The organism is Streptomyces sp. Ru73 (assembly GCF_002920575.1).
Classification (GTDB): domain Bacteria; phylum Actinomycetota; class Actinomycetes; order Streptomycetales; family Streptomycetaceae; genus Streptomyces.
Genome location: NZ_PQSQ01000002.1, coordinates 113,440 through 171,110, shown reverse-complemented (window position 1 = coordinate 171,110; position 57,671 = coordinate 113,440). Strand labels below are relative to the sequence as shown.

The window sequence follows — 57,671 nt, the reverse complement described above, 5'->3', positions numbered from 1 at the left end:
CCCCGGCCGGCTCGCCGCCGAGGCCGCCGCGCTCCTGATCGCCGCCCTCGTCGCGTTCCCGCTGTACTGGATGGTCCTCTCGGCCTTCAAGCCGGCGGGCGAGATCCAGTCCACCACGCCGCGCCCCTGGACCCTCAGCCCCTCTTTCGACGCCTTCCGGCGCGTCTTCGGGCAGCAGGACTTCGGCCGGTACTTCCTCAACAGCCTGATCGTGGCCGGCACGGTCGTCGTCGCCTCCGCGCTGATCGCCTTCCTGGCGGCCGTCGCGGTCACCCGCTTCCGCTTCCGGTTCCGCACCACCCTGCTGATCATGTTCCTGGTGGCGCAGATGGTGCCGGTCGAGGCGCTGACCATCCCGCTGTTCTTCCTCATGCGGGACCTCGGCCAGCTCAACACCCTCGGCTCGCTGATCCTGCCGCACCTGGCCTTCTCGCTGCCGTTCGCCATCTGGATGCTGCGCGGTTTCGTCAAGGCGGTACCCGAGGCCCTGGAGGAACAGGCGGCCGTCGACGGCGCGAGCCGGGCCCGCTTCCTGTGGCGGATCCTCTTCCCGCTGGTCTTCCCCGGCCTGGCCGCCACCAGTGTCTTCTCCTTCATCTCCACCTGGAACGACTTCCTGTTCGCCAAGTCCTTCCTCATCAGCGACGTGTCGCAGTCCACCCTGCCGATGGCCCTGCTGGTCTTCTTCAAGCCCGAGGAGAACGACTGGGGCGGAATCATGGCCGCCTCCACGGTGATGACCGTCCCGGTCCTGGTCTTCTTCGTACTCGTACAGCGCCGCCTGGTCTCCGGGCTCGGCGGCGCGGTCAAGGACTGATCACCATGAAGCGTTCGACGACCACAGCCCCGCAGCTCGGACTCGTGCCCGCGCCGGCGCACCTGGACGCCGTCGCCGGCGCAGGCTGCACCCTGGACGCGACCACCGCGCTCGCGGCCGGCCCCGGGACCGGAACCACCGAGCGGTGGCTGCACTCCACCGTGGGCGCCGCGCTCGGCCTGCCCCTGCCGCCCGGCCCCGCCGGCGCACCCGGCACGATCACCCTCGCCGTCGACCCCGGACTCCCGCCCGAGCACTACCGGCTCGACACCACCGGCGGTGCCGTACGGATCACCGGCGGCGACCCGGCCGGCGTCTTCTGGGGCGCGCAGACCCTGCGCCAGCTCCTCGGCGCCGATGCCTTCCGGCGTGCACCGCTCGCGCCCGGGCGCGCCACGGACCTGCCCGCCGTGCGCATCGAGGACGGGCCCCGCTTCGGCTGGCGCGGCATGATGCTCGACGTGGCCCGGCACTTCCTGCCCAAGGACGACGTCCTGCGCTACCTGGACCTGCTCGCCGCGCACAAGCTCAACGTCTTCCACTTCCACCTCACCGACGACCAGGGCTGGCGCATCGAGATCGCACGCCACCCGCGCCTCACCGAGGTCGGCTCCTGGCGCCCGCGCACCAAGTGGGGCCACCGGGCTTCGGAGCTGTGGGACGAGACCCCGCACGGCGGGTACTACACGAAGGACGACATCCGGGAGATCGTCGCGTACGCCGCCGAGCGGCACATCGGCGTCGTCCCCGAGATCGACGTACCCGGCCACTCGCAGGCCGCCATCGCCGCCTACCCGCACCTGGGCAACACCGACGCCGTCGACACCTCGGCACTGGGGGTGTGGGACAACTGGGGCGTCAGCCCGCACGTCCTCGCGCCCACCGACGCCACCCTGCGCTTCTACGAGGACGTACTGGATGAGGTGCTCGACCTCTTCCCGGCCGACGTCTCGCCCTTCGTCCACCTGGGCGGGGACGAGTGCCCGCGGGACGAGTGGCGGCGCTCCCCGGCCGCGCAGGCCCGGATCGCCGCACTCGGCCTGGCCGGCGAGGACGCGCTCCAGTCGTGGTTCCTCCGCCACTTCGACGCATGGCTGGCAGCGCGCGGCCGCCGGCTCATCGGCTGGGACGAGATCCTGGAGGGCGGCCTCCCCGGAGGCGCCGCGGTCTCCTCCTGGCGCGGCTACGCGGGCGGCATCGCCGCCGCCGAGGCGGGGCACGACGTCGTGATGTGCCCCGAGCAGCACGTCTACCTGGACCACCGGCAGCACGGCGGCCCCGACGAGCCGATGCCCATCGGGTACGTCCGGACCCTGGAGGACGTCTACCGGTTCGAACCCGTACCGCCGGGCCTTTCCCCCGAGGCGGCCCGCCACATCCTTGGTACCCAGGCCAACGTCTGGACCGAGGTCATGCAGAACCGCGCCCGCGTCGACTACCAGGTCTTCCCCCGGCTCGCCGCGTTCGCCGAGGTCGCCTGGTCCCCGCTGCCGGCCCCCGAGGAGCGGGACTACGCGGGCTTCGAGGCCCGGATGACAGGCCACTACGCCCGGCTGGACGCGCTCGGTGTCGACTACCGCCCGCCCGGCGGCCCGCTGCCCCGCCAGCGCCGCCCCGGCGTGCCCGGCCGCCCGCTGGAGGGCACGCCCCCACGGCGCTGAACCGGTCCTGGCCGCTTCGCGCCGGCCCCCCCCCGCGGTGCGCCGAGCGGGTCCCCGCGCCGCTGAGCCGGTCCCGGCGGCGCTGAGCGGGCCGACGGTGGCGCCGCTGCCCGTCCGGCGTCGGCCAGGTGTGACCCGGGCGTTCCACGGGCACTGCGGAGGGCGGCGTCCCGGGTGGTCGCAGGCCCGGGGACGGGGGACGCTGGAAGGGCGGTCCCACCGGCCTGAGGCGCGCGGCGGAGGCCGGCGCGCCGCCGTGGCGACCGCTGCCACCGAGTCGAACAGGGAGAACACCTCATGGTGCGCAAGAAGGTCGAAGGAGACGAGGACCAGCGCCGCGCGGCCGCCCACGAGGCCGAGCGGGCGGGGGAGAAGCCCAGTGTCCAGGGCCGGACCACGGGCGCGTCGAAGCAGCGTACGCACGTACCCGACCGGTCCACCATGACCCACGAGGAGAAGGTCGCGCCCCTGCACCGCGGCAAGCAGGACTGGCCAGGCGACCAGTCAGGCCCGGTCAGGCCCGGCACCTCCCAGGAACCGGCCCGCAGCTACACCGGCCGGGGCCGGCCGGGCTACGGCGAGGAACATGAACGGGTCTTCCGGGCCGTGGCCGAGGCCGAGGGCGAGCACGGCCGCGCCGCGTACCTGGACGAGGTCGCCCGCACCGCGGGCCTGCCGCCGGACCGGACCCGCACCCTGCTGCACGACCTCGCGACCACGCACAACCTCGTCACCCAGCTGGCCGGTACCGACAGCCCCGACCAGGGCCCGCGCTTCGAGACCCGCCCCGGTCACTGAGCCGGGACCGGCCCGCCCGACACCCGGCCCGGCCGCAGCGCCCCCCGAGGGCACTGCGGCCGGGCCGTCGTCGTCAGCCGCCTCCCGGCCACGTGCAGTGAGGCATGTGATCAGAATCGGCGTCCGACCTGGGCAACGACGGGCACAAAGGCGCTCCGCTTGTACGCGTCCTCTATCAGCTTCGGTGCGGCATCGGCGTTATCCGGAGGATCGGTTGCCGCGCCGGAACGGGTGCGGGAAGGTCCCCCCACGGTGTCCGGACGGAAGCCGGGAGTTGGCGGGGCCGCAGCCGTGCGCCCCGCTGGTGTGGACTCGTGCCCGCTCGTGGAGACGCGTGGAGACTTTCAAGGGGGCTGTCGCCGGCCAGCACGGTGCCGGACTCGGTACCGCCTGGCACGCCGCTCCGTACCCCGTTCTGGTCGCGGACACCTCCGGTGCCGTGCTGGACCTGAACCGCGCGGCCACCCTCCTCTTCCCCCGCGCGACCTGCGGCGCATGGCTGCACGAGACCGTACCGGCATGGCTGGCCGACACCCACCGCCGCCTCACCGAGCTGCTCAGGGCCGAGGGCCGGGCAGCCCTCCTCGCCTCCCACCGCGACGGTGTCCGGCCGGTGTACGGCCACGCCGGCGGGCGCAGCTTCGAGGCGTACCCCACCTTCGGCGAGGAGGACGAGGTGGTGTGGTGGCTCGTCGAGGACACCGGCCGCCGGCTGGCGGAGGAAGCGCTCAAGACCGAACAGCAGCGCGCCCTGCTGCTGTCGGAGGTCTCGAACGCGCTGCTGGCGTCCATGAACGCCGAACGCTGCATGACGGTCACCGCCCAACTCGCCGCGCGCCACCTGGCGGACGCCGCCGTCGTCATCCCCTCGGCGACCGGACACCGGCTCTCGATGATCACCAGCAGCGCCGGCGGGGCCGTCGTGCGCCGGGCCGTCGACGCGGACCCCGCCCAGGTGCCCGGCCTGGGCGAGGCCCTGGAAGGACTGCCGCCCGTGTCCGGGCGCTGGATCGACCCCGCCGCCGTCCCCGACTGGCTGGTGCCCGGCGCCTTCGGCGGCCCCGTCGGCTCGGTGGTGGTCACACCGCTGCCGGGGCACGGCGTACCGACCGGCGCGCTGGTCCTGCTGCGCCGGACGGACCGGCCGGCGTTCAGCGAGAGCGAAGAGGGCTTCGCGCGGCTGTTCGCGGCCCGGGCCGGGGCCGCCTGGTCGGTCGTCCGGCTCTACGCCGAGCAGGCGAGCATCACCGCCACCCTGATGCGGGAACTGCTGCCGCCCACGCTGCGCCGGGTGCACGACGTGGACTTCGCCGGCGGCTACCGCCCCTCGGGCCAAGGGGCCCGGGTCGGCGGCGACTTCTACGACGTGCACCCCGGCAGCGACGAGCGGCAGGAGACCTTCGTCGTACTGGGCGACGTCTGCGGCAAGGGGCTGGACGCCGCCGTCCTCACCGGCAAGATCCGCAACACCCTGCAGGCCCTGCTCCCCATGGCCGACGACCACCACCGCGTCCTGAGCCTGCTCAACGGCGCACTGGTCAACTCCCACCACACCCGCTTCGCCACCCTCGTCCTGGCCTCGGCACTGCGCACGGAAGGGCAGGTACGGCTGCGGCTGACCTGCGCCGGGCATCCGGCACCGCTGGTGCTGCGCACCGACGGCACGGTCGAGGAGGCGGACACGCACGGCACCCTGGTCGGCGTGCTCCCCGAGATCCAGGCCAGGACGGCCCGGGTCGTCCTCGCACCGGGGGAGACGTGCCTGATGTACACCGACGGCATCACGGAGGCCCGCGGCGGACCGCTGGGCGGGGCCATGTTCGGCGAGCAGCGGCTGGAGAACGCGCTGTCCGCCTGCGTCGGCATGCCCGCCCAGGCCGTCGTCGAGCGCATTCAGATGCTCGCCACGCAATGGATCGGCCAGGGCCGTCACGACGACATGGCCGTCGTCGCCATCACCGCACCGCGCACCCCGCACGCCGACCCGGCGAGCGGGCATTCGTCAGGCAGGTACCGCACATGAACACCTCCTCGCACCCGTCGTCCGGCTCTTCGCCCGCCGCCGGCCTCGACACGACCCGCGACCGGCTGTGGGACGCCCTCCTGGAGGGGGACGAGTACGCCGCCGTGCAGGCCGCCCGCTCGGCACTCGACGCCGGACTGGCCGCCGAGGCCCTGCTGCTCGACGTCCTCGCGCCCGTACAGCGGCGGATCGGCGACGCCTGGGCCGGAAACCGCATCACCGTCGCGCAGGAGCACACCGCCACGAACATCAGCGACCGCGTCGTGGCCGCCCTCGCCCTCCACTTCGCCGGCCGCCGTGGCCTCGGCGACCGCAGCGGCCGGACCGCCGACCGCCGCCTCACCGTCGCCTGCGTCTCGGGCGAGTGGCACGCGCTGCCCGCCCGGCTGCTCGCCGAGGTCCTCAAACTGCGTGGCCGGCAAGTGGACTTCCTCGGCGCCCACGTGCCGACCCCGCACCTGATCTCCCATCTCCACCGCACCGGCGCCGACGCCGTCGCCCTCTCCGCCTCCCTCGCCGTCCGGCTCCCCACCGTCCACACCACGGTCAACGCCTGCCGGTCAGCGGGGGTTCCCGTGCTGGCCGGCGGAGCCGCGTTCGGCCGGGACGGGCGGTACGCGGGAATGCTCGGGGCGCTCTGGGCCGACGACGCCCGCGGTGCCGCCGGCCTGCTGGAGGGAGACCTGCCGCGGCCGGACCCGGCGGCCGTGGGGCAGCCGGCCGACGAGCTCCCCCACCTGGAGGACCAGGAGTACACGCTCGTCACGCGGTCGGCGGCGCAGCTCGTGCAGCACACCCTCGGCGCGCTGGAGGACCGTGTCCCCGCCATGAAGACCTACACCGAGCGGCAGCGGCAGTACACCGCCGAGGACGTCGCGTACATCGTCGACTTCCTGGCCACCGCCCTCTACGTGGACGACGCCGCACTCTTCACGGACTTCCTCTCCTGGACGGCGGACGTGCTCGCCGTACGGGACGTCGCCCCGGACGTCCTCTTCCCGGCGCTGGACGTCATCGGGGGGCAGTTGAAGGACTTTCCCCGGGCGACGGGCGTCCTCAACCGGGCCGAGGAGACGCTGACCGCCCACCTCGACGGCACACCGCCGGGCCCCTGACCGCCCGCACGAGGGGCCGCGCCGAGGAGCCACGAGGGGCTGCGTCGGCAGGCCCACGAGGGGCCGTGTCGCCGGCCGCCTACGTGTCACCCCGCCGCCATGCCGCCAGTGCCCGCAGGGGGGCCGAGCGTCCCCGGTCCGGCACGGTCCACAGCCTCTGCCCCCGTACGCCCCAGCGTTCCAGCAGGGCGTTGGCGGCGAGGAAGCCGGAGGTCGCCGCGCGTTCCATGAGGGCGACCGGCAGCTCCGTACGGACCAGGTCCCCGGCGACCATCAGGGCGGGGTGCGACGTGCGCACCGTGGGCCGGCCGGCATAGCCGCCCACGGGGAACAGCGGGCAGTCGGCGCGCCACTCGTGGCGCGCGTCGATCACGCGCGCCGCGCGCGTCTCCGGGTAGACCGCGTGCAACTGGGCGAGCAGCCGCTCCTGTTCCCGTACGCGGTCGGCGTCCTCGGGCAGCGCGTAGGCGTGCAGCTCCACCACCGAGCCGCCGGTGCGCGCGGCCCAGCGGGCCGCCTCGCCCTCCCACCGCTCCAGCACGCTGACGTTGTCCAGGGAGCCGTACCCGCTCGTCCCGAGGAAGCCGGGCCGGTCCGCCGCGACCGGCCGGTCCAGCCACAGCCGCGACACCAGGAACGGCGGTGCCGTACGCAGCCCCGCCACCTGCTCGCGCCACCCCGCGCCGCCCAGCTCGGGGGAGCGGGCGACCAGGCCGCGCAGCCCTCCGGTGTCCAGCGCGAGCACCACCGCGTCATGGTGCCGGGACCCCGCCGGGCCGGTCACGGTGAAGCCGCCGTCCGGCGCGGGCGCCACGGAGTCCACGGGGCTGTCCGTGTGCAGCGCGGCCCCGTGGCCGCGCAGGTAGCCCGCCAGCGGGTCCCACAGCGCATCCGGGAACGGCTCGCGCGGCACATCGAAGAGCAGCCCCTCGCTGGACCCGAGGAAGTAGATGTGGAACATGAGGACCATCTCGGCGGCCGACAGCTCACGGGGGTCGGCGAAGAAGCTGCGTGAGAAGACCTCGAAGGCCAGGTGGTGCGCGGCCGCGGGAAAGCGGATGGCGTCCAGGAAGTCGCGGGCGCTGACGCCGTCCAGCTGCTCGTACGTGCCGGGCACCCGGACGTCGAGCAGCGGCAGCGCCGCCACCGGGTTCATGCGCAGCAGGTCGCGGGCGCGGAAGGTGGGGCTGAGTGCGACGAAGCCCAGCGCGCTCCAGGGCGGCGTGCGCGGCACCTTGCGGAAGCTGTCGCACAGTCCGCCGCTGTGCCGGAGCGGGTAGTCGGGCAGTCCCGTGAGCGCCGTCAGCCCGGGATCGGCCCGGCGCAGCAGGCCCCGGAGGTTGTAGTACTGCCGGAAGAACGCGTGGAAGCCCCGGCTCATCGTCGCCCGCGAGCCGTCGGCCAGTTCGGTGGGCCACCCGGCGAGACGGCCGCCGAGCACCGGCTCCTTCTCGTGCAGCGTCACTCGTACGCCGCGCTCGGCGAGGGCGGTGGCCGCGGCCAGCCCGGCGATGCCGCCGCCGATCACCGCCGTACTGGGCGGCTCGCCCTCGACGCGGGCACGGCCCGGACGGGGCAGCAGAACGCGGGCGCGCCGGTCGCGGCCGCGCCGGGCGGCGGGTTGCTCGTCGCGCGGCAGGGGCATGGCGTCTCCTCGGGCACCCGGAGGTGCCGTGGTGGTGGATGGCGGGTCACCGGGCCGGTGCGGACCGGCGGGGCAGCAGCGGCAGTTCGGCCGCCGTACGCAGCATCGGCAGCACCGGAGTGTGCAGCCCGATCGACAGGTCCTCGTACACGCGCGTACGGCCGTCCAGGAAGCGCAGCAGCCGCTCCAGGGGGACGCGTTGGAACAGCCGCGCGAAGAACTCGGCGCCGTCCACCCTGCCGGTGTCCAGCGCGCGCAGCATGACGGCGTCCATCGCCCGGGACCGGGCCGTGTGCGGCGGGGGCGGCACCGGGCGGCGCCCGGCGCGGCAGGCCGCGGCGATGGCCCGCGTCTGCCGCTGGACGGCGGCGAAGGTGTACCCCGTCGACGGGCGCGTGGCGCCGCCGGCCGCGCCGATCCGGAAGACGGCCCGACCGGTCCGCCGGGCGAACGGAGCGTCCGTCATGGGGATCACGCCGGTCTCCGTGGCGGTGACGGCCAGGCCGCCCAGTCCGAGCACGTCCTGCGTGTAGTGGCGCAGCGCCGCTTCGTAGGCGTCCGTGCTCAGCGGTGCCGCCGAGAACTCCGTGTACTCCACCAGCGCCGTGTGCGTCCCCGTGGGCAGCACGTACCCGAAGGACAGGCCGTGCGCCGGCTGGGGCGTACGGAAGTCCATCAGCCGCACCACTTCGGGGTCGAACACGGGCCGTTCGGTACGGACGAACCAGCCGCGGAAGTGCTGGAGCAGCGTGGTGCGGGCCGCCGGCAGCTCCGTCAACGGCCGTGAGTCGAACACCCAGCGGGCGGCCACGGCCACGCGCTTCCCCTCCTCCGTCGTGCCCCGTACCTCAGCGCCTTCCGGCCCGTCCCGTACCGACTCGACCGCCGCCTCCCTCAGGCGGACGCCGGGCCGCGCCGCCAGGTCGCGCCGCACGAGCGCTTCGAAGTCGTCCGAGCGGATCATCTTGTAGCGCAGCGGCGCGATGCAGCCGGTCGTCGTGCCGCCCCGATGGCCGTGCACGGCGAGCCGCTGCCAGGAGGCGGAAACCGCCGCTTCGTACGGGCCGCCGCCCGGCTCCCAGAAGCACCAGGTCCGCCGCGGCGGGCGCAACGGCCCCGGAGGCGCGTCGAGGAGCACCACCGTGGGCCGCCGGCCGCCGCCCTCGGGTGCCGAGAGCCGGTGCGCCAGGGAGAGGCCAGCGGCACCCGCCCCCACGATGGCGACATCCGCGTCCAGCACAGCCTCGGGCACTGCGTCCTCCTCCGGTACGACGGCGCGTGACATCCGACTGCCCGAAGGATTCCGTGTCATCCGGCCCATCGGGGCCGCGGCACGCGGAATCGCCGAGTCCGGGGACAGTTCTCGCCGAATCGGGGCCTGTCCTCGTGTCGGCAGGGCGGACGGGGCCGCGACGGCGAAGATGGAACCTCGCCGCGCACCGCGTCCGCCACCGGCCCCGGCCGAGGGAGGAAAACGATGACCAGGAGCCTCCCCGGACCCACCGACCACGTCGTCGTGGTCGGGGCCGGGCTCGCGGGCCTCTCGGCCGCACTGCACCTGCTCGGCGCCGGACGCCGGGTCACCGTCGTCGAACGCGGCACGCTGCCCGGCGGCCGGGCCGGAATGATCGAGCGCGGTGGCTACCGCATCGACGCCGGGCCCACCGTCCTGACCATGCCCGACCTCGCCGACGCGGCCTTCGCCGCGGTGGGCACGAGCCTCCGCGACCGCGTCGACCTCGTCCCCCTGCACCCCGCCTACCGGGCCTGCTTCGCCGACGGCAGCCGGCTCGACGTGCACACCGGGGCCGAGGCGATGGAGGCCGAGGTCGCACGCTTCGCGGGCGGCCGGGAGGCGGCCGGCTACCGGCGGCTGCGCGGCTGGCTGGAGCAGGTCTACCGGGCGCAGATGCGCCGCTTCATCGACGCCAACTTCGACTCGCCGCTCCAGCTGCTCACCCCGGACCTGGCCCGGCTCGCCGCACTGGGCGGGTTCGGCCGGCTCGACGCCCGGATCGCCCGCTACGTGCACGACGAGCGGCTGCGCCGGGTGTTCACCTTCCAGGCCCTGTACGCGGGCGTGCCGCCGGCCCGCGCGCTGGCCGCGTACGCCGTCATCGCGTACATGGACACCGTCGCGGGCGTGTACTTCCCGCGCGGCGGCATGCACGCGCTGCCGCGGGCCATGGCCGACGCCGCCGCCGAAGCGGGCGCCGACCTTAGGTACGGCCACGACGTCACCCGCCTGGAACGCTCCGGAGAGCGGGTCACCGCCGTGCTCACCTCCCAGGGCCGCATCCCGTGCGACGCGGTCGTCCTCACCCCCGATCTGCCCGTCGCCTACCGGCTGCTGGGCCGCCGCCCGCGGCGCCCCGTACGGCTGCGTCATTCGCCCTCCGCCGTCGTCCTGCACGCGGGCACCGACCGCACCTGGCCCGAACTGTCCCACCACACGCTGTCCTTCGGGCGCGCCTGGCGCAGCACTTTCGAAGAACTCACCAGGACCGGCCGCACGATGAGCGACCCGTCCCTGCTCATCACCCGCCCGACCGCCACCGACCCCTCGCTCGCGCCACCGGGCCGCCACCTGCACTACATCCTGGCGCCCTGCCCCAACACCGACATCGGGCCCAGCGCGGCCGAATGGCGCGACCTCGCGCCGCGCTACCGTGCCCAGATCCTCGGCGAACTGGAACGCCGCGGGCTCCACGGCCTCGCCGCCGCCATCGAAGAGGAGTGCCTGGTGACCCCCGCCGACTGGCACGCCCAGGGGCACGCGGCCGGCACGCCGTTCTCCGCGGCGCACACCTTCGCGCAGACCGGACCGTTCCGCCCCCGCAACCTGGTCGCCGGCACCGAGAACGCCGTACTCGCCGGCTGCGGCACCACCCCCGGCGTCGGCGTACCGACCGTCCTGGTCTCCGGCAAACTGGCGGCTGCCCGGGTCACCGGCCCGCCCGTCCGTCCCCGTACGCGCCCCCGGGCCCCGCGTCCGGCCACGGAAGGCACCCGGTCATGACCGCACGCGAACTCGACGCCGCCGGCATCACCGACCCGGTCCTGCGGGACGCCTACACCCGCTGCCGGTACCTCAACGCCCGGCACGGCCGTACCTACTTCCTCGCCACCCGGCTGCTGCCGCCGGCCCGCCGCCCCGCCGTGCACGCCCTGTACGGCTTCGCCCGCTGGGCCGACGACATCGTGGACCGCCTCGACGACGGCGCCACCCCCGCGGAGCGCCGGGACGCGCTCCTGCGGCTCCAACGGGCCCTGGAGACGGGGCTGCGCCAGGGGCACAGCCCCGAGCCCGTCGTCCACGCGCTCGCCGACACCGCCGCCCGGTACCGCATCGACCACCGCCACTTCACCGACTTCATGGCGTCCATGCACGACGACCTGGTGGTCACGGACTACGCCACCTACGAAGAGCTGCGCGGCTACATGCACGGTTCCGCCGCGGTGATCGGCCTCCAGATGCTGCCGGTGCTCGGCACCGTCGTGCCGCGCGACCTGGCGGCCCCGCACGCCGCAGCACTGGGCATCGCCTTCCAGCTCACCAACTTCCTCCGGGACGTGGGGGAGGACCTGGACCGGGGCCGGATCTACCTGCCCGCCGACCTGCTCGGCGCGCACGGCGTCGACCGGCAGCTGCTCCGCTGGAGCCGGGACACCGGACGGCGCGACCGGCGCATCACCGCGGCACTCAGGGACGCCGAACACCTCACCCGAGGCGTGTACCGGGAGGCCGCTCCCGGGCTGGCGATGCTGGACCCGGTGGCGCGCCCCTGCATCCGCACCGCCTTCGTGCTCTACGGCGCGATCCTGGACACCATCGCCGCCGAGGGCCACGCCGTGCTCCACCGCCGCGCCGTCGTCCCCCGGCGCCGCCGGTCGGCCGTGGCCCTGGACGGCCTCGTACGGGTCGCCACGGCCCGGCTGCGGGCCGCGGGCACCCTGCCGCCGGGCGGCGGCCCACAGCGCGTACGGCGGCCCGCAGGCACCCCCGGAAAGCCGCTCCTGCGCCCGGTCGGCACGAGGGAGGCCGGATGAGCACCGACGACCGCTTCGCACGCGGGCGTTACCCGCTCCGCCTGCGCCGTTCCCCCGTCCCCTGGGACCGGCAGCGGCCGACCTGGCGCGACGCCAAGCCGAAGGTGATCGCCGACGCCCTCAAGCGCGCGCAGGCCCGCCCCTCGGGCAACTGGTACGTCGTCGGCGCCACGAGGGACGTCAATGCGACGCGCCCTCTGGCACGCACGGTCGCGGGCCACGAGGTGGTCGTCTGGCGCGGCCCCGACGGCCGGCTGCGCGCGGGCCCCGGCAGCTGCCCGCACCTGGGCGCACCGCTGCGCGACAGCCCCGTGCGCTGCGGCCGGCTCGTCTGCCACTGGCACGGCCTCGCCCTGGACGGCAGCCCCTTCGCTGGCTGGACCCCGCTGCCCGTGCACGACGACGGCGTGCTGACCTGGGTACGGCTGGACGAGGCCGGCGGCGAACAGCCGCTGGAGGAGCCGGTGATCCCGCCACGGCCGCCGCTCGCCGGCGCGGTGGCGGCCGTCTACACGGGCGTCGGCGTGTGCGAGCCGGAGGACGTGGTGGCCAACCGCCTCGACCCGTGGCACGGCGCCTGGTACCACCCGTACTCCTTCGTGGACCTCTCCGTCGTCTCGGCACCGGAGGGGGAGGCGTCCGGCGCGGTACGGGAAGGGGAGGCGGCCGGCTCGGCACCGGAGAGGGCGGCGGCCGACGAGGACGGCTTCGTCGTGGACGTCTCCTTCCGGCTCGCCGGCCGGATAGTGGTGCCCGTCCGCGCGGTGTTCACCGCGCCGGAACCCCGCACCGTCGTCATGCACATCACCGAGGGCGAGGGCCGGGGCTCCGTGGTCGAGACCCACGCCACCCCGCTCGCCCCGGACGACCGCGGCCGGCCGCGCACGGCCGTGACCGAGGCGGTGGTGGCCGCCTCCGACCGGCCCGGCTTCGCCGCGGCCCGTAAGGCGACGCCCGTACTGCGGCCCCTCATGCGCGCCGTCGCGGGACGCCTGTGGCGCGACGACCTGGCCTACGCCGAACGCCGCTGGCAGCTGCGCAGCACGGGCCGCTTCCCGGGCTGAGCGGCGGGCCGGGTGGCCGCACAGGGCGGGCGGCCACGGCAGCCGTACCGGGCGCCCGGACCCGGCAGCCGGCCCGGGCAGCGGGAACGGCCCCGGCGCCGTCGGTGCGAGTTCCGATCACATGACCTAAGGTCGGTGGATGGCGAAGTACTTCGACGTACACCCCGAGAACCCGCAACCGCGCACGATCAAGACCGTGGCCGACAGCATCCGGTCCGGCGCGCTCGTGGCCTACCCGACGGACTCCTGTTTCGCGCTCGGATGCCAGCTGGGCAGTCGCGACGGGATCGACCGGATCCGGTCGATCCGGAACCTCGACGACCGCCACCACTTCACCCTGGTATGCCAGAACTTCGCCCAACTCGGCCAGTTCGTCCAGATCGACAATGACGTGTTCCGCGCCATCAAGGCCGCCACGCCCGGCAGCTACACCTTCATCCTCCCCGCGACCAAGGAGGTGCCGCGCAAGCTGCTGCACCCCAAGAAGAAGACGGTGGGCGTCCGCATCCCGGACCACGCCGTCGCACAGGCCCTCCTCGCCGAGCTGGGCGAGCCGCTGCTCTCCAGCACCCTGCTGCTGCCCGGCGAGGACGAACCGCTGACGCAGGGCTGGGAGATCAAGGAGCGGCTCGACCACGCGGTGGACGCGGTGGTCGACTCGGGCGACTGCGGCACCGAGCCGACCACGGTCGTCGACTTCTCCGGCAGCGAGCCGGAGCTGGTGCGCCGGGGCGCGGGCGACCCCGCGCGCTTCGAGTGACGGCCCGCTGAGCGCGGAGCCGGTTCTCCCTGTAGCGCACGCCGCTGACCGCGGAGTGCGCTCAGGCCGCGGCCCGGGTGCCCTCCGTCAGCAGCTGCCGTATCTCGCGTGCCGCGGCCCGGCCCGCCCGGTTGGCGCCGATGGTGCTGGCCGACGGGCCGTAGCCGACGAGGTGGACACGGGGATCGTCGGCGACGCGGGTGCCGGCCATGCGGATGCCGCCGCCGGGCGTGCGCAGGCGGAGCGGGGCCAGGTGGTCGATCACCGGGCGGAAGCCGGTGGCGAGCAGGATGGCGTCGGCGTCGAAGGAGGTCACGCCGTCCTCCCGTACGCCCTCGCCCCAGCGCACCCCGTGCTCGGTGATCCGGTCGAACATCGGCCGGCGCACGAGCACGCCCCGCTCCCGCGCCCGACGCAGCTCCTCGGTCATCGGCAGACCCGTGACCGAGACCACGCTGCGGGGCGGCAGACCCTGCCGGACGCGGTCCTCGACCAGGGCCACCGCGGCACGCCCCCGGTTCTCGTCGAAGGGGCCCGTACGGAAGGCGGGCGGCCGCCGGGTCACCCACACCGTGTCCGCCGCCACCTCGGCGATCTCCATCAGGTGCTGTACCGCGGAGGTGCCGCCGCCGACCACGACGACGCGCTGCCCGGCGAACTCCTGCGGCCCCCGGTAGCCGGCGGTGTGCAGCAGCCGCCCGCGAAACCGCTCCTGACCAGGGAAACGCGGCCAGAACGGGCGGTCCCAGGTGCCGGTCGCGTTCACCAGCGCCCGCGTCGCGTACGTCCCCTCCGAGGACTCGACGAACAGCCGGCCGCCCGGCTCGGGCCCCGGCCGTACCGCCGTGACGTGCACCGGCCGGTGGACCCGGAGCCCGAAGGTGTCCTCGTACGCGGTGAAGTACTCGGCGATGACCTCGGCGGAGGTGCGGTCGGGGTCGGCACCGGTCAGCTCCATGCCGGGGAGCGCGTGCATGCCGTGGACCTTGCCGTACGTCAGCGTCGGCCAGCGGTACTGCCACGCGCCGCCCGGCCGCGGCGCGTGGTCGAGCACGACGAGGTCCCGGTCCGGCTCACAGCCCAGCCGCCGCAGGTGAAACGCGGCGGCGAGCCCGGCCTGACCTGCACCGATGACGACGACATCGACGTCTCGGACCTCGTCCGTGTAGTTCATACGGGTACTAACGGAGGCGGCGGCGATTGTCTTCCCGAGCCGTGTCACCGCCGCCTCCGGAGCGAGGGCGGCCCGGAACCGGGCGCCCCCCGGACGCCCTCAGCCGTCCTTGCCGTACGACCGCGGGGCCGTGCTCGACGGCGGCAGGTCCCCGTTGAACCGGGTGTCCACGTACTTCTCGAAGGAGTACGAGCGCGGAATCAGCTTGATGTCCGCGAACGTGTCGACGATCCGCTGCTCGGAGGCGACGGCGGCCTTGTCGATGGCCACGGGTACGGCCGTGCCGCGCGTGCGCCGGACGGCGTCCAGCGCCACCTTCTCCGGCAGCCCGGTCTCCTTCGCCCACACCTCGGCCCACCGCTGCGGGTGCTTGAACACCCAGTCCTGGGCCCGCCGCAGCCGGTCGTTGTAGTCCTTGAGGGCCTTCGCCTTCTTCTTGTCCTCCAGCGCGGCCGGCGCTGCCACCTGGAAGCTCAGGCCGTTGACGACGCCCTTGCCGGTGGTCAGCACCCGGGCGTCGGCCTGGTCCAGCGCCTGCGAGGTGTACGGGTCCCACACCGCCCACGCGTCCACCCGGCCCCGCGTGAACGCGGCCAGCGCGTCGGCCGGCTGCAGATAGCTGAGCTTGACGTCCTTCGTCGTCAGACCGGCCTTCTTCAGGGACGCGACCAGCTGGTAGTTGGCGGAGCTGCCCTGCGCCACCGCGATCGTCTTCCCCTTGAGCTGCGCCGGTCGCTTCAGCGGAGAGTCCTTCTTCACCAGGATCGTCTCGCCCGCCGAGGAGCTGTGCGAGGCGGCGACGACCTTGAGCTTCTGCTGCGCGGCCGCGGCGAAGACCGGCGGGGTGTTGCCGACCCCGCCGATGTCCACGGCCCCCGCGTTGAGCGCCTCCAGCAGTGGCGGGCCGGAGGTGAAGGTGGACCACTCGATGCGGTACGGCAGGTCGTCCAGCTCCCCGGCGGCCCGCAGCAGTGCCTCGGAACCGCCCTTCTGGTCACCGACGCGCAGGGTCAGCGACCCCTTGCCGTCACTGCCACTGCCCTTTCCGGCGCCACCGCCGTCCGCCCGCGACGCACCGCCGCAGGCCGTCAGCAACAGCACGAGCGGGAGCAGCAGGGCAGCAGCCGGGGCGTAGGCCGGGGCCGGTCGGCGGGATCTCATCACAGGGTTCCGTTCGTCGTGCGGTTCGGGGGCGTTGGTGGGGTGGGTCATGGGTGGGATGGGTGATGGATGGGGCGTAGGTAGGTCGGGCGCTGATGGTGCGGGCCCGGCCGGTAGTGGGCGGCCGATCGCTCAGTTCGCAGGCCGGTCGGGGTGCACTGGGGTATCGGTACCGACTCCAGTCCAGGCACCGCCCTCCGCCGCCCCCTCCGCGTCGTCCGCCACGCCCAGCCGCTCCAGCAGCCGCGTGCGCAGTGCGGCGAAGCGCGGGTCGGTGACGTCGCGGGGCCGCGGCAGGTCGACGGCGGTCTCGTACGCGATCACACCGTCGTCCATGACCACCGCACGGTCCGCGAGGAGCAACGCCTCCTCCACGTCGTGCGTGACCAGCAGCACCGCGCAGCCGCGCCGCTGCCACAACTCGGCCACCAGCCGCTGCGCCTTGATGCGCGTCAGCGCGTCCAGCGCGCCGAACGGTTCGTCGAGCAGCAGCAGGTCGGGCTCGCGCACCAGGGCCCGGGCCAGCGAAGCCCGCTGGGCCTCACCGCCCGACAGCGTCTTGGGCCACGCGTCGGTACGGTGCGCGAGCCCCACTTCGCCCAACGCCCGCTCGGCAACGGTCCGTTCGGGACGACCGGGCAGCCCGAGCAGGACGTTGCGCCACACCTTCTTCCACGGCATCAGCCGCGGCGCCTGGAAGGCGACGGCCGACCGGCGCGGTACCGACACCTGGCCCTCGATCTCGCGGTCGAGCCCGGCCAGCACCCGCAGCAACGTCGACTTGCCGCAGCCGCTCCGTCCGAGCAGAGCGACGAACTCGCCCGGCTGAACGGTCAGTTCGAGCCCGTCGATGACCGCCCGCCCGTCGAAGGACCGGGTCAGCCCGGCCACGCGTACGGCGGCCGGAGCCTCCTGGGCGGGAGAGATCTCATCAGCGTGCGGGGTCTTGGGGGCGGAGGACGTCCCCGCCCTCCCCACCGTCTTCGGGCTCACTGCCCCGTGAACGTCGGTCGCCATTGCAGCAGCAGCCTTTCGAGGGTACGGACGAGGAAATCGGCGAGCAGGCCGAGCAGGGCGTAGACGATCAGGCAGACCACGATCACATCGGTACGGAAGAACTCCCTGGCCTGGTTCATCAGGAAGCCGATGCCGTCGTCGGCGTTGACCGACTCACCGAAGACAAGCGCGAGCCACGCCGTGGCCAGCGAATACCGCAGCCCGGTCATCGCGCCCGGGAGCGCTCCGGGCAGTACGACGTGCCGGATCAGGCCCCACCGCCCGAGACCGAGCGAGGACCCCGCCTCGACCAACTGGGCGTCCACGCCACGGATTCCGGCGTACACGTTCAGGTACAGGTGGAAGGCCACACCCAGCGAGATCAGCGCGATCTTCGGCGCCTCGCCGATGCCCAGCCAGATGATGAACAGCGGGATGACACCCACCCACGGGATGGACCGCAGCATCTGCACGGTCGCGTCCACCAGGTCCTCACCCAGCCGCGACAGCCCGGAAGCGAGCGCCAGCGCCACGCCGGCGACCCCGCCCAGCACCAGTCCGACCAGCACGCGCTGGACGGACACCAGCATGGCCGAGGGCAGTGTGCCGTCGGAGACGAGGTCACCGGCGGTACGGGCGATGGTGCCGGGCGAGGCGAGTACGTCCGGGTGGAGTACACCCGTCGCGCTCAGCACCTGCCACAGGACGAGCAGCCCCACCGGCCCGACGGTGCGCCGCAACCACCGCGGCACGGACCGCCGCCGCGCCGAGACCGGAACGAGCGTCACAAGCTCCGGCGCAGGACTCGATGCACTGCTTCCCACGGATATATCAGGTGGTGACGGCGGCTGATCGGCCAGAACAGCCTGATCGAGCGACATAGAGACTCCACGAACGAGAGACAGGGGAGAGGGGGAGGGGAGTGGGGAGAACCGCGGGGCACCGCTGAGTGAACGCCCACGTACACAGACAGCAGATGCGCACCCACGCACCTACGCACACGGCCACCCGCCGCAACGCTCACCGCGCCACAGCACTCAGCGCTACGGCGCAGGCCGGCGTCAAGGCGAAGGCAGCCGCCTCACCGCGTACGTCTGCGCATCACAAAGAAGCGACAACAGGAAACGGTGACACCGACGGCGAGGGCGGGGACAACACACCGCAGGCCGAGAACGCAAGGCCGCGTCCCCGCTGAGAGTGCGTCAGCAGCAGCCGCGACAGGCGGCGGAGGCCACCCGCAGCAGGTCGATGTGACCGCGCGTGGTGAGCAAGGCTGACGTAGACATGTCGCTGAACGTAGCCGCGTGGCCGGAACCGGGTCAATCGCCGTCTCGGCCAGTGGACCTTTGTTGCGGCAGTGTGTCAGCGCGGCCCTTTCCGCCGTATCGCGGATCATGGGAAGTATGAGTAACGCCTTCACGACACACGTACTGAACATCAGCACCGGTTCCGGCGAGACCGTGTACGACCTCACCCGGGACTGCTCGGCATTCCTCGCCGAGGCGGCGGCCGGCCGGGACGGACTGCTGAACGTCTTCGTCCCGCACGCCACCGCCGGCATCGCGATCATCGAGACCGGCGCCGGCAGCGACGACGACCTGCTCGCCGCCCTGGGCGACCTCCTCCCGGCCGACGACCGCTGGCGCCACCGCCACGGCAGCCCCGGCCACGGCCGCGACCACGTCCTCCCGGCCTTCGTCCCACCCCACGCCACCCTCCCCGTCCTCAACGGCCACCTCGAACTGGGCACGTGGCAATCGGTCTGCCTGGTCGACACGAACGGCGACAACCCGCGGCGTCAGGTCCGGCTGAGTTTCCTGGGGTGACATCCCTTCGTCGGCCGATGGGCTAGAGGGTGTCGAACGTCGGCCTGTGCGTGGGGCGGGTCAGGTCCTGTCTGGGCGGCGAGCGTCGATGACCCGCCCGCGTCCGCGCTCGATTCGCCCACCGGCACACATGGTCAAGGTGCAGAGACAGGCGCTCGCGCGGGCATCGCAGCCCTTCGCTCCGGACCGCGCCCGCGCTTCTTCCGCTTCACCTCTTGACGTGCCGACAGCCGGAGATGTGCAATCGTTCCCGCCAACGATTGCACAGGGAGTGTGTGTCATGGACCCCATGGATCTGCGTGGCCTGGTTCCGGCCCCGGTCACCGCGTTCACCGCCGACGGCGAGGTCGATCACGCCGCCAATGCCGAGCTGGCGCGCTGGCTGGTCGAGGTCGAGGGCGTGAAGGGGCTGGTGTGTCTCGGGCATGCCGGCGAGGGCACCTATCTGACGGCCGAGGAGCAGGTCGGCCTCATCCGCACCCTGGTGGAGGCGGTCGGCGACCGAGTACCGGTCATCGCGGGCATCACCGGCGAGGGCACGAAGACCGCGGCGCTGGAGGCCCGGCGGGCCGCGGAGGCCGGGGCGATCGGCGCGCTGGTCTATCCCTCGCACGGCTGGCTGCGCTTCGGCTTCCAGCCCGGAGCGCCGCAGGAGCGCTACCGGGCCATCCACGAGGAGTCGGGCCTGCAGTGCATCCTCTTCCAGTACCCGGATGCCACCAAGGCCACCTATGACCTCCCCACCCAACTGGAGATCGCCGCACAGCCCGGTGTGGTGGCCACCAAGAACGGCGTGCGCAACATGCGCCGCTGGGACACCGAGATTCCGGTGCTGCGAGAGAACTTCCCCCAGCTGCAGATCCTCACCTGCCACGACGAGTACCTGCTGCACACCATGTTCGACGTGGACGGCGCGCTGGTCGGCTACGGCGGTCTGGCTCCCGAGCCGCTCGTCGAGCTGATCGAGGCGGGCAAGGCCCGGGACTACGCGAAGGCCCGTGAGGTGCACGACCGCCTGCTGCCGGTGACCAAGGCGGTCTACCACCGCGGCTCGCACATGGAGGGTACCGTCGCGCTCAAGCTGGGCCTGGTCGCCCGGGGCGTGCTCAAGGACGCCACCGTCCGCCCGCCGCTGCAGCCGCTGGGCGAGGAGGCCGCCGCCGAGATCGAGTCCGCTCTCCAGCAGGCACGGCTCATCTGAATGCGCCGGGCGTGCGGTGCCGCCGGCGCCGCACGCCGTGCCTCCCTCTCCGCGCGCCGTGCCTCCCTCTCCGCGCGCCCTGCTGCGTATCCGGCCGCGTCCCCCCTCGGAGGCGGCCTGCGGACTCGGCGGCCCAGGCCGTCGAACCCGGCCGCAGCGACTCGAGCGGCTCGTTCCGCTGACGCCGCGGCGGCCCCTCCCTTCCCACCTCAACGGCGAGGAACGCCTCATGACGACTTCTGTGGCCGACGGGGGCAGCGCATCCACCGTCAATGCCCAGCTGGTGGCCCGCCTCGAGCGGCTGCCGATCACGCGCAGGCTGCTGCTCATCCGCGTCATCATCGGCAGCGCCACCTTCTTCGACGCCTACACCGTGCTGGCCATCGCCTACGCCATGCCGCAGCTGGTGGACGAATGGCATCTCAGCTCCGGCCAGGTCGGCATGATTCTGTCCGCCGGGTATGCAGGGCAGCTGGTGGGTGCGCTGCTCTTCGGTGCGCTGGCGGAGAAGATCGGGCGCCTGCACACCCTGCTGATCACCATTGTGCTGTTCGTCGCGATGGACATTGCCTGCCTGTTCGCCGGGAGCGGCACCTCGATGCTGGTCTTCCGCTTCCTCCAGGGTGTGGGGACGGGCGGTGAAGTGCCGGTGGCCAGCGCGTACATCAACGAGTTCATCGGGGCCCACAAGCGCGGCCGGTTCTTTCTGCTGTATGAGGTCATCTTTCCGGCGGGGCTGATGTTCGCCGGCATCGCCGGCTACTTCCTGGTGCCCGTCTTCGGCTGGCGGGCGCTGTTCGCCCTCGGCATCGTGCCCTGCCTGCTGCTGCTTCCGCTGCGGTTCGCGATGCCGGAGTCCCCGCGCTGGCTGGCGGCCAAGGGCCGTTTCGAGCGGGCCGAGAAGGTCGTGGCCAAGCTGGAGAACGATGCGATCGAGCAGGGGCTGCCCCTGGCGGAGCCGGTGGTACGCCCGGTGAGCCCCAAGGCCACGGCCCACTCCACGTGGCGGGAGCTCTTCCGGGGCATCTACCTCAAGCGCACACTGGTGATCTGGGCTCTGTGGTTCACCGCCTACCTGGTCAACAACGGCCTGATGACCTGGCTGCCCACCCTCTACAAACAGGTCTTCGGCCTCTCACTGGAGAGCAGCCTGGCCTTCGGGTGGATCACCTCCGCAGCCGGTGTGGTCGCCTCGGTCGTGTGCGCACTGCTGATCGACAGGGTCGGGCGCAAGCGGTGGTACGCGTGGGCCTTTCTGGCAGCCGTGGTGCCGCTGGTCGGCCTGACGGCGCTGGGGGCGACGGGCGCGGTTCAAGTGCTGATCCTGGCCACCCTGGCCTACGCGATCATTCAGACCATCACGTTCTCGCTGTACCTCTACTCCTCCGAGCTCTACCCCACCCGTCTGCGAGCACTGGGCACCGGCTTCGGCAGCGCCTGGCTGAGGGCGGGCTCCTCCCTGGGGCCCCTCCTGGTGGGCGCGGTCGTCTCCGGACTGGGCATCCGCTACGTCTTCACCGTCTTCGCGGCCGTTGCCCTGCTCGGCGCCCTGGTGACCAGTGTCTTCGCCATCGAGACCAAGGGCAGGGTCCTGGAGGAGCTCTCCCCTTGACCGGTACCTACCGATCCCGCCCGTGCCGCATCCGGGCGTCCCTTGCCCGCGCGGCATGGGCGGGCAGCCAGTGGGTGAGGGGCGGGGGCGCAGCGTGCGGCGTGGGGAACGGGACCGGTTGCCCGACGATGATGCAATCGATTCCGTTCATGTTGCACAATGGGTGACGTCCAGCAGGTGCACAAGAGGGGCGGGGTCATGAGTGGGTCGAGGCGCGCATCGCAAACCGGGCAAACGGTATCCGCGACCAACGTACGGCCGACCATCACGGACGTGGCCGAGGCCGCCGGAGTGAGCCGCTCGACCGTCTCACGCGCCCTCAACCGCGAACACCGCTACTACCGCAGCTCCTCGGCCGCCCGCATTCGCGAGGTGGCCGCCGAGATCGGCTACGCGCCCAATCCGGTGGCGGCCAACCTCCGGCGCCGGCAGACCAACACCCTCGGCGTGCTGGTGCCCCGTCTGACCGACACGGTGATGGCGACGCTGTATGAGGAGATCGCCTCCGCCGCCCTGGTACGCGGCTACCACGCCCTGGTCGCCACCACCCACGACGACCCCGAACGCGAGCGTGAGCACGGCCGGATGCTGCTGGAACGCCGCGTCGACGGCCTGATTCTCACCACGGCCCGCACCGACGGCGGCTTCTGCCAGGACCTCGCGGACAAGGGCATCCCGCACGTATCGGCTCTGCGTACCTACGGCAGCAGCGCGGCCGCCGTCGGCGACGATCGCCTCGGCGGCTACCTGGCCACCCGCCACCTCCTCGACCTCGGCCACCGGCGCATCGCCCTGGTCAGCGGCCCCGCCTACGCCTCCAGCGCACTGGGACGCCGCGCCGGATACGAGGACGCCCTCGCCGAGGCGGGCATCGCCCTCACGGATGCCCTGGTGCTGCCCTCCACCTTCAGCATGGAAAGCGGCGAGGAGGCCGGCCAGCGCCTGCTCTCCCTGGCCGCCCGCCCCACGGCCGTCTTCGCCGTCAACGACAACACCGCCATCGGCCTCCTCGCCGCCGCCCAGCGCGCCGGACTGCGCGTACCCGAGGACCTCTCGGTGGTGGGCTACAACGACATCCCCCTCGCGGCGCGGCTGCCGCAGCCCCTGACCAGCGTGCGCGTCCCCTTCGACGCCATCGCCGCGGCCGCCGTCGACCAACTCATCGACCTCATCGCCGGCGCCCCCGGCCACACCCGTACCTACGCCCCCACCCTCATCCCACGCCGCACCACGGCACGGCTTGCCGCCTCTTGAGGCCCTGGCCCCATGCGCGGGAAGACGGAGCGACGCCGACGGGCCCAGGTCGTATCGCAAAGCAGGTTGGTCGCTGGTCGTCGGTCTGTTCGGGGCGCGTGGTCATGAACTGACCGACCAGGCGTGGGCGGTGACCGAGCCGGTGCCGGCTCCGCGCGTCCGGCGACGGCAGCGGTGGCGAGACGGACGGTCCCGAGGGAGCCGTCTCGTATCCGGACCGGGTTCCCGACGAAGTGGGGGCCGTGAGGTGACGGAGCGCCGCATCGGGAGTCGGCCGAGTGGTGTGCCGGCGAGGCGGGATTCCGCCCGGGGTGGGTGTCCGTCCTCCTCGGGCCGGTCCGCTCCCGGCGGGAGCGACAGCTTCGCCGCGCCGGGTGCGCCCCCTCCGGTATGGGGGCGGAAAAATTCCGCGCACGCCTCTTGCCCGGCAATGTCTACCGGCTAGTACTCTCACGCCACCCTCGATGACACCGGTGTCCCCCTGCGTGCGGCCGCGGCGTGCCAGTCCCTCGCGATGCCGCCGCACGCCTGTAGGCACAGCTCCCGTGACCCGGGAAACGCCTCGCGCTGCCCTTTGTCAGAACGCGCCATCTGAACGCGCCATCTGTCAGAACGCGCCAACGAACGCTGTCCCGAACCCCACCGGAGAGTCCCTCATGAACATAACCCTCGCGAGCGCGGCCGTGGCCGTGGCCGGCGCCCTGCTCGCCGTGCAGGCGGCGCTTCCCGCTCAGGCGGCGAGCAGCCCGACCTTCAACTCCACCAGCAACCCGGTCCTGTTCGTGCACGGCTACACCGGTGACGCCGGCAACTGGAACACCATGGCGGGCCGCTTCAGAACCGACGGCTGGCCGTCCTCATACCTCGACCAGTGGTCCTACGACTGGCACCAGTCCAATGCCACGACCGCCCAGCAGCTGTCCGCCGAGGTCGACCGTCTCCTCGCGGCCACCGGCTCCACCAAGGTCGACATCGTCAGCCACTCCATGGGAGGGCTCTCCTCGCGCTACTACCTGAAGAACCTCGGCGGGACCTCCAAGGTCGACGCCTGGGTGTCATTGGGCGGACCGAACCACGGCACCGACAGTGCCAACACCTGCTTCGACACCTCCTGCACCGAGATGCGCATCGGCTCCAGCTTCCTCGCTGCCCTCAACTCCGGTGACGAGACGCCGGGCTCGCCCCGTTACGCCACCTGGTGGTCGCCCTGCGACACCGTGATCAATCCGGACTCTTCGGTCTCCCTGTCCGGCGCGGCCAACACCCGGACCGCCTGCCTCAGCCACACCGACCTGCTCACCGACGCAACGGTCTACGCCCAGACCCGGGACGCCATCAACCAGTGATCCCCCTCGCCCGGCCGAGCGCGGTCGTACCGGCCGCTGGTTACCGCCCGCCCCTCGGGCGCGATCCACGCACCGTCGCGTGGCTTCGGCGCTGCAACCCACCCCCGGCCGCCCGAATCAGCACCTCGCATCGTCGCTTCCGCCCTTCTACGACCTGTCCGCTGAAGGGCACGCGGTCTCACATCCGGGACCTCAGTACGTCGACTTCGCAGCCCGGGGCGAATGGGTCGAAGCCGTGGTCGATCAGCCAGCGGATCCCCAGCAGGCTGCGCAGTGACCACCAGCCGCGGATCGCGTCGGGGTCGGCGTCGGTGCCGTAGCCGGTGAGGACGTCGGCGAGGTGGTTCTCGTGTCCGAGGGTCAAGGTGGCGAGGTCGTACAGGGCGTCGCCCCGGCCCGCCTCGGACCAGTCGATGATGCCCGTGATCTCGTCGCCGTCGGTGAACACGTGAGCGATCTGCAGGTCGCCGTGCGTGAAGGCGGGAGGGCGCGGTCGGAGTGCGGCCTCGGCGACCCGGCGGTTGCGGGTGACCAGGTCGGCGGGGAGGACGCCATGCGTCACGAGCCACTCGCACTCGTCGTCGAGGTCCGCCGCCAGCTCGTCGGGGTCCCGCCCGGCCCGGCCGGGCCAGGGTGGCAGCGGCGCGTCGTGCAGCTTCCGGAGGGCGGCACCCGCCGCGGCCCAGGCCGCCGGGGACGCGCTCGGTGGCTCGCCGAGGCGGCCGAGCGCCGTCCCCGGGACCGCGGCGATCGCGAGCACGGGCGGCTCGCGCCACAGGATCCGCGGGGTCGGGACCGGCGCCAGGGCCATCGCCTCGATCTCGACGTCGATGCGTGCTTGATCGGTGTCCACCTTCAGGAACACATCGCCGACGCGAAGGGTCGCACGCTCGGAATGGGCGACGACGACCTTGACCTCATTCATGGGCCATCAGTATCTCGGCCGACTGTTCGTGTCACCGGGTTTATCGCCTGTGGAGGTGCGGTTGACCGGGTTCCGTTGCGCGGCGGCCTCGTGCGGTGGCGCGCCACACGCACGCCGGGCGAGCGAGGCGTACATCCGCCTCACCCGCCCAGGGGCGGGGCACGAAAGCGGTGCCCTCCGTTCGCCACGGAGGGCACCGGGCCGGCGTTCCCCGCTGCTACCGCGTGCGCGACGCCTGGACGAACTCTTCCTTGCTGATCTGGCCGTTCGAGTCGCGGTCCACCAGGTGGAAGGCCTTGCGAATGGTGGGCTCGGAGACCCCCTGCTGCTTCCCCGCCACGAGCAGTTCCGGCTCGCTGATCGTGCCGCTCCTGTCCGTGTCGATCTGGTGGAAGGTGGGAGGGGTGCTCGCGGGGGCGCTGGCAAAGGCGGAACCGCTCGCGCCGAGGACGGCTGCCGCCGTCAGAGCCATCGCGGTGGCAGCGGTGCGAGTCTGCATGGTGTCTCCTATTGGCCCCCGCGGGAGGGCGGGAAGGCCGGATGTCTGGCTGTTACTGGCAACTGCAGCCACCCACCGTAGTGAATCAATTGCTCAACGTCACGCAAGGTGGGGGGTGCCGTGCGGGAGCCCGGGACGCTGGTCCGTCTCGCGGCGTGCGAGCGGTGGCGCCTGGCTGCCGGAGGGGTGGGAGGGGTGGCCGGGGCGCGCTGTGGGTGCCCTCGTGGGTGCCCATCACCGCAGGTCGTATGACGTATCGCCGTCACCACGGCGCCCAGGATGGTCACTTGACCCGCACGGGTTGGTCGAGGCGTCTCCAAATCTTGACCACAAATCCCACACATACCTCTCTGCAGATGGGGATCGATGGTCTAGATTGACCTTGCTTCGCATGGTGTGACACGGAGCGACAAATGGCGATCTTTGGGTTGGGTGCTGTGGAGAGCAGGTGACTGTGTCTCCGGTGCCAGGGGGGACGATCAATTCGTGGGGCCCGTAGGGGGTCCTGGGTGAGGGGAGCACCCAGGGTTCCGCCGGGATCCCGCGCACGTGAGTGTGGGGCAGGGGGTGCGGGTTCCTGCCGTCCGGAAGGACCGCTCACGTAGCGCTGAATCAGCCGAGATGTCATGAGCGGCGGGGGGCCGGTGCCCCCTGCTTCGCGTACCACTGGGGACCGGGGGGTTTCTGTGCGGCAGGGGGGATTAGTCGGCCCTTTTCCGTCGGAGCGCGGGCGTCTGACGGACGGGGCGATCGGCCGGCCGGCGATCGACTGGGAGCAGCGGTACCGCCGTACCGTGATCCTCAGCGATACCGTCGCGACCGGCTCGGTGGTGGCGGCGATCGGCAACTTCTTCGGGGTGCGGGACGCGGCCAACTGGCACGAGAAGTGGGGCATCCTCGCCTTCGGCACCGAGCTGCTGGTGCTGGGAGCGCTCGCGGTGAGCCGGGCGTGGGCTCCGGCCGTACTCGGCCAGGGGGCCGAGGAGTTCCGCCGGCTCGGACGCTCGCTGTTCACGGCGACCGTCGTCCTCGCGCTCGGCGGGATCGCCCTGACCTCGCGCAACATCAAGCTCTGGATCTTCGTCGCGATCCCCGCGATCGCGCTCGTCACCATGACGGAGCGGTATCTGCTCCGCCTCTCGCTGCACAAGCAGCGGAAGCAGGGGCTGTGCCTGAGACCGGTGCTCGCCGCCGGGAGCCCGGACACCGTGCGCGACCTGATCACCCGGACCCGCAAGTTCCCGCACCTCGGCTGGCGCGTGGAGGCCGTGTGCACGACGGACGGGCGCGGGCTCGACGGCGACCAGCTGGACGGCGTGCCGGTCGTCGGCCGGCTGGCCGACGTCGCCAAGCACGTCCGCCACGACGGCTACCGGGTCGTGGCGGTCACGCCGGACCCGCACTGGACACCGGACCGGCTGCAGCGGCTGGCCTGGAACCTCGAAGGCAGCGACGCCGAGATGGTCGTGGCCCCGGTGCTGATGGAGGTGGCGGGCCCGCGGCTGCACGTCGACGCGGTGCTCGGGATACCCCTGCTGCGGGTCAGCATGCCCACCTTCACCGGCGGGCGCCGGGCGGTCAAAGAGGTCGTCGACCGGCTGGGCGCGGCGATCCTGCTGGTGCTGTTCGCGCCGCTGATGGTGTGTGTGGCGTTACTGGTGATGGTGGACAGCCGGGGCGGGGCGTTCTACAGCCAGCGCCGGGTCGGCAAGGACGGGCGCGAGTTCACCATCTACAAGTTCCGCACCATGGTCGCCGGTGCGCACGGGGCACGTGCGCAGCTCGCCGACCGCAACGAGGGCGCGGGGCTGCTGTTCAAGCTCCGCCGGGACCCGCGGGTCACGCGGGTGGGAGCGGTACTGCGCCGGTACTCGATCGACGAGCTCCCGCAGCTCTTCAACGTACTCACCGGATCGATGTCGCTCGTCGGGCCGCGGCCTCCGCTGCCGGAGGAGTGTGCCGCGTACGACCCGGACATCCGGCGGCGGCTGCTGGTCAAGCCCGGGCTCACCGGCCTGTGGCAGATCAGCGGGCGCAGCGACCTGCCGTGGGAGGAGGCCGTCCGCCTCGACCTGCGGTACGTGGAGGACTGGTCGCTCGCACTGGACACGGTGATCTTGTGGAAGACGCTGCGTGCGGTGCTCTACGGACAGGGGGCCTACTGATGCGCGGCTCATCGATGCGCGGGGGGCCGGCGAACTGCCGACGCACGGACCGCAGGCCGCTGGGGCCTGTCCGGGGGAGGAACGAGGCATGAGAGTAAGCGTCTTCGGGCTCGGCTACGTGGGCTGCGTGTCGGCCGCGTGCCTGGCGAGCATGGGCCACGAGGTCATCGGGGTGGACGTCAACCAGGTGAAGGTCGACCTGGTCAACGACGGCAAGGCCCCGGTGGTCGAGGAGCGGATCGGTGAGCTCATCGCCGAGGTCGTGCGGACCGGAGCCTTGCGCGCCACCCGCGACGTCCGCGAGGCGGTCATGGACAGCGAGGTGTCGCTGATCTGCGTGGGCACGCCGTCGGAGCCCAACGGCAGCCTGTGCACGACGTACTTGGAGCGGGTCACCGAGGAGATCGGCGCCGCGCTGGCCGACCGGACCGCACCGGCCGAGGGCGGGACGGCCGGGCGAGAGGGGCGCGGGCGGCACACCGTCGTGTTCCGCAGCACCATGCTCCCGGGCACCTGCCTGAACCTGCTGGTGCCGATCCTGGAGAAGTACGTCGGCGGCACGGCAGGGGTGGACGTCGGAGTCGCGGTCAACCCGGAGTTCCTGCGCGAGGGCACGAGCGTGCGGGACTTCTTCGACCCGCCCAAGACCGTCATCGGCGAGCTCGACCCGGCGAGCGGCGACGTGGTGGCGGCGCTGTACGGCGGCCTGCCCGGCGAGGTGTTCCGGGTGCCGGTCCCGGTGGCCGAGGCGATCAAGTACGCGGACAACGCCTTCCACGGCCTCAAGATCGGCTTCGCGAACGAGCTGGGCGCGGTGTGCCAGGCGCTCGGGGTGGACTCGCACCAGGTGATGGACGTGTTCCTGGCCGACCGCAAGCTGAACATCAGCCCCGCCTACCTGCGCCCCGGCTTCGCCTTCGGCGGCTCCTGCCTGCCCAAGGACCTGCGCAGCCTGGTCCACGCGGCGCGGCGGGCCGACGTCTCGGTGCCGATCCTCTCCCACGTACTGCCCTCCAACGCCGACCATCTGCAGCGCGCGGTGGAGCTGGTCGAGCGCACCGGCAAGCGCCGGGTGGGCCTCTTCGGGCTGTCCTTCAAGCCCGGCACCGACGACCTCCGCGAGAGCCCGCTCGTCGAGCTGGCGGAGCGCCTCTTCGGCAAGGGGTACGACCTCAAGATCTACGACGCCAACGTGAGCCTGTCCCGGCTGCTGGGCGCGAACCGCGAGTACATCGAGAGCCGGCTGCCGCACCTCGCGCAGCTGCTCGCCGACTCCGTCGACGAGGTGCTCGGACACGCCGAGGTCTGCCTGGTCGGCACCAAGGACCCGGCCGTGCTGTCGGCACTGCCGCACGGCGACGGCGGTCCGGTGCTCATCGATCTCATCCGCCTTCCCGACGCCGACGCGCGCCGGACCGAACCGGGGTACGTGGGCCTTGCCTGGTAACGCACAACACAACGACCGGCCGCGCCGACGCGCGCTGATCCTGGTGGAGAACCTGTCGGTGCCGTTCGACCGGCGGGTGTGGCAGGAGTGCACGACCCTGCGCGACGCGGGCTGGGACGTGCACGTCATCTGCCCGCGTGGGGAGAAGCGGGACACCGAGCCGGAGGCGGTGATCGACGGGGTACGGATCCACCGCTACCCGTTGCGCGCGGCCACCGGAGGACCGGCCGGCTACCTGCGGGAGTACGGAACGGCGCTGTGGCACACGCTCCGACTGGCCCGCAAGGTCGGCCCGGTCGACGTGGTCCACGCCTGCAACCCGCCCGACCTGCTGTTCCTGCCGGCGCTGTGGCTGAAGCGGAGCGGCGCGCGGTTCGTCTTCGACCAGCACGACCTGGTGCCCGAGCTGTACCTCTCCCGGTTCGGCCGCGGCAAGGACCTGCTCTACCGCGCCGTGTGCGCGCTGGAACGGCGGACCTACCGGGCGGCGGACATCGTGCTCGCCACGAACGAGAGCTACCGGGACGTCGCGCTGCGCCGTGGCGGCAAGCGGCCCGCCGACGTCTTCGTGGTGCGCAGCGCGCCCGCCGTCGATCGGTTTCAACCGGTGCCGCCCGAGCCGGAGTTGAAGCGCCGCAAGCCCCATCTGCTGTGCTACCTCGGCGTCATGGGTCCGCAGGACGGCGTCGACTACGCCCTGCGGGCCCTCGCGAAGCTGCGCGACGATCTCGGGCGTACCGACTGGCACGCGGTGTTCGTCGGTTCCGGTGACGCCTTCGACGCGATGGTGGAGCTGTCCCGTCAGCTCGGGCTCGCCGGGCAGGTGCAGTTCACCGGGCGCATCCCGGACGCCGACCTGGTGCGCTACCTCTCCACCGCCCGACGTGTGCCTTTCCCCCGACCCGCGCAATCCGCTCAACGACGTGTCGACCATGAACAAGGTCCTGGAGTACATGGCGATGGGCCGGCCGATCGTCTCGTTCGACCTGCGGGAGGCACGCGTCTCCGCCGGTGACGCCGCCGTGTACGCGCCCGCCGACGACGAGGGCGCATTCGCCCGGCTCATCGCGCAGCTGATGGACGACCCGGAGCAGCGCGCCCGGATGGGCAGGACCGGCCAGGAGCGGATCAACGGGCCGCTCTCCTGGCGGAACTCGCAGGCAGCCCTGCTCGCCGCCTACGCCGCCGCGTGCCCCGAGCACACTGCGGAGCCGGCGGGCCGCCCGGTGCGGACGGGGCGGAGAGCACGGCGTTGAACGAGGACACGATCCGCCTGGCCACGGTCGGGCGGCTGCTCCGCCGGCGGTGGCGGCTGCTCGCCGTCCTCACCGTGGTGGGCGCGCTGGCCGGCTTCGGCACCTCGGTGGTGTTCCCGCCGCGGTACACGGCGTCGGCATCGGTACTGCTGCCGGGGCAGTGGGAGGAGCGCGAGCTGCTGACCCAGGTGGACATCGCGACCAGCTCGTCGGTGGTCGACCTCACGGCCGCCAAGCTCGGCCTGCCGGGCGTCAGCGGCACCGAACTGAGGGAGCAGGTCACCGCCCAGGCCGCCGACGGGAACATCATCACGATCTCGGGCACGGCCGGCACCCCGGCGCGCGCGCAGCAGCTCGCCGACCAGCTCGCCCAGCAGTTCGTCGGCTTCGCCGCGCGCATCGCGGGCAGCGGCGACCCCGACGCGGCCACGGGCACCGAGGCGCTGCGGCAGAAGGTGCTGGAGACCAACCGCCGCATCACCGACCTGGCCGACGCGGCCGATCCCGGGCGGACCGTGGAGGGCGTGCAGGCCCGCACCTCGCTGGAGAAGCTGCGCACCTCCCTGGAAGAGGCCATGACGAAGCTGGACGAGGCCGACCCGGCGAACGACAAGGCCGGCATGGTCGTGATGGGTCCCGCGCCCCGGCCGACCGGTGCGGCACCGCCGACCCGGCCACAGCTCATCGCCGCGGGGGCGGTGCTGTTCTTCCTGCTCGCGGTCGTCGGCCACCTCGTCGCCGTACGGAGGGACCGCCGGCTGCGTACCGAGCGGGAGATCGCGGCGGCGCTGGGCTCGGTGCTCCTCGGCACCGTCGACGTACCCGGTGAGTGGCGCCCGAAGCGGCCGGAGGGCCGGGGCGCGGTGGCCCGGATGCGCCGGTTCCTCGGCCTCGGCATGCGGTGGGACGCACCGGCCTCGCAGCCGTCCGGCGACGAGGCAGGACGGCGGATCCGCTTCCGGCGGGTGTGCGCCCGCCTCCACGACCGGCTGCCGGCCGCCCGGCGGCTGCTCGTCGTCGTACCCGAAGGCGACGAGACCGCCCTCCGGGCCGCCGGGCAGCTCGCCGCCGAGGCCCGGAGCCACTTGGCGCTCCGGGTGGTGGAGGTGCCGGTGGACCGGCCGGTCGTGCCGGACCGCGAGACCGAGTCCGGCGCCCTGGTCGTCCTCAGTGCGGGCAGCTGGACCGCTGAGGAGCTGGCCGGACTCGCCGGGGCGTGTGCGGACGGCAGGCACGAGGTCGTCGGCACCGTCGTCGCGAACCCGGTACCGGCCCGTACGGCGCAGTCCGCCGGCGACCTGCCGGACAACGTCACGCCGGCGCTCGCGGAGCGCCGCCACGCGAGGGGAGGTGCGGTGTGACGACGAGTACGACGTCCGAGCCGCCGGCCGTCGCTCCGCTCATCGACCTGCAGGGGCTGGTGGCGGCAGTACGCAGGCGCCGCCGCCTCTGGTGCTCCCTGGCCCTTCTCGGCCTGCTGGCCGGTGTCGCGGTGGCGGTCCTGCTGCCGCCGGCGCCCGCCGCGGTGACCAAGGTGCTGGTCGCGCACAAGGAGGACCAGCCGAACGACACCGGAACGCTGATCCGCACCGATGTCGAGCTGCTGGGGACCTCCCGGATCGCCGGCAAGGCCCTGCGGGCCCTCAAGTCCCGGGAGAACACCGAGGACTTCATGAAGGACTACCGGGGCACCGGCCTGACCAACAACCTGCTGCAGATCGATGTGACGGCTGACAGCGAAGCGGAAGCGGTGGCCCGGGCCGGGGCGCTGGCCGACGCGTTCATCGCCGACCATGTGCGGCGGATGCGGGAAGCCGCGAAGGCCGAGGCCACGTCCCTGGTCGAGCAGCGTGACCGGATGCGGGACGAGCTCGCCCGGGTCAACAAGGAGATCGGCGGCCGGTCACCGGACAGCGATCCGAAGGCGTCGGCGAGTACCGAGTCGCTCTTCGCCCGCCGGGCCGAGCTGAACTCGCGGATCGCCGACTTCGACCAGCGCGCCGCCGAGGCGCGCACCGGAACTCCCCAGGTCATCGCCGGTACGCAGATCGTGGACGCGCCACGCGTGGTGCGGCACTCGCTGCCCAGGGCCGCCGCCACCGACGGCGCCATCGGGCTCGTCCTCGGGCTGGTCCTCGGCCTCGCGCTGGCCGCGGTCGGCGCGGTGGTGGCGGACCGCCCCGTGCTGCGCCGGGACATCGCCGCGCACCTGGGCGCCTCGGTCATCGCGGAACTGCCCCGCCGCTCCGGCGGGCGGTGGCAGCGCCGGCGGACCCGGACGGCACACGAACGCCTCACCACGACGCTGGCCCGCACCGTGCGCGGCTCGGCGGGACCGGTCTCGCTGCTGGAACTGGGCTGCGCGCGCAGCGCGAACGCGCTCGCCGCCGACCTCACCGCGGCACTGGGCGCCGAGGGGCCGGCGGTCGGCGTCGGCTCGGTGGCGCCCGGCACCGCGTGGACCGACCTGCCCTGCCTCGGCACCCGGACCGTGCTCGTCGTGCGGGCCGGGCACGGCAGCGCCGCGTGGCTGCACACCGTGGCGCGACAGCTGGCCGACCAGCGCATCCCGGTGATCGGTGTGGTGCTGATCGATCCCGACCCGCGGGACCGGACCGACGGCACGCTGTGGGACGGAGCGCACACCGCGCTGCGGGGCCACGGCGAGCCGATGGCCCGGCAGAACGGTGGCGGTACCTCCCACACCGTTGAGGCAGTGGGCGAGGGCCGGCCGCGGACGGAGCGGCGGCCGAAGCACGCCGCGCGCGTCCCGGACAACGAGCAGGAGGTGCGGTAGGACATGTGCGGCATCGCAGGAACGTACCGGTGGCCGGACGGCAAGGCCGTGACCGACCGGCTCACCGACACCCTCGCCCACCGCGGCCCGGACGGGGCGGGCCGGTACAGCCACTCCGCCGGTGACGGCGAGGTGCACCTCGGGCACCGCAGGCTGGCCATCATCGACCTGTCCGGGACCGGCGCCCAGCCGATGGTCTCGGACGGCCTCGCCCTGACGTACAACGGCGAGCTGTACAACGCGCCCGAGCTGCGTGCCGAACTGGTGGCCGCGGGGGTGCGCTTCCGCGGCACCTCCGACACCGAGGTGCTGCTGGAGGCATGGCGGCGCTGGGGCACGGACTGCCTGCCCCGGCTGCGCGGCATGTTCGCGTTCGGCGTCTTCGACGAGCGCACCGGTGAACTGGTGCTGGCCCGCGACCAGTTGGGCATCAAGCCGCTGTTCCTGCTCCGGCGCGGCGAGGGCCTGGTGTTCGCCTCCGAGCTGAAGGCGCTCGCCACCGCCACCGGCGGGCCGTTGGAGGTGGACCACGCGGCGCTGGTGGCCTCCCTGCTGTACTACTGGGTGCCGGACTCCCGCTGCGCGTTCCGCGAGGCGGAGAAGCTGCCGCCGGGAAGCTGGCTGCGGATCCGGCCCGACGGCCGGGTGGAGCGCGGCCGGTACTGGGACCTGAAGGAGGTCGCCGCCGAGGGCCGGGAGCGGGCCCTGGCCGGCGAGCAGCCGGACCTGGCCGCCGTCGTCGAGGAGTCGACCCGGCGCCACCTGCTCGCCGACGTGCCCGTGGCGACCTTCCTCTCCGGGGGCCTCGACTCCAGCTGGCTGACCGCGCTGGCGGCCCGCCACCGGCCCGGGATCTCCGCCTACACGATCGGCTTCCGTGCCGAGGACGCCAGGTTCGAGGCGATGCCGGACGACCTGCGCTACGCCCGGCAGGTGGCCGGGCGGTTCGGCGTCGACCTGCACGAGATCGAGATCGCCCCGAACGTGCTCGACCTGCTGCCGCGGATGACGTACCACCTGGACGAGCCGATCGGCGACCCCGCCGCGATCAACACCTTCCTGATCTGCTCGGCGGCCCGGGAGGCGGGGGTCAAGGTGATGCTCTCCGGCATGGGCGCCGACGAGCTGTTCGCCGGGTACCGCAAGCACCTGGCCAACCTGATCGCCCTGCGCTACCAGCGCGTCCCGCGCCCCCTGCGGCGCGGTGTGTCGGCGGCCGTCGACCGGCTGCCGGTCGCCACCAGCCGCCGGGGGCTGCGGTCCGTGCGGTTCGCCAAGCGGTTCCTGTCCTTCGCCGAGCTCCCGGAGGAGACCGCCTTCCGGCGCAGCTACACCATGTACGACCGGGACGAGCTGCTCGCGCTGGTCAACCCGGACCTGGCCGGCACGGTCGACGACGTGCTGACGGAACACGCGGACACCTACGAGGACAACGACCTCGACGACTTCGTCAACCGCATGTGCCTGACCGACGCCCGGATGTTCCTGCCGGGCCTGAACCTCGCGTACACCGACCGCTCCAGCATGGCCGCTTCGACCGAGGTGCGGGTGCCGTACGTGGACGTCGAGGTGGTCAGGGCGGCGTTCACCTTCCCCGGCGATCGCAAGATCGTCGGGCGGCAGGGCAAGGCCGTCCTCAAGGAGGCGGCCACCTCGATCCTGCCGAGGGAGATCGTGTACCGCCCCAAGGGCCTGTTCAGCGCCCCGCTGCGGGCCTGGATGAGCCGGGACCTGGCACCACTGGTGCGCGAGGTGGTCAACGACGGCGAGCTGGTGCGCTCCGGACTCCTGCGCCGTGAGGCGCTGGCCCGGATGGTCGCCGAGGACGCCGCCGGGCAGCGGGACAACTCCAAGCATCTGTGGCATGTGCTGACCCTCGAGCACTGGTATCGGGGCGCGACTTCTGGGGAGAACGCGTGAAGCAGGTAGTACAGAACTACAAGAGCGGCGAGCTGACGGTGCTCGACGTTCCGGTGCCGGGGTGCAAGCCGGGCGGTGTGCTGGTCCGCAGCGCCTACTCGCTGATATCCACCGGCACCGAGCTGATGAAGGTCTCCGAGGCCGGCATGTCGATGGTCGGCAAGGCCCGCTCCCGCCCCGACCAGGTGGCCAAGGTCATGCAGAGCGTGGCCACCAACGGGGTGCCCGCCACCTACCGCAAGGTGATGGGCAAGCTGGACTCCTACACCCCGCTGGGCTACTCGCTGTGCGGGGTGGTCGAGCAGGTCGGCGCCGGGATCGACGACGTGAAGGCCGGCGACCTGGTGGCCTGCGCCGGCAACGAGCACGCGCTGCACGCCGAGCTGAACTGGGTGCCGAAGAACCTCTACACCCCGGTGCCGGACGGCCTCGCGCCGCGGCACGCGGCCTTCGGCACCGTCGGATCGATCGCACTGCAGGGCGTCCGCCAGGGCGAACCGCAGCTCGGCGAAGTGGCGCTCGTCATCGGCCTCGGCCTGATCGGGCAACTGGTGGTGCAGCTCCTCACCGCCTCGGGCGTACGCGTCGTCGGGGCCGACCCCGACCCGGCACGCTGCGAGCTGGCCGCGCGCCTCGGCGCCGCGGCCTGCGGCGATCCCGCGTCCGCTGCCGTGGAGACCGCCGTCGCCGAACTCACCGGCGGGCACGGCGTCGACCAGGTGTACCTGGCCGCCGGCGGCGGCAGCAATCAGCCCGTCGAGCTGGCCGCCAAGCTGAGCCGGGACCGCGGCCGCGTCGTCGACATCGGCAAGTGCCGCCTCGACCTGCCGTGGAACGCGTACTACGAGAAGGAACTGGACGTACGGTTCTCCCGCTCGTACGGACCCGGGCGCTACGACCCCGAATACGAGCTGGCGGGGCGCGACTACCCGATCGGGTATGTGCGCTGGACCGAGCGCCGCAACCTGGCGTGCTTCCTCGACCTCCTCGCCCGCGGCAGCGTCGACGTCGAGCCCCTGATCTCCCACGTCGCCGACTTCGACGACGCCGTCGAGACGTACCGGCGCCTGAAGAACGGCGAGTTGAAGGCCGTGGCGGTGCTGTTCCGGTACCCCGAGCAGGCGGGGACGACGGAGGAAGCGGCGGCCCCGGCGGTGACCGTGCCCGCGGTGCGGCGTACCGGCTCCGCCCCCGTCCGGGCCACCACGTCGCCGGTGCGGCTCGCCTTCATCGGTGCCGGGAACTACGCCACGTCGATGCTGCTGCCGCACCTGGCACAGCGCGACGGCGTCGAGCTGTCGACCGTCGTCACCACGACGGCGCTGTCCGCGGCCAACGCGCAGCGGAAGTTCGGCTTCGCCGGGGCGACCACCGACCTCGACGCCGTGCTCGGCGACAAGACCATCGACGCGGTGTTCGTCGTCACCCGGCACAGCTCGCACGCCGAACTGACCCGGAAGGCGCTGCTGGCCGGCAAGGCCGTCTTCGTGGAGAAGCCCCTGGCCCTCACCGAGGACGAGCTGGCAGGCGTGCTCGCGGCGGTGGAGGAGTCCGGCAACGACCGGCTGCAGGTGGGCTTCAACCGCCGGTTCGCGCCGCTGCTGACCGAGGCCAAGCAGCGGTTCGGCGTCCGGACCGGCCCGGCGAGCCTCCGCTACCTCATCAACGCGGGCCGCCTCGACCACGGCAGCTGGTACCTCCGGCAGGGCACCGAGGGCACGCGGTTCGCCGGCGAGGGCGGCCACTTCATCGACACGGCGAGCTGGCTGCTCGACGCCGACCCGGTGTCGGTGTACGCGACCGCCCCCTCCGGGAACGAGGACCTGCAGATCGCGCTGCGCTACCCGGACGGGTCCACCGCCACCCTCAGCTACGTCACCTCCGGTCCGGCCGGCTTCCCCAAGGAGACGCTGGACCTGATCGCGGACGGCCGCGCGCTGCGGCTCGACGACTTCGTGCGGGCCTCGGTGTACGGGCGCAAGCGGTGGGTCAGCTCGCGGCTGCCCAAGGCCCGGGACAAGGGCCAGAACGCCGAGCTGGCCGCGTTCGTCAAGGCCGTGCGGACCGGCGACCCGATGCCGGTGCCGCTGGAGTCCCTGGTCGCCACCACCGCGGCCACCCTCGCCGTGCAGACCGGCCTGGCCAGTGGCGCGCCGGTGACGCTGGAGCCGCCGCGATGACCATGAGTGCGAGCTGGTACCTGCGGCGGCTGTCCCGGATGGGGCCGCAGGAGGTCGCGGGCCGGGTCGGTGACGCGGTACGCAGGCGGCGGTGGCGGTCGGCTGTGCCGGACGGCCCGAGCGTGGCCGGTGCCCGGTTCACGGTGGTGCTGCCCGCCGGGACGGCTGCGGCCGTACCCCCGGACGCCGCGAAACGTCTCCTCGCCGAGGCGGACCGGCTGATGTGCGGGCACGCCGAGTTCTTCGGGGTGGTCCGCGACGACCTGGTGGACCCGGACTGGTGGTACGACCCGAAGACCGGGCGCCGGGCGCCGTGGGGCTACGCCTTCGACGTGCCGTACCGGGACGAGGAAGCGGTCGGGGACATCAAGCAGATCTGGGAGTTGTCCCGGCACCAGTACCTCACCGTGCTCGCCGCCGCCTACGCGATCACCGGGGACGAGCGGTACGCCGAGCGGGTGGCCGCGCACCTGCGGTCGTGGTGGGCGGCCAACCCGCCGCTGCGCGGCGTGCACTGGATCAGCGGCATCGAGCTGGGCATCCGGCTGCTGTCGTGGGTGTGGATCCGCCGGCTGCTCGACGGCTGGCCGGGCGCGGCCGGGCTGTTCGAGGAGAATCCGGTGGCGCTGCACCAGATCTGGCACCACCAGCGCTGGCTGGCCGCCTTCCCCAGCCGGGGCTCCTCGGCGAACAACCATGTCATCGCCGAGGCCGCCGGGCAGTTCGCCGCGGCCTGCGCGTTCGACTGGTTCCCCGCCTCGGCGCGCTGGCGGGCCGACGCGCTGCGGTCGCTGGACCGGCACCTGCGCGGCAACACCTTCCGCTCCGGCCTCAACCGCGAGCTGGCCACCGAGTACCACGGCCTCGTACTGGAGCTGGGCCTGGCCGCGCTGGCCGAGGCCGACGCCGCCGGCGTGCCGGTCCCCGCGACCGTACGCCTCGTGCTGCTGCGCATGACCGACGCGCTCGCCGCCGTCGTGGACAGCAGGCTGCGGCCGCCGCGCCAGGGGGACGCGGACGACGGGCACGGTCTGGTCGTGGACGGCGCGGGCACCGACCGCTGGGGCTCGCTGCTGGCCACCGGGGACGCCGTGTTCGGCCGGCTCGGCTGGTGGCCCGAGGTCACCGGCACCGATGTGCGCACCCCGCTGCTGGCCGCGCTCATCGAGCCCACTGAGCTGTCCGTGACCCGGCCGGCGAGCCGTCCCGGGCACTTCGCCGACGCGGGCCTCACCCTCCTGCGCGGTCAGGGAAGAACGGGCGAGATCTGGTGCCGCTGCGACGGTGGCCCGCACGGCTTCCTGTCCATCGCCGCGCACGCCCACGCGGACGCGCTGTCCGTGGAGGTCCGGCACGACGGGGTCGACGTGCTCGCCGACCCCGGGACGTACTGCTACCACGGGCAGCCCGAGTGGCGGCAGTACTTCCGGTCCACCCTCGGGCACAACACACTGCAGCTGGACGGCGCCGACCAGTCCGTCTCCGGCGGCCCCTTCCTGTGGACCCGGCACGCCACGAGCCGCGTCCTGGCCGCGGACACCTCCGGCGCGTCCGGCGGGGGTACGGCCCACTGGTGCGCCGAACACGACGGCTACCGGCCCTCCGTGCACCGCCGCCGGGTGGAACTGACCACCGTGCGTGGGGAGCTGCGGGTGCTGGACGAGGTGCGTACCTCGCACCGGGCCGCGGTGCACCTCGCGTTCCACCTCGGCCCCGCGATCACCGCGGACCTGACGGGCAACCGGGCGGTGCTCACCTGGAGCCGGGACGGCGAGGAGCGCTCCGCGGAACTCGACCTGCCCGGCGAGCTGAACTGGCGGGCGCACCGCGGCGAGACCGGCCCTTCCCCCACCTCTTCGGGCAGGGCATACCCCGTGCTCGGCTGGTACTCCGCCGGCTTCGGGCGCAAGGAACCCGCCACCACGCTCGTCGGCACCGGCTTCGCCGACGGCGTGGCGGGCTTCACCACCGTCCTCAGGTTCCGCGGCTAGGGGGGCGCGTGGGGAGCACGACACGGCACTGGGCGTGGGCGGCGGCACCGCTGACGCTGGCCCTGCTGGCGGCGGCCGGCTGTACGAGCACGCCGGAAGCGCCGACGAGGGCGACCGGCGCGCCGGCCGCCTCCGGGGCACCGGCCACGTCCGTGGCCCGGGTCTGCGACAGGCCGGCGGCCGGCCCTGTGAAGGCGCCGGCGGGCGCGGTCACGGTCGACCCCGCGGTGGTCGGTGACCTGACCGCGAAGACCAGGAACAGCCCGCCGCACACCACGTTCTGGCTCCGGCCGGGCACGCACAGGCTCGACCCGGACCGGTACGCGCAGGTCGTCCCGAAGGAAGGGGACCGCTACCTCGGCGCGCCGGGCGCGGTGCTCGACGGCCGGAAGAAGAACCAGTACGCGTTCGGCGGCGATGCCCGCGACGTCACCATCCGCCATCTGACCGTGCAGGGCTTCGCCGCGCCGCAGGACGAGGGCGTGGTCAACCATGACTCGGCCGACGGCTGGGTCATCGAGCACGCCGTGATCCAGCACAACTCCGGCGCCGGGCTGATGGCCGGTGCCCGCCAGCGCGTCCGTGCCAGCTGCCTGCGCGGCAACGGCCAGTACGGAATGAACGCGTACAAGTCAGGCGGCCGCATCGGCGGCCTGGTGGTCGAGGGCAACGAGGTCGTGGGCAACAACACCGGCGACTGGGAGCGCCGGCGGAAGGGCTGCGGCTGCACCGGAGGCATCAAGTTCTGGGCCGTCGACGGTGCCGACGTGCGCGGCAACTGGGTGCACGACAACCGCGGCACCGGGCTGTGGGCGGACACCAACAACAACGACTTCCGCATCGAGAACAACGTGCTCGAAGCCAACGACGGTGCCGCGCTGATCTACGAGACCAGCTACAACGCGGTCATCCGGCACAACACGATCCGGCGGAACAACTGGGTCGAGGGCCGCCGGGCGGCCGACCGCGGCGACACCTTCCCGTTCGCCACCGTCTACCTGTCCGAGTCCGGCGGCGAACCACGGGTCACCGCACGCACCGACAAGATCGAGATCTACCGGAACGTGCTGGCGGACAACTGGTCCGGGATCACCCTGTGGGAGAACGCCGACCGGTTCTGCAACAGCCCTGCCAACACCTCCTCCGGCGACTGCACCCTGCTGGTCCGGGACACCGAACGCTGCGCGAAGCCGGCCATCGCCAGAGCACCGCTCTACGCCGACTGCCGGTGGAAGACCCAGCGGGTGGACATCCACGACAACCGCTTCGTGCTCGACAAGTCCGTCGTCGGGTGCACGGTGAAGTGCGACCGCATGGCGGTGCTCGCCAACTACGGCACCTACCCGGACTGGTCGCCGTACCAGGGCGAGCGGGTGGCCGAGGCGATCACCCGCACGCAGCACAACCGCTGGCACCGCAACGTCTACCGCGGACCGTGGAAGTTCGTCGTCCAGGACCCGAGCCAGGTCCTCGACTTCGTGGAGTGGCAGAGCACGCCGTACCAGCAGGACGCGGGCAGCACCTTCCGCGTACGGGCCGGTGGTCGAGATGCGCGCTGACCACACGCCGAAGGGCGTCGGAATCGTCTGGGGGCTGCTGGTCCTCAACACGCTCGGCTCCGCCGGCGCGAAGACCATCGTCCCGCTGCCCCGCTCCCTCATCCAGATGGTCACGATGGGCGCGCTGGCCGTCGCGTTCGCGCTGGCCCTCGTGCTCAACGCGCGGCTGCGCATCAGGCCCAGCGCCTTCGTCCTCCTGCTCACCCTGCTGCTGGTGACGAGCGTCCTCTCCAGCGCGCACCTGGAGTCCGGGTTCGGCGCGCTGTTCCGGTGCGCCCGGCTGGCCCTCTTCGTCGGCACATTGTGGCTGCTCACCCGCTGGTGGGACGGCGGTACGACGTTCGTCCGGCACCACATCCGGATGTACTTCGCGGTGCTCGGGTCGGTGGCCGCGGGCCTGGTCATCTCGCCGGGCGCCGCCCTGCCCGACCTGTACGGCGGCCGGCTGGTCGGCGCGTTGTGGCCGCTCACGCCGCCGCAGATCGGCCAGTACGCCGCGGTCATCACCGGGCTCACGGTGCTGCTGGTACTGGGCCGCCGGACCGACCGCAGGAGCGCGGCGGTGATCATCGTGCCGTCACTCGTCCTGCTCGCGCTGACCCATACCCGTACGGCCACGGTCGGCCTGCTCGCCGGGCTGGCGCTGGCCATCGGCTCGCTCCTCCTGACCAGCGCGGCAGCCCGCCGGTTCTTCACCTGGGCGGTGGTGTGCGCCGTGGTGGCGGCGGTGGTGTTCAGCTCCGCGCTGGAGGCGTGGTTCCTGCGCGGGCAGAGCCAGGAGAACTTCTCCAACCTCACCGGGCGGGCCAAGGTCTGGGACGCCCTGCTGGCGGCGCCCCGGTCGACCACCGAGCGGCTGTTCGGAGTGGGCCTGGGCGACAAGTCGTTCGGCGGGCTGCCGATCGACAACAGCTGGCTGGCCGTCTACCAGGAACAGGGCCTGACCGGCGTGGTCCTGGTGGCGGCGGTCCTCCTCGTGCTGGGCGCCGTCGCACTGCTGCGGCCGCCGTCGCTGTCGAGGGCCTGCGCGATCTTCCTGATCAGCTACTGCGCGATCGCGTCGTACACCGAGGCAGGGCTGGGCGACGCCTCGCCGTACCTGCTGCACCTGGCCGTGGCCGCCTCGCTGCTGGTGGCGCCCGCACCCGCCGCGGCCGAGCCCCTTCCCACGCCCGAAGGCCCTCGACGACGCGTCCAGCGCCGGGCCCAGAGATCGGAGGTGATCTGAGCATGCACGTCCTCGTGGTGCACAACCGCTACGCCTCGGCGCAGCCGAGCGGGGAGAACAAGGTCGTCGACCAGGAGGTGGCGCTGCTGCGCGACGCCGGCCACCGGGTCGAGGTGTTCGAGCGGCGCAGCGACGACATCGCCGCCCGGTCCCTGCCGGGCAAGGCCGCGGTGCCCCTGCTCGTACCGTGGAACCCGGCGGTGCGCACGGAGCTGGCCGCCCGGCTGCGCGCCACGCGCCCCGACGTCGTGCACGTCCACAACGTCTTCCCGCTGCTGTCGCCCGCGGTGCTGGCCGCCTGCGCCGACGCCGGCGTGCCCGCCGTCGCCACGCTGCACAACTACACCCAGGTCTGCCCGCCCGGCACGCTGCAGCGGGACGGCCGGCCGTGCACCGAGTGCGTCGGGACGAAGGCGGCACTGCCCGCCGTCCGGCACGGCTGCTACCGGAACTCCCGCCTGGCGACGGTGCCGCTCGCGGTCAGCCTGTCCGTCAACCGGCGGCGCTGGTGGTCCGGCGTGACGCGGTTCCTCTGCATCTCAGCGGCGCAGCGCGACGTCCTGGTACGGGCCGGCATGCCGGCCGAGCGGCTGGCGGTGAAGCACAACTTCGTACCGGAGCCGGGCGTCGTCCGCGCGGGCGGGGGCGAGCACCTGCTCTACCTCGGCCGGCTCGCCGAGGCCAAGGGCGTACGGCTGCTCATGGCCGCGTGGGACCGGCTCGCCGCTGACGGCGGAGTGGGCGTGCCGCTCGTCATCGCCGGCACGGGCCCGCTGGAGGCCGAGGTGACCGCCTGGGCCGCGGGCCGGGACGACGTGCGGTACGTCGGCCTGTACGACACGGACCAGTGCCGAGGAGCCCTCGCGCGGTCGGTCGCCGTGCTGGCTCCCTCGACGTGGCTGGAGGCGTTCGGCCTGGTGGCCGTGGAGGCGATGGCGGCCGGGGTCCCGGTCGTCGCCGCCGGGCACGGTGCCTTCGCCGAACTCGTCGAGGACGGGGTGACCGGGCTGCTGCACCGGCCGGGCGAGGCCGCCTCGCTCGCGTCGTGCATACGCCGGATCACGGCCGACGCGGCACGCAACCGGGAGATGGGACGGGCGGCCCGGCGCCACTACGAACAGGGCTTCAGCCCGGCCGTCGGGCTGGAGCGCCTGGTGGAGGAGTACCGCACCGCGATCGCGGGTCGGGAAGCAATGGGGACGGAAACCATGGGGGGCAGTAAATGACACGATGCCGACTCTGCGGCTCGGCGGCGCTGGCGAGCGTCGTCGACCTCGGTGCGACGCCACCGTGCGAGAGCTTTCTCGCCGCTGACCAACTGGACCGGCCGGAGCCGGCGTACCCGCTGCACCTGCGGGTCTGCACCGACTGCTGGCTGGCGCAGATCCCGCCGCTGATCACGCCGGAGGAGACGTTCAAGGAGTACGCGTACTTCTCCTCGTACTCGACCTCCTGGGTGGAGCACGCCCGCACGTTCGTCGCCGACGCCGTGCAGCGGGTGGGGATCGATACCGAAGGCACCGATGGCTCCGGCGCCTTCGTGGTCGAGGTCGCGAGCAACGACGGATACCTGCTCAAGCACGTGGTGGACCGGGGGATCCGCTGCCTCGGCATCGAGCCGTCGGTGAACGTCGGCGCGGCGGCGCGGGAAGCCGGTGTGCCCACGCTCACGGAGTTCCTGAGCCCGGAGACGGGCGCGGCCGTCCGTGCCGAGCACGGTCCGGCGGACCTCGTCGTCGCCAACAACGTGTACGCGCACATCCCCGACGTGGTCGGGTTCACCCAGGGGCTGCGCTCCCTGGTCGCCGACGACGGCTGGGTCTCCATCGAGGTGCAGCACCTGCTGACCCTCATCGAGGAGAACCAGTACGACACGATCTACCACGAGCACTTCCAGTACTACACGGTCGCGTCCGCGATCCGGGCGCTGGCCAGCGGCGGACTCGCCCTCGTCGACGTGGAGTTGCTGCCCACGCACGGTGGTTCCATCCGGCTGTGGGCCCGGCCCGCCGAGGTCGCGGGCGAGCCGTCGCAGCGCGTCACCGACGTGCTGGCGAGGGAGAAGGCCGCCGGGCTGCAGGAGCTGTCCGGCTACAGCGAGTTCGCCGCGCGGGTGGCCAAGGTGCGCCGCGACCTGCTCACGTTCCTCATCGAGGCCGCCGAGCGCGGCGAGACGGTGGTCGGCTACGGCGCCCCGGGCAAGGGCAATACGCTGCTCAACCACTGCGGCATCCGGCCCGACCTGCTCCCGTACACGGTCGACCGCAACCCCTACAAGCACGGCAGGTTCACCCCGGGCACCCGCATCCCGATCCTGCCGCCCGAGCGGATAGCCGCCGACAGGCCGGACTACGTCCTGGTCCTCCCGTGGAACCTGCGGGCCGAGCTGGTCGAGCAGCTCTCCTTCGTCCACGAGTGGGGCGGCCGTCTGGTCTTCCCCATCCCGGAACTGAGCATTGTCGAGGTCAACAAGTCATGAAGGTCGTACTGTTCTGCGGCGGTTACGGGATGCGGATGCGCAACGGTGCCTCCGACGACGTGCCCAAGCCGATGGCGATGGTCGGCCCGCGACCGCTGATCTGGCACGTCATGCGCTACTACGCACACTTCGGGCACACCGAGTTCATCCTGTGCCTCGGCTACGGTGCCCACCACATCAAGGACTTCTTCCTCAACTACGAGGAGACCACGTCCAACGACTTCGTGCTGAGAGGCGGCCGGACCGAGCTGCTGTCCACCGACATCTCGGACTGGACGATCACGTTCGCGCAGACCGGCATCGAGTCACCGATCGGGGAGCGGCTGCGCCGGGTGCGGCACCACCTGGACGGCGACGAGATGTTCCTCGCCAACTACGCCGACGTCCTCACCGACGCCCCGCTGCCGGAGATGATCGAGAACTTCACCCGGCGCGACGCCGGTGCGTCGATGATGGTGGTACCGCCCCAGTCCTCGTTCCACTGCGTGGACCTGGGCGAGGACGGCCTGGTGGGCGGCATCACCGCGGTGAGCGAACTGCCGCTGTGGGAGAACGGCGGCTACTTCGTGCTCCGCCAGGAGGTCTTCGACCACATCCCGGAGAACGGGGACCTGGTCGCCGACGGCTGCGCCCAACTGGCCAAGCGCGGACGGCTGGTGGCGCACCAGCACCGCGGCTTCTGGAAGCCGACCGACACGGTGAAGGAACGGGCCGCGCTCGACGCCGCCTACGCCAGGGGCGACCGCCCGTGGGCCGTGTGGGAGCGGGACGGCGCGGGGGTGAGCGCATGATCCGGCTCGGTACCGGGCGGCTGGACCGGATCGTCACGGTGGGCGCGCACTGCGACGACATCGCCATCGGCGCGGGCGGCACACTGCTGACGTTGTGTCACGCACGGCCGGGCATCCGCATCGACGCACTGGTGCTCTCCGGCGGTGGCACCGAACGCGAGCAGGAGGAGGCGGCCGCGCTCGCCGCCTTCTGCCCGGGCGCCGACCTGCGGCTGACCGTGCTCAAGCTGCCGGACGGCCGGCAGCGGGCGCACTGGGACGAGGCCAAGACCGCGGTCGAGGAGCTGCGCGCGCGGACCGACCCGGACCTGATCCTGGCCCCGCGCACCGACGACGCGCACCAGGACCACCGCGGCCTGGCGCAGCTGATCCCCACCGCGTTCCGCGACCACCTCGTCCTCGGCTACGAGATCGTCAAGTGGGACGGCGACCTCGGCCGCATGGCCGCGTACCAGCCGCTGTCGCCGGAGACCGCCGAACAGAAGGTGCGGCTGCTGCAGGCGCACTACCCCTCGCAGCGGCACCGGCCCTGGTACGACCGGGAGGCCTTCCTCGGCCTCGCGCGCATTCGCGGCATCGAATGCCACGCGCGCTACGCCGAGGCGTTCGCCGTCACCAAACTCACTCTCGATCTCGGCACCTTCACCCAGGGGGAATGAACCATGCGCGTACTGCTCACCGGACACCAGGGCTACCTGGGCTCCGTGATGGCCCCGGTCCTCACGGCCGCCGGACACGAAGTCACCGGCCTGGACGCCGGCCTGTTCGCCGACTGCCTCCTCGGCCCGACGCCCGGAGACCCGTCCGGGCACCGAGTGGACCTGCGGGACATCACGGCCGACCACCTGGCCGGGGTGGACGCCGTGATCCACCTGGCCGCGCTCTCCAACGACCCGCTGGGCTCGCTGGCGCCGCAGCTCACCTACGACATCAACCACCACGCGTCCGTGCGGCTCGCCCGGCTGGCCCGCGACGCCGGAGTGCGGCGCTTCCTGTACGCGTCGACCTGCTCCGTCTACGGCGCGGCCGGCGGCGACGAGCTGGTGACCGAGGAGGCCCCGCTGCGCCCGGTGACGCCGTACGCGGAGTCCAAGGTGCGGGTCGAGGACGACCTGCACGCCCTGGCCGACGGCGACTTCACCCCGGTGTACCTGCGCAACGCCACCGCCTTCGGCTACTCGCCCCGGCTCCGTGCCGACATCGTGCTGAACAACCTGGTCGGCCACGCACTGCTGTCCGGTGAGGTGCTGGTCCTCTCCGACGGCACCCCCTGGCGCCCGCTGGTGCACGCCGCCGACATCGCACGGGCCTTCACGGCCGCGCTGACCGCGCCCCGCGAAGCGGTGCACGACCGCGCCTTCAACATCGGCAGCGAGGTCAACAACGTCACGGTCGCCGAGATCGCCGAGCAGGTCGCCGAGGCGGTGCCCGGCGCCAAGGTGCGGATCACCGGCGAGACCGGTGCCGACCCGCGGTCCTACCGGGTGGACTTCTCCCGGTTCCGCGCCGCGATCCCCGGCTTCGACTGCGAGTGGACGGTGAAGCGGGGCGCACTCGAACTCGCCGACGCCTACCGGAAGCACGGGCTGACCCGGGAGGACTTCGAGCAGCGCTTCACCCGCCTCGCCGTGCTGCGCGCCGCGTCCGACGCCGGCACCGTCGACGACACCCTCCGGCGGCGCCGATGACCGCGCCCGAACCGCCGGTGACCTCGGCCGGCGAGGAGATGTACGCGCTGGTGGAGCGGCTGTACCCGCTCTGCCGCAGCATCACGGGGGACGGGGTGCGCGCCACCCTGGACATCGTCGGCGAGTACCTCCCGCTGCAGGTGCACGAGGTGCCGACCGGGACCCAGGTGCTCGACTGGACGGTGCCGCAGGAGTGGAACATCCGGGACGCGTACATCGCCGACGCCACCGGCCGCCGGGTCGTCGACTTCGCCGCTTCCAGCCTGCACGTGCTCGGCTACAGCGTGCCGGTGTCAGCGACGATGCCGCTGGCCGAGCTGCGGGAGCACCTGCACACCCTGCCGGAGCACCCGTCCTGGGTGCCGTACCGCACCAGCTACTACACGCCGGAGTGGGGGTTCTGCCTGGCCCAGGAGACCCTGGACGCGATGCCGGACGGCGAGTACGAGGTGCGCATCGACTCCACACTGGAAGACGGGCATCTCACCTACGCCGAGCACGTGGTCCCCGGCCAGGTCGCCGACGAGGTGATCGTCTCCTGCCACGTCTGCCACCCGTCGCTGGCCAACGACAACATGGCCGGCGTGGCGGTGGCGACGTTCCTGGCGCGGGAGCTGGCGCAGCAGACGCCGTACTACACCTACCGGTTCATCTTCGCGCCCGGCACCGTCGGGGCCATCACCTGGCTCGCCCGCAACGCCGAGCGGATCGACCGGGTCAAGCACGGCCTGGTGCTGGCCTGCGCCGGCGACCCGGGGCCACTCACGTACAAGCAGAGCCGGCGCGGCGACGCGGAGATCGACCGGGTGCTGCAGCACGTACTCGCCGTCTCCGAACGCCCGCACAGGGTCAAGGAGTTCACCCCGTACGGCTACGACGAGCGGCAGTTCTGCTCGCCCGGGTTCGACCTCGGAGTGGGCTCGCTCACCCGGACCCCGTACGCCGGCTACCCCGAGTACCACACCTCGGCGGACAACCTGGACTTCGTCTCCCCGGAGGCGATGGCGGACACGCTCGCCGTCTGCCGCGAGGCGTTCGCCGTCCTCGACCGCAACCGGCGGTACGTGAACCTCAGCCCTTACGGCGAGCCGCAGCTGGGCCGGCGCGGGCTGTACGACGCGCTCGGCGGCCGCAGCGACACCAAGCAGGCCCAGATGGCCATGCTCTGGGTGCTCAACCTCTCCGACGGTGAGCACAGTCTGCTGGACGTCGCCGAGCGGTCCGGACTGCCGTTCGACACCGTCGTCACCGCGGCCGACGCCCTGCGCGGCGCCGGGCTGATCAAGGCATGACGCCGATGAGGACGGAGGGGGCGAAGACGAAGACGACGGCGCCGCAGGGCGGGGGCGCCCGGCGGGCCCTCGTCGGCCGGCTGTCCTGGGGGCTGGCCGACCAGGCGGCCTCCAGCATCAGCAACTTCGCCGTGGGCATCTACGTGGCGCGCGAGCTGGGGGTGACCGCGTTCGGTGTGTTCAGCCTCGCCTGGGTGACGTACGGCGTGGTGCTCAACGTCTCCCGCGGACTCGCCACCGATCCGCTCGTGGTGCGCTTCAGCGGCGTGCCGGACGCGTCCTGGCGCGACGCCGTGGCCCGCTCGTCGGGCACCGCGCTCGGCGTCGGCGCCGCCATCGGTGCGGCGTGCCTGGCAGTCGGCCTCGCTCTCGGCGGCCGCGTGGGCCCGGCGTTCGCGTGCCTCGGCATCATGCTGCCGGGGCTGCTGCTGCAGGACTCCTGGCGGTACTCGTTCTTCGCCGCGGGCACCGGGCGGAAGGCGTTCGTCAACGACGTGGTGTGGGGCGTCGCGCTCGTCCCGGCCATGGTCCTGGCCGCCCGCGTGGGCAGCGTGGCCGCCTTCGTGCTCGCCTGGGGCGCGTCCGCCACGGTGGCAGCCGCGTACGGCTGCGTCCAGTCCGGCATCCGGCCCCGGATCACCCGGGCACGCGGATGGCTGAGCGAACAGCGCGACCTCGGCTACCGGTACCTGGTCGAGAACGTCAGCCTCAGCGGCGCGAGCCAGCTGCGCGCTTACGGGCTCGGCGCGATCGTCGGGGTCGGCGCCGTGGGGGCGGTCCGGGGCGCCGAGCTGCTGCTCGGCCCGTTCCTCGCGCTGCTGATGGGCCTGTCGCTGGTCACCGTGGCGGAGGCGGCCCGGGTACTGCGGCAGGCCCCGCACCGCCTCGGCAGGTTCTGCCTCCTGCTGGGCGGCGGGCAGGCCGCCGCCGCGCTGCTCTGGGGCGCGGCGCTGCTGCTGATCCCGGACCGGCTCGGCGCCCTCGTGCTCGGCGACGTCTGGCACTCCGCCGCCCAGCTCATCGTGCCGGTGACCCTCGGCGTCGCGGGCGCGGGGCTCGGCACCGGCGCTGCCGCCGGGCTGCGCGCGCTCGCCGCTGCCCGGCGCAGCCTGCGCTGCCAGCTGTTCGCCTCCGTCTGCTACGTCAGCGGCGGGCTCGGTGGCGCTGCCGTGGCCGGCACGGCCGGTTCGGCCTGGGGCGTCGCCCTCGCCACCGGTTGCAGCTCGGCCGTCTGGTGGCTGCAGCTGCGGTCCGCGCTGCGCGAGCGCCCCCACCACCCCGTTCCCGAAGTGAGGACCACATGACCGCCCGCCCCAGGCTGAGCATCGGCCTGCCCGTGTACAACGGCGAGGAGTACCTCGCCGAATCGCTCGACGCGCTGCTCGGCCAGACCTACGAGGACTTCGAGCTGGTCATCTCCGACAACGCCTCGACCGACGGCACCCAGGACATCTGCCGGAAGTACGCGGCGGAGGACTCGCGCATCCGGTACCTCCGGCTGCCCCGGAACATCGGCGCCACGCCCAACCACAACTACGTGTTCACCCAGTGCCGCGGCGAGCTGTTCAAGTGGGCCTCGCACGACGACCTGTACGCCCGGGACCTGCTGCGGCGCTGCGTGGAGGCGCTGGACGAACGCCCCGACGTGATCCTCGCGCACTCCGGCCAGGCGGTCATCGACGGCGACGGCAAGGTCAAGGTCCCCTACGAGTACGGGCTCGCCACCGACTCGCCGCACGCCCCTGAGCGCTTCCGCAGCCTGCTGTTCGAGCCCGGCGGCGACGACTTCTACGGAGTGATGCGGGCCGACATGCTGCGCCGGGTGAGGCCGCTCGACAGCTACCACCACGCGGACCGCACGTTCGTCGCCGAGATCACCCTGCACGGGCCCTTCCACCAGGTCCCCGAGCTGCTGTACTTCCGCCGCGACCACCCCACCCGCGCCGAGCGCGCGAACCCCTCCAAGCGCGCACGGTGCGTCAACCTCGACCCGCGCCGGGCGGGCCCGCTGCACCCGACGCCCCGGCTGCTCGCCGAGTACGTCTGGGGCTTCGTCGCGGCGGTCCGGCGGGCGCCTCTGTCCGCCGCCGACCGGCGCGCGTGCTACGGCCACCTGGCCGCCTGGATGACCAGCCGGGCCCGGCCCGGCGCCGGCGAGCGGGTCGAGGACCGCGCCCCGGTCGGCCCGGGCGCGCTCGACGTCTCCGTCGACGCCCTCGTCGCCGGCCGGGAGGGGAGGCAGCCATGACGAGAGCAACACGCGTGGGAGTGTTCGGCCTGCTCGGCTCCGGCAACCTCGGCAACGACGGATCGCTGGAGGCCGTGCTCGGATACCTCCGCACCGAGCACCCGGACGCCGTCGTGGACGCGCTCTGCGGCGGACCCGAGGCCGTCACGGCCCGGTTCGGGATCCCCGCGACGCGGCTGCACTGGAACCGTGCGGAGTACCGGACCGCCTCCCGTGCGGGCGCCATCGCGGCGAAGGGGCTGGGCAAGCTCGTCGACGCCGTCCGCACCGCCGCCTGGGTGCGCCGGCACGACGTGGTGATCGTGCCGGGCATGGGCGTCCTGGAAGCCACCCTGCCGCTGCGCCCGTGGGGCTTCCCGTACTCCCTGTTCCTGCTCTGCGCGAGCGGCCGGCTGCTCGGCACCCGCGTCGCGCTGGTCAGCGTGGGCGCCGCCGAGATCCGCAACCGGCCGACCCGGGCCCTGGTGCGCTGGTCGGCACGGCTGGCCGCGTACCGCTCGTACCGGGACGACCGGTCCCGCGACGCGATGCGCGCGATGGGCGTGGACACCACGCGCGACGAGGTCTACCCGGACCTCGCGTTCTCCCTGCCCACGCCGGAGACGAGCGCGCCCGCGGACTCGCCGGGCACGGTCTGCGTCGGCGTCATGGACTTCCACGGCGGCAACGACGACCGGGCCCGCGCCGACGAGATATACCGCCGCTACCTCGACGGGACCATCCGGTTCGTCCGCACGCTGGTCGAGGAGGGCAGACCGGTCCGGCTGCTCACCGGCGACGACTGCGACCGGTCGGTGGTCGCCGCGATCCTCGACGCGGTGGACTCACCGCTGGTCACCGCCGCCGAACCGGCCTCGCTGGCCGACCTGATGCACGAGATGGCGGCCGCCGACAGCGTGGTCGCGGTGCGGTACCACAACCTCATCTGCGCGCTGAAGACCGGCACCCCGGCGCTCGCCCTCAGCTATGCGGCGAAGAGCGACGCGCTCATGCACCGCATGGGCCTCGGCGCCTACTGCCACCCGGCCCGCGAGGTCGACGCCGACCGGCTGCTCGAACAGTTCCGGGCCCTGGAGAAGCATGCGCCGGAACTGCGCCGGACCCTCGCCGAGCGGAACCGGGCAGCGGCCCGTCAACTCGCCCACCAGTTCACCGCCTTGACCGCGGCCGTGTTCCCCGCGGCCGACCATGCCCACGCCCTGCGGGAGGCCCCGTGAAAGCGACCGAAGTGCCGGAGATCGACGGCGCTCACCTCTTCGAACCGACGCCGTACGCCGACGAACGCGGCTTCTTCTGCCGCACCTTCGACGCCGAGGTGGTCCGCTCGGTGGGCCTCGACCCGGACGCCTTCGTGCAGGACAGTGTGTCCCGTTCCGTCCGGGGCGTGCTGCGCGGCCTGCACCTGCGCTCCGGCGCCGGCGAGGCCAAGCTGGTGCGGTGCTCGTACGGGAAGATCTTCGACGTCGTCGTGGACCTGCGGCCGGACTCGCCGACGTACCGCAACCGGGCCTTCTTCGAGCTGTCCGGCGAGACGCAGGCGAGTCTGTACATCCCGGCGGGCTGCGCGCACGGCTTCCAGGCACTGACCGAGACCGCCGACACCTCGTACCGGATCGACCGCCCGCACGATCCGGCCGAGGACGTGACGATCGCCTTCGACGACCCGGAGCTGGCCATTCCCTGGCCGCTGCCGGTCGCATCGATGTCCCAGCGGGACCGGGAGGCACCGCGCCTCGCCGAGGCCCTGCGGCAGAAGGAAAGGGTGAAGCCGGCTTGACCACCGAAGAGCTCCCGTTGCCCCGGTCGCGGCAGGCGAACGAACGGCTGCACGCCATGGTCCCCGGAGGCGCGCACACCTACGCCAAGGGCGACGACCAGTACCCCGAGAACCTGGCCCCGGTCATCAGCCACGGCCGCGGTGCCCACGTGTGGGACATCGACTGCAACCGCTACATCGAGTACGGCTCGGGACTGCGCTCCGTCAGCCTCGGCCACGCCCACCCGCGGGTGACCGAGGCGGTGCGCAGGGAACTCGACCGCGGCAGCAACTTCGTCCGGCCGTCCATCGTGGAGGTCGAGGCCGCGGAACGCTTCCTCGCCACCGTGCCGACCGCCGAGATGGTGAAGTTCGCGAAGAACGGCTCCGACGCCACCACCGCGGCGGTGCGCCTCGCCCGCGCCGTCACCGGACGCCCGCGCGTCGCGGTCTGCGCCGATCACCCCTTCTTCTCCGTCGACGACTGGTTCATCGGCACCACGCCGATGTCCGCCGGCATTCCGGCCGCGACCACCGAGCTCACCGTGCGGTTCCCGTACGGGGACCTGGCCGCCACCGAGGAACTGCTCACCCGGTACCAGGACGAGGTCGCCTGTCTGATCCTCGAACCCGCAGGACACACCGAGCCCCCGCCGGGCTACCTCACCGGCCTGCGCGAACTGGCCGACCGGCACGGCTGCGTCCTGATCTTCGATGAGATGATCACCGGCTTCCGCTGGTCCGAGGCGGGCGCCCAGGGCCTGTACGGCGTCGTCCCCGACCTCTCCACGTTCGGCAAGGCGCTGGGCAACGGCTTCGCCGTCTCCGCACTGGCCGGGCGCCGGGAGCTGATGGAGCGGGGCGGACTGCGCCACGCCGACGAGCGGGTGTTCCTGCTGTCCACCACGCACGGCGCGGAAACCCACTCCCTGGCGGCCGCGATGGCCGTGCAGACCACCTACGCCGAGGAGGGCGTCACCGCCCGGCTGCACGCCCTCGGCGAGCGGCTGGCCGCCGGTGTCCGGGAGGCCGCGGCGAGCATGGGCGTCGGCGACCACGTCGTCGTCCGCGGCCGGGCCAGCAACCTGGTCTTCGCCACCCTCGACGAGCACCGGCAGCCGTCCCAGCAGTACCGCACCCTGTTCCTGCGCCGGCTCCTCGCGGGCGGCGTGCTGGCCCCGTCGTTCGTGGTGAGCAGCGCCCTCGACGACACCGACATCGACCGCACCGTCGACGTGGTGGCCCAGGCGTGCGCGGTGTACCGGAAGGCGCTGGATGCCGGCGATCCCACACCCTGGCTGGCCGGGCGGCCGGTGAAACCCGTGTTCCGCCGCTTGGTGTGACGGTACGTCAGGTACGTTCGTACCGGCCGGCGTCGGCCCTCAGGGCGGCCGGCCGGACGGCGGCCCGGTCGAGCAGCCACGCGGTCGCCGGTACCACCGCCAGCGCGGTGCACCAGCCGCCCAGGGCGTCGGTCGGGTAATGCGCGCCCAGGGCGACCTGGGCCCAGCCCATCGCGGCGCCGGCCACCAGCCCCGCACCGAGCACGAGTGACGTACCGGCCGCCCTGCCGAGGCCGAGCCGGCCGGTCGCGAGCAGCGCCACGACCAGGGCGAGCGCGGTGAGGAAGGCGGTGTGCCCGCTGGGGTAGGAGAGGTTGTCGCCGTGGATGGTGCGTCCCGCCAGGGGCTTGATCAGTGTTGCAGCGCCCACCGTGAGGCCGGTGCCGGCAACGGCGAACGCCGCCGCGCGAGGACGCCGGAGCAGCAGGCAGCCCGCCACGAGCGCCGCGACCAGCGTCGCCGCTCCGGCGGGCTCGCCCAGGAAGTCCATGGCCAGAGCGGCGTGCCGCCAGGGCGGCCGCACACTGTCCGCCGTCGGCGGGACGATCCACCTGTCCACCCTGCCGGGCTCGCTGTGGCCGGCGTACCGGACCCCGAGCACGACGACCACCAGTGCGGCGAGGGCCGCGACCGGCCCGAACCACGCGCGCAGCACCAGACGATCCACCGCGAGCCCCCTGTTTCATATGTTTTCGTGGCGTCCCCGAAGAAAGAGTACGGCCGGGGACCGGCAGAGGCGGCTCAGTTCATGCTGCCCACCGCGTCCCGCAGACGCCGCGCCTCGTCGATCCGCTTCTCGTACGTGGCCCCGAGCAGCAGCAGGAGCAGTCCGGCCGCGGCCAGCGGCACCCAGCGGGGGAGGAGGCCGAGCACCTGCACCACGGTCGGGGCGAGTTCATGGACTCCGACCAGTACGAGTACGCCGCCGCCGACGATCAGCGGGGCCTGCAGGCGCGCACGCACCCCGAGGACCGTGAGGAGCAGTGCGGCCACGCCGAGGAGCAGCGGGCGCAGCCAGTTCTCGTCGGTCCAGGTGGCGGCGAGGCTGGGCAGCACGGTCGCGCTCAGCCCGGCGCCGTAGGCGGGCCAGGAACCCGTTCCCGGGACTCTCGCGCGGCGCCGGTGGCCGATGACCAGTGCGGCCGCCGTGACCGGGATTGTGTACGCCTCGGGCGAGGTGACGTCAGCGAGCGCGAGACGCACCCAGGAGGAGGCGATGAGCAGCGCGGTTCCGGCGAGTGCGGCGCGGCGGCGGTCCGGGCGCAGCGCGGTGGCCAGGCCCGCGACGCCGGTCACGGCGAGGGCGAGGCTGAGCGCGTCGGGGTGAAATGCCGTCAGGGCGAGGGCCGTTGCCGCGAGGACATACCCCGCACCCTCGACGGCCGTGGAGAGCTGATGGCGGCCGGGGGCCCGGTGCCAGGCCGCCGCGGCACCGGCGGAGGCGAGCGCGGCCGCGAGTACGGCGAACGCGGTGACGTGCCGGGGCAGGCCGGCCGTGGTGCCGGACGCGGCTGCCTCGACGCCCAGGGCGAGTACGGCGAAGCCGCCCGCGACACGTGCCGTCACGCGCGCGGCGGGCCGGGCGGCCGGTGCGGACAGGACGTGCGCGAGGACGGCGGCCGACACGGCGAAGGTGCCCCACACCGCGAGCACGGCGGCCCGGTCGGCCCACGACCACAGGAGGGCGAGGGTGCCGGTGGCGGCCGCCACCGGGAGCCGCGGTACGAGTGCGGCCCCGGGCCGGCGCACGAGGTCCACTCCGACGGCCAGGGCCGCCACGGCGGCGGCCGCCAGCACCCACGGGTACGGCAGCCCCAGCGCCACCGGCAGCAGGAGCAGCGCGGGGACGGCGGTCAGGGCCTGGGCGGTCTTCAGCGCGCTTGCCGGCCGGTCCGTGTGCGGGTCGCCGACGGCACGGAAACGGAGTACGGCCACGGTGGCGAGCACGGCGGCGACCAGCCAGAGCACGACGAGCGGCGGGAACGCGAGCTGCCAGCTCCACGACGACGCGTGGCCGGTGAACCACACCGCCACGCCGTGTGCGACGGGCTGGAGGACGGCGTGCGCGAGGTCCGGCAGCACCAGCACACCGGTCAGCAGCAGGACGGCCGAGGCAGCGACCAGCCCGCCCACCGCCTTCCCGGCCGTGACCCGGGCAGCGTCCCCGGTCGCGGCAGCGGCCGGCACCGCCGCACACACCGCGAGGAGCGCCGCCGGCGCCGCGTAGCCGGGCACGGCCCACCCCGCAGGCGTGAGGCACCCCAAGCCGGCACCGACGGCCACGATGAACGCCACGACGGCCACGCCCTCGGCACCCGAGCGCAACGCGAACGGCAGCGCGCGGAAGCCGAACCGCAGCCCCGTACCGAGCAGGACCAGCACGCCCAGCGGTATCCAGGAACGCACCACCTCGGCCGGCGACGTGGCGCTCACCGCGTACGCCACCGCGAGCACCCCGCCCAGCACCGCCCCACCGCCGCCGACCGCCCGGGCGCCCATGACCAGGCCGTTGGCGGCCCGCTCGCCGCCCAGCCGGTCGCGGAACCCGGTGTGTCCGGCGGCGGTGCGTGCCGCGAGCACGTACAGCACCGCGAAGTCCACAACGGCCGTGACCGTCAGCGCGGTCGCGTAGTCCTCGGCCGTACCGCCCAGGGCGGCCGCGGCCAGGAGGCCGGGCAGCCGGGCCAGCAGGAAGCCCGCGGGCAGTGGGAGCCGGAGCCGCTGCCACCAGCCGTAGGCCGCCGCGCCCACCGCCGTCAGCGCGGTGAGCACCGCCCAGTAGCCCGCCGTGCCGACGCGGTCCAGGCCGCCGAGCCCGGCCTCCCGGGCCGCGTAGCCGTCGAGGAGCACCAGGGCGAGGCCCACCGCGGCCGCGGCCTCGGCGGTGGCCGTCAACTGCCGCCGCCGCAGCGGACGGGGCAGCGTGAGCGCGCAGGCGGTCAGCGCGAGGAGGACGGCGGCCCGCCCGCCGATGCCCAGCCGGCCCCAGCTCACCACGGTGAACACCAGCGCGGCCACGACCACCAGCACTCCGCCGACGATCAGGAGCGCGGTACGGGCGGACGGCGCGGAGAACTCCCGCCGCGAGGTGCCCACCGCACCGCCGCCGCCCTCGCCCACGGGGCCGGGCATCGGCAGCCCAGCGGACGCGGCCACCGGCACCTCCGCGGGCGCGTCCCGGCGTGCCCGCAGCGCGGCCAGCAGCTCACCGTGCCGCGTCGCCAGCCACCGCCTGCGTGCGTCCAGCGCACTCAGCTCGTTCGTGACCTGCCACAACGCGAAGGCGTCCGGCCCGGTCAGCGGCAGTCGGCAGTGGCCGCACCGAAGGGGCGGCGGCGACCCCAGGGGCGTTCCGCAGTCCGGGCACCCCGGAGATTCCAAGCGCATGGCGCGAGTATGCGGAGCGTTTTCGGCCACGGGCATGAGTACCCGTACTCAATGTCGCCGCCGCGCCGGTGCCGGGACACCGGAGCACCTCCCGCGCCCGCGGGGCTCCGTCAGCGGGGAGCGGGGGCGGTGGCTCCCGACGTGCCGCTGGGCGCTGCCGTGTTGTCCTCGGTGCGCATCCAGACCGTGCGCTGGGGGAAGGGCACGTCGACGCCCG

Annotated in this window: 46 protein-coding genes and 1 pseudogene (2 of these 47 only partly in view); 35 read left to right on the top strand and 12 right to left on the bottom strand. The window is 73.1% G+C overall.

Features of this window, described 5'->3' with window-relative positions; translation table 11 throughout:
* The 5 genes from C3486_RS01795 to C3486_RS01775 form a co-directional block, all read left to right on the top strand.
* On the top strand, nucleotides 1-817 hold the 3' portion of the coding sequence (locus C3486_RS01795) for a carbohydrate ABC transporter permease (RefSeq protein ID WP_103830719.1). The gene continues 32 nt to the left of window position 1, outside the view; only the last 817 of its 849 coding nucleotides appear in the window; its start codon lies beyond the left edge, outside the window; it ends in the stop codon at nucleotides 815-817.
* 5 nt (nucleotides 818-822) lie between these two features.
* The gene (locus tag C3486_RS01790; protein WP_103830718.1) at nucleotides 823-2,478 is read left to right on the top strand and encodes a beta-N-acetylhexosaminidase; all 1,656 of its coding nucleotides are present in this window, start codon (nucleotides 823-825) and stop codon (nucleotides 2,476-2,478) included.
* Nucleotides 2,479-2,775: 297 nt separating this feature from the next.
* Nucleotides 2,776-3,276 (top strand): hypothetical protein, encoded by a 501-nt coding sequence (locus C3486_RS01785; protein ID WP_103830717.1) that lies wholly within the window; start codon nucleotides 2,776-2,778, stop codon nucleotides 3,274-3,276.
* Between the two features lie 334 nt (nucleotides 3,277-3,610).
* Nucleotides 3,611-5,299 carry a GAF domain-containing SpoIIE family protein phosphatase gene (locus C3486_RS01780; RefSeq protein ID WP_103830716.1) on the top strand — a complete coding sequence of 563 codons (1,689 nt, stop codon included), beginning with the start codon at nucleotides 3,611-3,613 and terminating at the stop codon, nucleotides 5,297-5,299.
* Nucleotides 5,296-6,414: a B12-binding domain-containing protein gene (locus C3486_RS01775; protein WP_103830715.1), complete on the top strand. Its 1,119-nt coding sequence runs from the start codon at nucleotides 5,296-5,298 to the stop codon at nucleotides 6,412-6,414. The genes C3486_RS01780 and C3486_RS01775 overlap by 4 nt, the downstream gene beginning before the upstream one ends.
* A 79-nt stretch (nucleotides 6,415-6,493) precedes the next feature.
* Here the strand turns inward: C3486_RS01775 and C3486_RS01770 are convergent, their stop codons facing one another.
* Both C3486_RS01770 and C3486_RS01765 read right to left on the bottom strand, forming a co-directional pair.
* Complete coding sequence (locus C3486_RS01770; RefSeq protein ID WP_103830714.1) at nucleotides 6,494-8,059, bottom strand: FAD-dependent oxidoreductase; 1,566 nt, start codon at nucleotides 8,057-8,059, stop codon at nucleotides 6,494-6,496.
* 46 nt (nucleotides 8,060-8,105) lie between these two features.
* Complete coding sequence (locus C3486_RS01765) at nucleotides 8,106-9,299, bottom strand: lycopene cyclase family protein (protein ID WP_103830744.1); 1,194 nt, start codon at nucleotides 9,297-9,299, stop codon at nucleotides 8,106-8,108.
* Nucleotides 9,300-9,536: 237 nt separating this feature from the next.
* Between C3486_RS01765 and crtI the strand changes: the two genes are divergently transcribed.
* From crtI to C3486_RS01745, 4 genes are all read left to right on the top strand, one after another.
* Complete coding sequence (gene crtI / locus C3486_RS01760) at nucleotides 9,537-11,078, top strand: phytoene desaturase family protein (RefSeq protein ID WP_103830713.1); 1,542 nt, start codon at nucleotides 9,537-9,539, stop codon at nucleotides 11,076-11,078.
* Nucleotides 11,075-12,109, top strand: a complete 1,035-nt coding sequence (locus tag C3486_RS01755; RefSeq protein ID WP_103830712.1) for a phytoene/squalene synthase family protein — start codon at nucleotides 11,075-11,077, stop codon at nucleotides 12,107-12,109. Before crtI ends, C3486_RS01755 begins: the two co-directional genes overlap by 4 nt.
* Nucleotides 12,106-13,173, top strand: a complete 1,068-nt coding sequence (locus C3486_RS01750) for a DUF5914 domain-containing protein (protein ID WP_103830711.1) — start codon at nucleotides 12,106-12,108, stop codon at nucleotides 13,171-13,173. The genes C3486_RS01755 and C3486_RS01750 overlap by 4 nt, the downstream gene beginning before the upstream one ends.
* A gap of 139 nt (nucleotides 13,174-13,312) precedes the next feature.
* Nucleotides 13,313-13,933, top strand: a complete 621-nt coding sequence (locus C3486_RS01745) for an L-threonylcarbamoyladenylate synthase (RefSeq protein WP_103830710.1) — start codon at nucleotides 13,313-13,315, stop codon at nucleotides 13,931-13,933.
* A gap of 61 nt (nucleotides 13,934-13,994) precedes the next feature.
* On the opposite strand, the gene C3486_RS01740 is transcribed toward C3486_RS01745, so the two are convergent.
* From C3486_RS01740 to C3486_RS38695, 5 genes are all read right to left on the bottom strand, one after another.
* Entirely contained in the window at nucleotides 13,995-15,107 is a 1,113-nt protein-coding gene (locus tag C3486_RS01740) for an NAD(P)-binding domain-containing protein (RefSeq protein ID WP_103830709.1), read from the bottom strand.
* A 99-nt stretch (nucleotides 15,108-15,206) separates the two neighbouring features.
* Nucleotides 15,207-16,268, bottom strand: coding sequence for an ABC transporter substrate-binding protein (locus tag C3486_RS01735; protein WP_103830708.1), 1,062 nt, complete (start codon nucleotides 16,266-16,268; stop codon nucleotides 15,207-15,209).
* 132 nt (nucleotides 16,269-16,400) lie between these two features.
* Nucleotides 16,401-17,285 (bottom strand): ABC transporter ATP-binding protein, encoded by an 885-nt coding sequence (locus C3486_RS01730; RefSeq protein ID WP_103830707.1) that lies wholly within the window; start codon nucleotides 17,283-17,285, stop codon nucleotides 16,401-16,403.
* The gene (locus C3486_RS01725) at nucleotides 17,258-18,145 is read right to left on the bottom strand and encodes an ABC transporter permease (RefSeq protein WP_181138403.1); all 888 of its coding nucleotides are present in this window, start codon (nucleotides 18,143-18,145) and stop codon (nucleotides 17,258-17,260) included. The genes C3486_RS01730 and C3486_RS01725 overlap by 28 nt, the downstream gene beginning before the upstream one ends.
* A gap of 321 nt (nucleotides 18,146-18,466) precedes the next feature.
* Nucleotides 18,467-18,550 carry a putative leader peptide gene (locus C3486_RS38695; RefSeq protein WP_374936831.1) on the bottom strand — a complete coding sequence of 28 codons (84 nt, stop codon included), beginning with the start codon at nucleotides 18,548-18,550 and terminating at the stop codon, nucleotides 18,467-18,469.
* A gap of 117 nt (nucleotides 18,551-18,667) precedes the next feature.
* Here C3486_RS38695 and C3486_RS01720 point away from each other — a divergent pair, with 117 nt between their 5' ends.
* From C3486_RS01720 to C3486_RS01700, 5 genes are all read left to right on the top strand, one after another.
* A complete protein-coding gene (locus C3486_RS01720) occupies nucleotides 18,668-19,090 on the top strand; it encodes a secondary thiamine-phosphate synthase enzyme YjbQ (protein WP_103830705.1) in 423 nt (140 codons plus the stop codon).
* 280 nt (nucleotides 19,091-19,370) lie between these two features.
* A complete protein-coding gene (locus tag C3486_RS01715; protein ID WP_103830704.1) occupies nucleotides 19,371-20,291 on the top strand; it encodes a dihydrodipicolinate synthase family protein in 921 nt (306 codons plus the stop codon).
* A 229-nt stretch (nucleotides 20,292-20,520) separates the two neighbouring features.
* Nucleotides 20,521-21,903 carry an MFS transporter gene (locus tag C3486_RS01710; protein WP_103830703.1) on the top strand — a complete coding sequence of 461 codons (1,383 nt, stop codon included), beginning with the start codon at nucleotides 20,521-20,523 and terminating at the stop codon, nucleotides 21,901-21,903.
* A 273-nt stretch (nucleotides 21,904-22,176) separates the two neighbouring features.
* Nucleotides 22,177-23,157: a LacI family DNA-binding transcriptional regulator gene (locus tag C3486_RS01705; protein ID WP_258052530.1), complete on the top strand. Its 981-nt coding sequence runs from the start codon at nucleotides 22,177-22,179 to the stop codon at nucleotides 23,155-23,157.
* A gap of 656 nt (nucleotides 23,158-23,813) precedes the next feature.
* On the top strand, nucleotides 23,814-24,503 hold the full coding sequence (locus C3486_RS01700; RefSeq protein WP_103830702.1) for a triacylglycerol lipase: 690 nt from the start codon (nucleotides 23,814-23,816) through the stop codon (nucleotides 24,501-24,503).
* A gap of 178 nt (nucleotides 24,504-24,681) precedes the next feature.
* Here C3486_RS01700 and C3486_RS01695 read toward each other — a convergent pair whose 3' ends face one another.
* Complete coding sequence (locus C3486_RS01695) at nucleotides 24,682-25,428, bottom strand: phosphotransferase family protein (protein ID WP_103830701.1); 747 nt, start codon at nucleotides 25,426-25,428, stop codon at nucleotides 24,682-24,684.
* Between the two features lie 217 nt (nucleotides 25,429-25,645).
* Nucleotides 25,646-25,927 (bottom strand): EF-hand domain-containing protein, encoded by a 282-nt coding sequence (locus tag C3486_RS01690; protein WP_103830700.1) that lies wholly within the window; start codon nucleotides 25,925-25,927, stop codon nucleotides 25,646-25,648.
* Nucleotides 25,928-26,613: 686 nt separating this feature from the next.
* Here C3486_RS01690 and C3486_RS01685 point away from each other — a divergent pair.
* The 21 genes and pseudogenes from C3486_RS01685 (at nucleotide 26,614) to C3486_RS01585 (ending at nucleotide 54,067) form a co-directional block, all read left to right on the top strand.
* On the top strand, nucleotides 26,614-28,092 hold the full coding sequence (locus C3486_RS01685; RefSeq protein ID WP_103830699.1) for a sugar transferase: 1,479 nt from the start codon (nucleotides 26,614-26,616) through the stop codon (nucleotides 28,090-28,092).
* An 88-nt stretch (nucleotides 28,093-28,180) separates the two neighbouring features.
* Entirely contained in the window at nucleotides 28,181-29,539 is a 1,359-nt protein-coding gene (locus tag C3486_RS01680) for a nucleotide sugar dehydrogenase (RefSeq protein ID WP_103830698.1), read from the top strand.
* Nucleotides 29,529-30,795, top strand: a pseudogene (locus C3486_RS01675) (glycosyltransferase family 4 protein). The gene C3486_RS01680 and the pseudogene C3486_RS01675 overlap by 11 nt, the downstream one beginning before the upstream one ends.
* Nucleotides 30,792-32,156, top strand: coding sequence for a Wzz/FepE/Etk N-terminal domain-containing protein (locus C3486_RS01670; protein WP_103830697.1), 1,365 nt, complete (start codon nucleotides 30,792-30,794; stop codon nucleotides 32,154-32,156). Before C3486_RS01675 ends, C3486_RS01670 begins: the two are co-directional and overlap by 4 nt.
* Entirely contained in the window at nucleotides 32,153-33,592 is a 1,440-nt protein-coding gene (locus C3486_RS01665; RefSeq protein ID WP_103830696.1) for a Wzz/FepE/Etk N-terminal domain-containing protein, read from the top strand. The genes C3486_RS01670 and C3486_RS01665 overlap by 4 nt, the downstream gene beginning before the upstream one ends.
* Nucleotides 33,593-33,595: 3 nt before the next feature.
* Nucleotides 33,596-35,512, top strand: coding sequence for an asparagine synthase (glutamine-hydrolyzing) (asnB, locus tag C3486_RS01660; RefSeq protein WP_103830695.1), 1,917 nt, complete (start codon nucleotides 33,596-33,598; stop codon nucleotides 35,510-35,512).
* Entirely contained in the window at nucleotides 35,509-37,692 is a 2,184-nt protein-coding gene (locus C3486_RS01655; protein ID WP_103830694.1) for a bi-domain-containing oxidoreductase, read from the top strand. The genes asnB and C3486_RS01655 overlap by 4 nt, the downstream gene beginning before the upstream one ends.
* Nucleotides 37,689-39,683, top strand: a complete 1,995-nt coding sequence (locus C3486_RS01650; protein WP_103830693.1) for an alginate lyase family protein — start codon at nucleotides 37,689-37,691, stop codon at nucleotides 39,681-39,683. The genes C3486_RS01655 and C3486_RS01650 overlap by 4 nt, the downstream gene beginning before the upstream one ends.
* An 8-nt stretch (nucleotides 39,684-39,691) precedes the next feature.
* Complete coding sequence (locus C3486_RS01645; protein ID WP_103830692.1) at nucleotides 39,692-41,242, top strand: right-handed parallel beta-helix repeat-containing protein; 1,551 nt, start codon at nucleotides 39,692-39,694, stop codon at nucleotides 41,240-41,242.
* Complete coding sequence (locus C3486_RS01640; protein ID WP_103830742.1) at nucleotides 41,232-42,470, top strand: hypothetical protein; 1,239 nt, start codon at nucleotides 41,232-41,234, stop codon at nucleotides 42,468-42,470. Before C3486_RS01645 ends, C3486_RS01640 begins: the two co-directional genes overlap by 11 nt.
* Nucleotides 42,471-42,472: 2 nt before the next feature.
* Nucleotides 42,473-43,696, top strand: a complete 1,224-nt coding sequence (locus C3486_RS01635; protein ID WP_103830691.1) for a glycosyltransferase — start codon at nucleotides 42,473-42,475, stop codon at nucleotides 43,694-43,696.
* Complete coding sequence (locus tag C3486_RS01630) at nucleotides 43,693-44,949, top strand: class I SAM-dependent methyltransferase (protein WP_103830690.1); 1,257 nt, start codon at nucleotides 43,693-43,695, stop codon at nucleotides 44,947-44,949. The genes C3486_RS01635 and C3486_RS01630 overlap by 4 nt, the downstream gene beginning before the upstream one ends.
* Complete coding sequence (locus tag C3486_RS01625; RefSeq protein WP_103830689.1) at nucleotides 44,946-45,740, top strand: glucose-1-phosphate cytidylyltransferase; 795 nt, start codon at nucleotides 44,946-44,948, stop codon at nucleotides 45,738-45,740. Before C3486_RS01630 ends, C3486_RS01625 begins: the two co-directional genes overlap by 4 nt.
* Entirely contained in the window at nucleotides 45,737-46,399 is a 663-nt protein-coding gene (locus C3486_RS01620; RefSeq protein ID WP_103830688.1) for a PIG-L deacetylase family protein, read from the top strand. Before C3486_RS01625 ends, C3486_RS01620 begins: the two co-directional genes overlap by 4 nt.
* Before the next feature lie 3 nt (nucleotides 46,400-46,402).
* On the top strand, nucleotides 46,403-47,428 hold the full coding sequence (locus tag C3486_RS01615; protein ID WP_103830687.1) for an NAD(P)-dependent oxidoreductase: 1,026 nt from the start codon (nucleotides 46,403-46,405) through the stop codon (nucleotides 47,426-47,428).
* Nucleotides 47,425-48,720 (top strand): DUF4910 domain-containing protein, encoded by a 1,296-nt coding sequence (locus tag C3486_RS01610; protein WP_103830686.1) that lies wholly within the window; start codon nucleotides 47,425-47,427, stop codon nucleotides 48,718-48,720. Before C3486_RS01615 ends, C3486_RS01610 begins: the two co-directional genes overlap by 4 nt.
* Nucleotides 48,717-50,024, top strand: a complete 1,308-nt coding sequence (locus C3486_RS01605; RefSeq protein ID WP_103830685.1) for a hypothetical protein — start codon at nucleotides 48,717-48,719, stop codon at nucleotides 50,022-50,024. Before C3486_RS01610 ends, C3486_RS01605 begins: the two co-directional genes overlap by 4 nt.
* A complete protein-coding gene (locus C3486_RS01600) occupies nucleotides 50,021-50,968 on the top strand; it encodes a glycosyltransferase family 2 protein (protein WP_103830684.1) in 948 nt (315 codons plus the stop codon). Before C3486_RS01605 ends, C3486_RS01600 begins: the two co-directional genes overlap by 4 nt.
* Entirely contained in the window at nucleotides 50,965-52,185 is a 1,221-nt protein-coding gene (locus C3486_RS01595) for a polysaccharide pyruvyl transferase family protein (RefSeq protein WP_103830683.1), read from the top strand. The genes C3486_RS01600 and C3486_RS01595 overlap by 4 nt, the downstream gene beginning before the upstream one ends.
* Entirely contained in the window at nucleotides 52,182-52,745 is a 564-nt protein-coding gene (gene rfbC / locus C3486_RS01590; RefSeq protein ID WP_103830682.1) for a dTDP-4-dehydrorhamnose 3,5-epimerase, read from the top strand. Before C3486_RS01595 ends, rfbC begins: the two co-directional genes overlap by 4 nt.
* Nucleotides 52,742-54,067 (top strand): glutamate-1-semialdehyde 2,1-aminomutase, encoded by a 1,326-nt coding sequence (locus tag C3486_RS01585; RefSeq protein ID WP_103830681.1) that lies wholly within the window; start codon nucleotides 52,742-52,744, stop codon nucleotides 54,065-54,067. Before rfbC ends, C3486_RS01585 begins: the two co-directional genes overlap by 4 nt.
* A gap of 7 nt (nucleotides 54,068-54,074) precedes the next feature.
* Here C3486_RS01585 and C3486_RS01580 read toward each other — a convergent pair whose 3' ends face one another.
* The 3 genes from C3486_RS01580 to C3486_RS01570 form a co-directional block, all read right to left on the bottom strand.
* The gene (locus C3486_RS01580; RefSeq protein WP_103830680.1) at nucleotides 54,075-54,734 is read right to left on the bottom strand and encodes a phosphatase PAP2 family protein; all 660 of its coding nucleotides are present in this window, start codon (nucleotides 54,732-54,734) and stop codon (nucleotides 54,075-54,077) included.
* A 74-nt stretch (nucleotides 54,735-54,808) separates the two neighbouring features.
* Nucleotides 54,809-57,343: an SCO7613 C-terminal domain-containing membrane protein gene (locus C3486_RS01575; RefSeq protein WP_103830679.1), complete on the bottom strand. Its 2,535-nt coding sequence runs from the start codon at nucleotides 57,341-57,343 to the stop codon at nucleotides 54,809-54,811.
* A 221-nt stretch (nucleotides 57,344-57,564) separates the two neighbouring features.
* Nucleotides 57,565-57,671, bottom strand: the 3' portion of a protein-coding gene (locus C3486_RS01570; protein WP_103830678.1) for a mechanosensitive ion channel family protein. It continues 916 nt past the right edge of the window; 107 of the gene's 1,023 nt are visible here — the last part of the coding sequence; its start codon lies beyond the right edge, outside the window; the stop codon is at nucleotides 57,565-57,567.

Coding starts and splice junctions, on each gene's coding strand:
- C3486_RS01790 (WP_103830718.1), top strand. CDS start 823: ATGAAGCGTTCGACGACCACAGCCCCGCAGCTCGGACTCGTGCCCGCG.
- C3486_RS01785 (WP_103830717.1), top strand. CDS start 2,776: ATGGTGCGCAAGAAGGTCGAAGGAGACGAGGACCAGCGCCGCGCGGCC.
- C3486_RS01775 (WP_103830715.1), top strand. CDS start 5,296: ATGAACACCTCCTCGCACCCGTCGTCCGGCTCTTCGCCCGCCGCCGGC.
- C3486_RS01770 (WP_103830714.1), bottom strand. CDS start 8,059: ATGCCCCTGCCGCGCGACGAGCAACCCGCCGCCCGGCGCGGCCGCGAC.
- crtI (WP_103830713.1), top strand. CDS start 9,537: ATGACCAGGAGCCTCCCCGGACCCACCGACCACGTCGTCGTGGTCGGG.
- C3486_RS01755 (WP_103830712.1), top strand. CDS start 11,075: ATGACCGCACGCGAACTCGACGCCGCCGGCATCACCGACCCGGTCCTG.
- C3486_RS01750 (WP_103830711.1), top strand. CDS start 12,106: ATGAGCACCGACGACCGCTTCGCACGCGGGCGTTACCCGCTCCGCCTG.
- C3486_RS01745 (WP_103830710.1), top strand. CDS start 13,313: ATGGCGAAGTACTTCGACGTACACCCCGAGAACCCGCAACCGCGCACG.
- C3486_RS01740 (WP_103830709.1), bottom strand. CDS start 15,107: ATGAACTACACGGACGAGGTCCGAGACGTCGATGTCGTCGTCATCGGT.
- C3486_RS01735 (WP_103830708.1), bottom strand. CDS start 16,268: ATGAGATCCCGCCGACCGGCCCCGGCCTACGCCCCGGCTGCTGCCCTG.
- C3486_RS01730 (WP_103830707.1), bottom strand. CDS start 17,285: ATGGCGACCGACGTTCACGGGGCAGTGAGCCCGAAGACGGTGGGGAGG.
- C3486_RS01725 (WP_181138403.1), bottom strand. CDS start 18,145: ATGTCGCTCGATCAGGCTGTTCTGGCCGATCAGCCGCCGTCACCACCT.
- C3486_RS38695 (WP_374936831.1), bottom strand. CDS start 18,550: ATGTCTACGTCAGCCTTGCTCACCACGCGCGGTCACATCGACCTGCTG.
- C3486_RS01720 (WP_103830705.1), top strand. CDS start 18,668: ATGAGTAACGCCTTCACGACACACGTACTGAACATCAGCACCGGTTCC.
- C3486_RS01715 (WP_103830704.1), top strand. CDS start 19,371: ATGGACCCCATGGATCTGCGTGGCCTGGTTCCGGCCCCGGTCACCGCG.
- C3486_RS01710 (WP_103830703.1), top strand. CDS start 20,521: ATGACGACTTCTGTGGCCGACGGGGGCAGCGCATCCACCGTCAATGCC.
- C3486_RS01700 (WP_103830702.1), top strand. CDS start 23,814: ATGAACATAACCCTCGCGAGCGCGGCCGTGGCCGTGGCCGGCGCCCTG.
- C3486_RS01695 (WP_103830701.1), bottom strand. CDS start 25,428: ATGAATGAGGTCAAGGTCGTCGTCGCCCATTCCGAGCGTGCGACCCTT.
- C3486_RS01690 (WP_103830700.1), bottom strand. CDS start 25,927: ATGCAGACTCGCACCGCTGCCACCGCGATGGCTCTGACGGCGGCAGCC.
- C3486_RS01680 (WP_103830698.1), top strand. CDS start 28,181: ATGAGAGTAAGCGTCTTCGGGCTCGGCTACGTGGGCTGCGTGTCGGCC.
- asnB (WP_103830695.1), top strand. CDS start 33,596: ATGTGCGGCATCGCAGGAACGTACCGGTGGCCGGACGGCAAGGCCGTG.
- C3486_RS01650 (WP_103830693.1), top strand. CDS start 37,689: ATGACCATGAGTGCGAGCTGGTACCTGCGGCGGCTGTCCCGGATGGGG.
- C3486_RS01640 (WP_103830742.1), top strand. CDS start 41,232: ATGCGCGCTGACCACACGCCGAAGGGCGTCGGAATCGTCTGGGGGCTG.
- C3486_RS01635 (WP_103830691.1), top strand. CDS start 42,473: ATGCACGTCCTCGTGGTGCACAACCGCTACGCCTCGGCGCAGCCGAGC.
- C3486_RS01630 (WP_103830690.1), top strand. CDS start 43,693: ATGACACGATGCCGACTCTGCGGCTCGGCGGCGCTGGCGAGCGTCGTC.
- C3486_RS01625 (WP_103830689.1), top strand. CDS start 44,946: ATGAAGGTCGTACTGTTCTGCGGCGGTTACGGGATGCGGATGCGCAAC.
- C3486_RS01620 (WP_103830688.1), top strand. CDS start 45,737: ATGATCCGGCTCGGTACCGGGCGGCTGGACCGGATCGTCACGGTGGGC.
- C3486_RS01615 (WP_103830687.1), top strand. CDS start 46,403: ATGCGCGTACTGCTCACCGGACACCAGGGCTACCTGGGCTCCGTGATG.
- C3486_RS01610 (WP_103830686.1), top strand. CDS start 47,425: ATGACCGCGCCCGAACCGCCGGTGACCTCGGCCGGCGAGGAGATGTAC.
- C3486_RS01605 (WP_103830685.1), top strand. CDS start 48,717: ATGACGCCGATGAGGACGGAGGGGGCGAAGACGAAGACGACGGCGCCG.
- C3486_RS01600 (WP_103830684.1), top strand. CDS start 50,021: ATGACCGCCCGCCCCAGGCTGAGCATCGGCCTGCCCGTGTACAACGGC.
- C3486_RS01595 (WP_103830683.1), top strand. CDS start 50,965: ATGACGAGAGCAACACGCGTGGGAGTGTTCGGCCTGCTCGGCTCCGGC.